Annotated in this window: 50 protein-coding genes, 2 tRNA genes and 1 other RNA gene (1 of these 53 only partly in view); 40 read left to right on the forward strand and 13 right to left on the reverse strand. The window is 67.6% G+C overall.

Annotated elements, in window-relative coordinates; translation table 11 throughout:
* The 12 genes from AB0H83_RS31055 to AB0H83_RS31110 all read left to right on the forward strand — a co-directional run.
* A protein-coding gene (locus tag AB0H83_RS31055) for a protein kinase (protein WP_360101046.1) crosses the window boundary here: on the forward strand, positions 1–527 show its end. The gene continues 1,981 nt to the left of window position 1, outside the view; the window shows 527 of its 2,508 coding nt (coding positions 1,982–2,508); the start codon falls outside the window, past its left edge; it ends in the stop codon at positions 525–527.
* An 81-nt stretch (positions 528–608) separates the two neighbouring features.
* Entirely contained in the window at positions 609–1,124 is a 516-nt protein-coding gene (locus AB0H83_RS31060; protein ID WP_360101049.1) for a PadR family transcriptional regulator, read from the forward strand.
* 97 nt (positions 1,125–1,221) lie between these two features.
* Positions 1,222–2,337, forward strand: coding sequence for a peptide chain release factor 2 (gene prfB / locus AB0H83_RS31065; RefSeq protein ID WP_360101052.1), 1,116 nt, complete (start codon positions 1,222–1,224; stop codon positions 2,335–2,337).
* 223 nt (positions 2,338–2,560) lie between these two features.
* Positions 2,561–3,241, forward strand: coding sequence for a cell division ATP-binding protein FtsE (gene ftsE / locus AB0H83_RS31070; RefSeq protein ID WP_344501596.1), 681 nt, complete (start codon positions 2,561–2,563; stop codon positions 3,239–3,241).
* Positions 3,242–3,312: 71 nt separating this feature from the next.
* A complete protein-coding gene (ftsX, locus tag AB0H83_RS31075; RefSeq protein WP_360101056.1) occupies positions 3,313–4,188 on the forward strand; it encodes a permease-like cell division protein FtsX in 876 nt (291 codons plus the stop codon).
* Between the two features lie 151 nt (positions 4,189–4,339).
* The gene (locus tag AB0H83_RS31080) at positions 4,340–5,638 is read left to right on the forward strand and encodes a M23 family metallopeptidase (protein WP_360101060.1); all 1,299 of its coding nucleotides are present in this window, start codon (positions 4,340–4,342) and stop codon (positions 5,636–5,638) included.
* A gap of 55 nt (positions 5,639–5,693) precedes the next feature.
* Complete coding sequence (gene smpB, locus AB0H83_RS31085; protein WP_360101063.1) at positions 5,694–6,173, forward strand: SsrA-binding protein SmpB; 480 nt, start codon at positions 5,694–5,696, stop codon at positions 6,171–6,173.
* 69 nt (positions 6,174–6,242) lie between these two features.
* Positions 6,243–7,586: an SRPBCC domain-containing protein gene (locus AB0H83_RS31090; protein WP_360101066.1), complete on the forward strand. Its 1,344-nt coding sequence runs from the start codon at positions 6,243–6,245 to the stop codon at positions 7,584–7,586.
* A 66-nt stretch (positions 7,587–7,652) separates the two neighbouring features.
* Positions 7,653–8,026: a transfer-messenger RNA gene (gene ssrA / locus AB0H83_RS31095) on the forward strand.
* A 291-nt stretch (positions 8,027–8,317) separates the two neighbouring features.
* A complete protein-coding gene (locus tag AB0H83_RS31100) occupies positions 8,318–9,052 on the forward strand; it encodes a helix-turn-helix transcriptional regulator (protein WP_360101069.1) in 735 nt (244 codons plus the stop codon).
* 10 nt (positions 9,053–9,062) lie between these two features.
* Positions 9,063–9,539, forward strand: a complete 477-nt coding sequence (locus AB0H83_RS31105) for an NUDIX domain-containing protein (protein WP_360101072.1) — start codon at positions 9,063–9,065, stop codon at positions 9,537–9,539.
* On the forward strand, positions 9,532–10,011 hold the full coding sequence (locus AB0H83_RS31110) for a hypothetical protein (protein WP_360101075.1): 480 nt from the start codon (positions 9,532–9,534) through the stop codon (positions 10,009–10,011). The genes AB0H83_RS31105 and AB0H83_RS31110 overlap by 8 nt, the downstream gene beginning before the upstream one ends.
* Here AB0H83_RS31110 and AB0H83_RS31115 read toward each other — a convergent pair.
* The 3 genes from AB0H83_RS31115 to AB0H83_RS31125 are packed head-to-tail and all read right to left on the reverse strand — an operon-like array spanning position 9,979 to position 11,209.
* Positions 9,979–10,524 (reverse strand): HD domain-containing protein, encoded by a 546-nt coding sequence (locus AB0H83_RS31115; RefSeq protein ID WP_360101078.1) that lies wholly within the window; start codon positions 10,522–10,524, stop codon positions 9,979–9,981. The two genes, AB0H83_RS31110 and AB0H83_RS31115, sit on opposite strands and share 33 nt — an antisense overlap.
* A 24-nt stretch (positions 10,525–10,548) precedes the next feature.
* On the reverse strand, positions 10,549–10,995 hold the full coding sequence (locus AB0H83_RS31120) for a GntR family transcriptional regulator (protein WP_360101081.1): 447 nt from the start codon (positions 10,993–10,995) through the stop codon (positions 10,549–10,551).
* 28 nt (positions 10,996–11,023) lie between these two features.
* Positions 11,024–11,209 (reverse strand): hypothetical protein, encoded by a 186-nt coding sequence (locus AB0H83_RS31125; protein WP_360101084.1) that lies wholly within the window; start codon positions 11,207–11,209, stop codon positions 11,024–11,026.
* Positions 11,210–11,424: 215 nt separating this feature from the next.
* Between AB0H83_RS31125 and AB0H83_RS31130 the strand changes: the two genes are divergently transcribed.
* Positions 11,425–12,153: an XRE family transcriptional regulator gene (locus tag AB0H83_RS31130; RefSeq protein ID WP_360101087.1), complete on the forward strand. Its 729-nt coding sequence runs from the start codon at positions 11,425–11,427 to the stop codon at positions 12,151–12,153.
* Here the strand turns inward: AB0H83_RS31130 and AB0H83_RS31135 are convergent.
* Positions 12,134–12,544 carry a hypothetical protein gene (locus tag AB0H83_RS31135; RefSeq protein ID WP_360101090.1) on the reverse strand — a complete coding sequence of 137 codons (411 nt, stop codon included), beginning with the start codon at positions 12,542–12,544 and terminating at the stop codon, positions 12,134–12,136. The genes AB0H83_RS31130 and AB0H83_RS31135 overlap by 20 nt on opposite strands.
* 498 nt (positions 12,545–13,042) lie before the next feature.
* Here AB0H83_RS31135 and AB0H83_RS31140 point away from each other — a divergent pair, with 498 nt between their 5' ends.
* Together AB0H83_RS31140 and AB0H83_RS31145 are read left to right on the forward strand one after the other, a co-directional pair.
* Positions 13,043–15,481: an AAA family ATPase gene (locus AB0H83_RS31140; RefSeq protein ID WP_360101093.1), complete on the forward strand. Its 2,439-nt coding sequence runs from the start codon at positions 13,043–13,045 to the stop codon at positions 15,479–15,481.
* Positions 15,482–16,260: 779 nt separating this feature from the next.
* Entirely contained in the window at positions 16,261–16,503 is a 243-nt protein-coding gene (locus AB0H83_RS31145) for a hypothetical protein (protein WP_360101096.1), read from the forward strand.
* 357 nt (positions 16,504–16,860) lie between these two features.
* Here the strand turns inward: AB0H83_RS31145 and AB0H83_RS31150 are convergent, their stop codons facing one another.
* From AB0H83_RS31150 to AB0H83_RS31170, 5 genes are all read right to left on the reverse strand, one after another.
* Positions 16,861–17,463: a hypothetical protein gene (locus AB0H83_RS31150; RefSeq protein WP_360101099.1), complete on the reverse strand. Its 603-nt coding sequence runs from the start codon at positions 17,461–17,463 to the stop codon at positions 16,861–16,863.
* A gap of 100 nt (positions 17,464–17,563) precedes the next feature.
* Entirely contained in the window at positions 17,564–18,598 is a 1,035-nt protein-coding gene (locus AB0H83_RS31155; RefSeq protein WP_360101102.1) for an IS630 family transposase, read from the reverse strand.
* 133 nt (positions 18,599–18,731) lie between these two features.
* Complete coding sequence (locus AB0H83_RS31160) at positions 18,732–19,583, reverse strand: hypothetical protein (RefSeq protein ID WP_360101105.1); 852 nt, start codon at positions 19,581–19,583, stop codon at positions 18,732–18,734.
* A 98-nt stretch (positions 19,584–19,681) separates the two neighbouring features.
* Positions 19,682–20,053, reverse strand: coding sequence for a type II toxin-antitoxin system VapC family toxin (locus AB0H83_RS31165; RefSeq protein ID WP_360101108.1), 372 nt, complete (start codon positions 20,051–20,053; stop codon positions 19,682–19,684).
* Complete coding sequence (locus AB0H83_RS31170; RefSeq protein WP_360101111.1) at positions 20,050–20,310, reverse strand: type II toxin-antitoxin system prevent-host-death family antitoxin; 261 nt, start codon at positions 20,308–20,310, stop codon at positions 20,050–20,052. Before AB0H83_RS31170 ends, AB0H83_RS31165 begins: the two co-directional genes overlap by 4 nt.
* A gap of 208 nt (positions 20,311–20,518) precedes the next feature.
* Here AB0H83_RS31170 and AB0H83_RS31175 point away from each other — a divergent pair, with 208 nt between their 5' ends.
* The 9 genes from AB0H83_RS31175 (at position 20,519) to AB0H83_RS31215 (ending at position 28,203) form a co-directional block, all read left to right on the forward strand.
* Positions 20,519–21,028 (forward strand): Uma2 family endonuclease, encoded by a 510-nt coding sequence (locus AB0H83_RS31175; RefSeq protein ID WP_360101114.1) that lies wholly within the window; start codon positions 20,519–20,521, stop codon positions 21,026–21,028.
* Between the two features lie 94 nt (positions 21,029–21,122).
* The gene (locus AB0H83_RS31180) at positions 21,123–22,109 is read left to right on the forward strand and encodes a helix-turn-helix domain-containing protein (protein WP_360101117.1); all 987 of its coding nucleotides are present in this window, start codon (positions 21,123–21,125) and stop codon (positions 22,107–22,109) included.
* Positions 22,110–22,203: 94 nt separating this feature from the next.
* Complete coding sequence (locus AB0H83_RS31185; protein WP_360101120.1) at positions 22,204–22,716, forward strand: hypothetical protein; 513 nt, start codon at positions 22,204–22,206, stop codon at positions 22,714–22,716.
* A gap of 37 nt (positions 22,717–22,753) precedes the next feature.
* Positions 22,754–23,539 (forward strand): DUF1963 domain-containing protein, encoded by a 786-nt coding sequence (locus AB0H83_RS31190; protein WP_360101123.1) that lies wholly within the window; start codon positions 22,754–22,756, stop codon positions 23,537–23,539.
* A 63-nt stretch (positions 23,540–23,602) separates the two neighbouring features.
* Positions 23,603–24,334 carry a metallophosphoesterase gene (locus tag AB0H83_RS31195; RefSeq protein WP_360101126.1) on the forward strand — a complete coding sequence of 244 codons (732 nt, stop codon included), beginning with the start codon at positions 23,603–23,605 and terminating at the stop codon, positions 24,332–24,334.
* 57 nt (positions 24,335–24,391) lie between these two features.
* Positions 24,392–24,997, forward strand: coding sequence for a pentapeptide repeat-containing protein (locus tag AB0H83_RS31200; protein WP_360101129.1), 606 nt, complete (start codon positions 24,392–24,394; stop codon positions 24,995–24,997).
* Positions 24,998–25,311: 314 nt separating this feature from the next.
* A complete protein-coding gene (locus AB0H83_RS31205; protein ID WP_360101132.1) occupies positions 25,312–25,830 on the forward strand; it encodes a SigE family RNA polymerase sigma factor in 519 nt (172 codons plus the stop codon).
* Positions 25,827–27,053, forward strand: a complete 1,227-nt coding sequence (locus tag AB0H83_RS31210) for a hypothetical protein (RefSeq protein WP_360101135.1) — start codon at positions 25,827–25,829, stop codon at positions 27,051–27,053. The genes AB0H83_RS31205 and AB0H83_RS31210 overlap by 4 nt, the downstream gene beginning before the upstream one ends.
* 154 nt (positions 27,054–27,207) lie before the next feature.
* Positions 27,208–28,203: an aldo/keto reductase gene (locus AB0H83_RS31215; RefSeq protein ID WP_360101138.1), complete on the forward strand. Its 996-nt coding sequence runs from the start codon at positions 27,208–27,210 to the stop codon at positions 28,201–28,203.
* Positions 28,204–28,301: 98 nt separating this feature from the next.
* Here the strand turns inward: AB0H83_RS31215 and AB0H83_RS31220 are convergent, their stop codons facing one another.
* Complete coding sequence (locus AB0H83_RS31220) at positions 28,302–29,852, reverse strand: MFS transporter (protein WP_360101141.1); 1,551 nt, start codon at positions 29,850–29,852, stop codon at positions 28,302–28,304.
* A 62-nt stretch (positions 29,853–29,914) separates the two neighbouring features.
* On the opposite strand from AB0H83_RS31220, the gene AB0H83_RS31225 reads away from it, so the two are divergent.
* From AB0H83_RS31225 to AB0H83_RS31240, 4 genes are all read left to right on the forward strand, one after another.
* Positions 29,915–30,364 carry a MarR family transcriptional regulator gene (locus tag AB0H83_RS31225; protein WP_360101144.1) on the forward strand — a complete coding sequence of 150 codons (450 nt, stop codon included), beginning with the start codon at positions 29,915–29,917 and terminating at the stop codon, positions 30,362–30,364.
* Between the two features lie 67 nt (positions 30,365–30,431).
* The gene (locus tag AB0H83_RS31230; RefSeq protein ID WP_360101147.1) at positions 30,432–30,860 is read left to right on the forward strand and encodes a hypothetical protein; all 429 of its coding nucleotides are present in this window, start codon (positions 30,432–30,434) and stop codon (positions 30,858–30,860) included.
* A 63-nt stretch (positions 30,861–30,923) separates the two neighbouring features.
* Complete coding sequence (locus AB0H83_RS31235) at positions 30,924–31,604, forward strand: response regulator transcription factor (protein ID WP_360101150.1); 681 nt, start codon at positions 30,924–30,926, stop codon at positions 31,602–31,604.
* A complete protein-coding gene (locus AB0H83_RS31240; protein WP_360101153.1) occupies positions 31,597–32,604 on the forward strand; it encodes a HAMP domain-containing sensor histidine kinase in 1,008 nt (335 codons plus the stop codon). The genes AB0H83_RS31235 and AB0H83_RS31240 overlap by 8 nt, the downstream gene beginning before the upstream one ends.
* Positions 32,605–32,606: 2 nt before the next feature.
* Here the strand turns inward: AB0H83_RS31240 and AB0H83_RS31245 are convergent, their stop codons facing one another.
* The gene (locus tag AB0H83_RS31245; protein WP_360101156.1) at positions 32,607–33,392 is read right to left on the reverse strand and encodes an S-methyl-5'-thioadenosine phosphorylase; all 786 of its coding nucleotides are present in this window, start codon (positions 33,390–33,392) and stop codon (positions 32,607–32,609) included.
* A gap of 337 nt (positions 33,393–33,729) precedes the next feature.
* Here AB0H83_RS31245 and AB0H83_RS31250 point away from each other — a divergent pair, with 337 nt between their 5' ends.
* From AB0H83_RS31250 to AB0H83_RS31280, 7 genes are all read left to right on the forward strand, one after another.
* Positions 33,730–34,284 (forward strand): YqgE/AlgH family protein, encoded by a 555-nt coding sequence (locus tag AB0H83_RS31250; protein ID WP_033367449.1) that lies wholly within the window; start codon positions 33,730–33,732, stop codon positions 34,282–34,284.
* Positions 34,285–34,356: 72 nt separating this feature from the next.
* A tRNA-Ala gene (locus AB0H83_RS31255) sits at positions 34,357–34,429 on the forward strand.
* A gap of 1,175 nt (positions 34,430–35,604) precedes the next feature.
* Positions 35,605–39,915, forward strand: coding sequence for a LamG-like jellyroll fold domain-containing protein (locus AB0H83_RS31260; protein ID WP_360101160.1), 4,311 nt, complete (start codon positions 35,605–35,607; stop codon positions 39,913–39,915).
* 84 nt (positions 39,916–39,999) lie between these two features.
* Positions 40,000–40,338, forward strand: coding sequence for a helix-turn-helix transcriptional regulator (locus AB0H83_RS31265; protein WP_360101163.1), 339 nt, complete (start codon positions 40,000–40,002; stop codon positions 40,336–40,338).
* A gap of 14 nt (positions 40,339–40,352) precedes the next feature.
* Positions 40,353–41,216: an ImmA/IrrE family metallo-endopeptidase gene (locus AB0H83_RS31270; protein WP_360101166.1), complete on the forward strand. Its 864-nt coding sequence runs from the start codon at positions 40,353–40,355 to the stop codon at positions 41,214–41,216.
* Complete coding sequence (locus AB0H83_RS31275; RefSeq protein WP_360101169.1) at positions 41,213–41,836, forward strand: hypothetical protein; 624 nt, start codon at positions 41,213–41,215, stop codon at positions 41,834–41,836. Before AB0H83_RS31270 ends, AB0H83_RS31275 begins: the two co-directional genes overlap by 4 nt.
* 176 nt (positions 41,837–42,012) lie before the next feature.
* Positions 42,013–43,515: a restriction endonuclease gene (locus AB0H83_RS31280; protein ID WP_360101172.1), complete on the forward strand. Its 1,503-nt coding sequence runs from the start codon at positions 42,013–42,015 to the stop codon at positions 43,513–43,515.
* 75 nt (positions 43,516–43,590) lie between these two features.
* On the opposite strand, the gene AB0H83_RS31285 is transcribed toward AB0H83_RS31280, so the two are convergent.
* On the reverse strand, positions 43,591–44,838 hold the full coding sequence (locus tag AB0H83_RS31285; RefSeq protein ID WP_360101175.1) for a Shedu immune nuclease family protein: 1,248 nt from the start codon (positions 44,836–44,838) through the stop codon (positions 43,591–43,593).
* A 409-nt stretch (positions 44,839–45,247) separates the two neighbouring features.
* Here AB0H83_RS31285 and AB0H83_RS31290 point away from each other — a divergent pair.
* From AB0H83_RS31290 to AB0H83_RS31300, 3 genes are all read left to right on the forward strand, one after another.
* Positions 45,248–45,342: transfer RNA gene (locus tag AB0H83_RS31290), tRNA-Ala, on the forward strand.
* 475 nt (positions 45,343–45,817) lie between these two features.
* Entirely contained in the window at positions 45,818–47,029 is a 1,212-nt protein-coding gene (locus AB0H83_RS31295) for an ISAs1 family transposase (RefSeq protein WP_360101178.1), read from the forward strand.
* 240 nt (positions 47,030–47,269) lie between these two features.
* Entirely contained in the window at positions 47,270–47,635 is a 366-nt protein-coding gene (locus AB0H83_RS31300) for a hypothetical protein (RefSeq protein WP_360101181.1), read from the forward strand.
* A gap of 180 nt (positions 47,636–47,815) precedes the next feature.
* Here the strand turns inward: AB0H83_RS31300 and AB0H83_RS31305 are convergent, their stop codons facing one another.
* Positions 47,816–48,106 (reverse strand): ribbon-helix-helix protein, CopG family, encoded by a 291-nt coding sequence (locus AB0H83_RS31305; RefSeq protein WP_360101184.1) that lies wholly within the window; start codon positions 48,104–48,106, stop codon positions 47,816–47,818.
* A 461-nt stretch (positions 48,107–48,567) separates the two neighbouring features.
* On the opposite strand from AB0H83_RS31305, the gene AB0H83_RS31310 reads away from it, so the two are divergent.
* Both AB0H83_RS31310 and AB0H83_RS31315 read left to right on the forward strand, forming a co-directional pair.
* Positions 48,568–48,981 carry a hypothetical protein gene (locus AB0H83_RS31310; protein ID WP_360101187.1) on the forward strand — a complete coding sequence of 138 codons (414 nt, stop codon included), beginning with the start codon at positions 48,568–48,570 and terminating at the stop codon, positions 48,979–48,981.
* Positions 48,978–49,247, forward strand: a complete 270-nt coding sequence (locus AB0H83_RS31315; protein ID WP_360101190.1) for a type II toxin-antitoxin system RelE/ParE family toxin — start codon at positions 48,978–48,980, stop codon at positions 49,245–49,247. Before AB0H83_RS31310 ends, AB0H83_RS31315 begins: the two co-directional genes overlap by 4 nt.
* The last annotated feature ends 150 nt before the right edge of the window (positions 49,248–49,397 follow it).

Below are 49,397 nucleotides of genomic sequence, written 5' to 3' on the forward strand. Positions count from 1 at the left end.
CACCGGCCGCCGAGCCCGAGGCTGCCGAGCCCGAGGCGCCGGCCGCCGCGCCGGAGGTGCTGCCCTGGCTGCGGGCCGCCGACGAGCCGGGTGGACACCCTGGTGACGGCCCGGCCGGCGGTGCTCCGGCCGGTGGTGAGCGCCGGTCCGACCGGCGGGTCCTCGTCGGCGTCGGTGCGGCGGTCCTGCTGCTGGTCCTGCTAGGTGTCGGCGCGGTCCTGCTGAGCGGCGTCCTCGACGGGGGCGGCCGGCCCGCCCAGGTGAATCGGACCACACCCGCCGGTCCCTCGCCGTCCGCGGAACCGTCCGTGGAACCGTCCACCGGCGCCACCGCCGATCCGTCCGCCGACGCTTCCGCGCCGCCTTCCGCGGACGGTTCCACGGCGCCGGGCGACGGTGGGAAACCGCCCACGAAGCGTCCCTCGACGGTGCCGTCGCCGGGCCGGTCGCTGCCCGGGATCGGGGACCCGCTGCCGCCCTTCCCGACGATGCCGTCCTTTCCGTCGCCGCCGAAATTTCCGTCCTAACTCGACAGTCGCGACGCGACAGTCGACAGTGGATTTGTCGAAATCCTGGACTGAGCCGCGGAAAGATGACAGCGTAGATCCATGGCGGAATCTGGAGTCAACGCGACGGCGGCGGCCCTGCTCGGTCTGCTGCACGAGGGACCGATGACCGGTGGCCAGCTCATGGCCGCGGCGCAGCGACGTCTGGGGGCCTACTGGTCGATGACCCGCAGCCAGGTCTACCGTGAGCTCCCCGCGCTCGCCGAGGCCGGTTATGTCAGGCTCGGCAAGCCGGGCGCGCGTTCCAGCCAGCCGTATGCCATCACGCCCGCGGGCAAGCGCGCATTCACCCGGTGGCTGTCGGAGCCGGCCGGGCGGGAGTCGCTGCGCAATCCCGTCGCATTGCGTGTCGCGTTCGGCGGGCAGCAGAGCGGTGCGCAACTGCAGCAGGTGTACGCGCAGGCCGTCGAATACCACAATGCGGCGCTGACCGAGGCGCGGGAAATGGCCAAAGAGGCGAAGAAGGCCGGCGACGAGTTCTACGCCGCGTCGCTGGAGTTTGCGGTCGGCTATCACAAGGCTGCGCTCGCCTGGCTCAAGAACGCGCCGACGAAATAGTACGGCGGGACGGTTCACGGCATATCCGCCGGGTGCCCGGTGGCCCGGCGCGCATCCACCGCCGGATGCGCGCGCCGGTTCGGCGTAGTCTTTGAGGGTGACCGCTCTCGACCACGCCGAATCGCTCAAGCACCTCGACGGCATCCTGCGCAACATCGAGGCCGTGATCGACCTCGACCGGCTCCGCAAGGAGAAGGCCGAGCTCGAGGAGGCGGCCGCCGTGCCCAACCTGTGGGACGACCAGGTGGCCGCGCAGAAGGTCACCTCCCGCCTGTCCTACGTGCAGGGAGAGATCACCAAGCTGGAGCGGCTGCGGGCGAAGCTCGACGACGCCGTCGTCCTGCTGGAGCTGTCCCAGGCCGAGGACGACCCGGGCTCGCTCAACGAGGTCACCGACGAGATCACCGCGCTGACCAAGTCGATCGAAGAGCTCGAGGTCCGCACCCTGCTCTCCGGCGAGTATGACGCCCGCGAGGCGCTCATCACGATCCGCGCCGGCGCCGGTGGGGTCGACGCCGCGGACTTCGCCGACATGCTCCTGCGGATGTATCTGCGCTGGGCCGAGCGGCACGGCTACGCCACCGACGTCTACGACACCTCCTACGCGGAGGAGGCCGGCATCAAGTCGGCCACGTTCGCGGTGAAGGCGCCGTATGCGTACGGGACCCTGTCGGTCGAGTCGGGCACGCACCGGCTCGTGCGGATCAGCCCGTTCGACAACCAGGGGCGCCGGCAGACGTCGTTCGCCGCGCTGGAGGTCGTGCCGGTCGTCGAGCAGACCGACGACGTGGAGATCCCCGACGACGAGCTGCGCGTCGACGTGTACCGCTCCAGTGGCCCCGGCGGCCAGGGCGTCAACACGACCGACTCCGCGGTGCGCCTGACCCACCTGCCGACCGGCATCGTCGTGTCCTGCCAGAACGAGCGCTCCCAGATCCAGAACAAGGCGACCGCCATGGGCGTGCTCAAGGCGAAGCTGCTGGCCCTGAAGCGGGCCGAGGAGACGGCGAAGATGAACGAGCTGCGCGGCGACGTGCAGGGCTCCTGGGGCGACCAGATGCGCTCCTACGTGCTGCACCCGTACCAGATGGTGAAGGACCTGCGCACCGAGCACGAGACGGGCAACCCGTCGGCGGTCTTCGACGGTGACCTGGACGGCTTCATCGACGCCGGCATCCGGTGGCGCAAGCAGCGCGAGCTCAATCCCGCATAGTCCCGCGGTGTCGCCGGCGCGTGATCATCGCATTGGAGTGCGGCGATCACCATCGGTAATGGGGAGATCGAAGCCGTAAGTGAGGCGTACGTCACACTTGCGGCTGGAATCACGCGCTGCCCTGCGGTTGGGGTCAGCTCTTCGGGTTCGCATTTGGGGCAAACGCCGCGCGGCGCACTTCGTGTACTTGGCGTGGATGTCACACCGCGTAGACTCACGTCCCGTGATTCGGCTTGACCACGTGACGAAGACGTATCCGAAGGCGTCCCGCCCCTCACTCGACGATGTTTCCGTCAACATCGAGAAGGGCGAGTTCGTCTTCTTCATCGGACCTTCCGGCTCAGGCAAGTCCACGATCATCAAGCTGCTGCTGCATGAGGTCACGCCCAACAAGGGCAAGGTCGTCGTCAACGAGCGCGACGTGACCTCGATGCGCTCGTGGCGCATCCCGGCGTTCCGCCGGCAGATCGGCTGCGTGTTTCAGGACTTCCGTCTCCTGCCCAACCGCACCGCATACGAGAACGTCGCCTTCGCCCTCGAGGTCATCGGCAAGTCGAAGGGCGTCGCCCGCCGCGTCGTTCCCGAGGTGCTGGAGCTCGTCGGCCTGGGCGGCAAGGAGCACCGCTACCCCCACGAGCTGTCCGGTGGTGAGCAGCAGCGTGTCGCCGTGGCGCGCGCGTTCGTCAACCGGCCGCTGATCCTCCTCGCCGACGAGCCAACGGGAAACCTCGACCCGGACACGTCGATCGAGATCATGCGCCTGCTCGACCGGATCAACCGGACCGGGACCACGGTGGTCATGGTCACCCACGACTCCAACATCGTGAACCAGATGCGCCGCCGGGTCGTCGAGATCGAGAGCGGCCGGATCGTGCGGGACCAGTCGCGCGGTGTCTACGGCTGACGATCCCATGAGGATCTCAGTCGTATGCCCCCTCTGACGTTGCCGGGTCCGCTGGGAAGGAACCCCACCCGATGCGCATGAAGTACATCCTGTCCGAGGTCCTGACCGGGCTTTGGCGAAACGTCACGATGACCATCGCGATGATCATCACGATGACCGTGTCGCTGACCATGCTGGGCGCGAGCCTGCTGCTGTTCTTCCAGGTCAACAAGATGGAGGACTTCTTCTACCAGCGGGTAGAGGTGTCCATCTTCCTGAAGGCCGACGTCACCGACGAGCAGCGCGCCAACATCAAGAGCGCGCTCGAGGGCCACACGCTGGTCAAGGAGGTGACGTACGAGAGCCGCGACCAGGCGTGGGACCGGTTCCAGACGCAGTTCCGCGACGCGCCCGACCTGGTGAAGGCGACGAAGAAGGAGTCGCTGCCCGAGTCGTTCCGGGTCAAGCTGAAGGACCCGAAGAAGGTCAAGGAGCTCCAGGACGAGTTCCTCACCCAGCCCGGGGTCAGCGACATCGTCGACCAGCAGGAGCTGCTAAAAAAGGTCTTCGAGCTGCTCGGCGCCCTGCAGACCCTCGCGCTGACCGTCGCCATCATCCAGGGCGCCGCGGCGCTGCTCCTGGTCGCCAACACGATCCAGGTGGCCGCCTACAGCAAGCGCCGTGAGGTCGCGGTCATGAAGCTCGTCGGCGCGTCCAACTGGTTCATCCAGCTGCCCTTCGTCCTGGAGGCGGTCTTCGCGGGCCTGATCGGCGCCTTGCTGGCCTTCGGCGGCCTGGTGGCGGCGAAGTTCTTCTTCATCGACGGCTCGCTCAAGGCGCTGGCCAACGTGCTGCTGCCGATCGACTGGAGCAGCATCTGGCTGATGCTGCCGGTCCTCGCCGGCGCCGGCGGTCTGGTCAGCGCGATCACCGCCTGGATCACGCTGCGGTTCTACGTGCGCGTCTGACTCGCGGCATCGCGAGAGGGGTGGGCCGGTTTCCGGTCCGCCCCTCTTCGTATATGCCGGAGTGCGCCACGATAGGTGCATTTCGCAAGAATTCCGGACTTATGGGTCTTTCGCTGCGTACGGTAACCCTCAAGTGGTACTGGAGGGTTATGTGAACCGGATCAGGATCGTCTGCGCCATCGGTGCCGCGGCCGTCGTGCTGCTCGCCAGCGGGACGGCGGGGCACGCCGACGCCCGCGACGACAAGGCCCGCATCGACCGCCAGATCCAGGAGACGCAGGCGACGCTGGAGGCCGCCACCGAACGGGCCCAGCGGGCCGCCGCGGACCATGCCGCCGCGACCGCCGCGCTCCCCGGCGCGCAGGACGCCCTCGAGGACGCCAAGGGCCGGGTCATCGCCGCCGAGGCCGCGGCCCGCCAGGCCCAGCGTGACCGGGAGGCCGCCGACGCCGCGCTCGGTGCCGCCGACGCCGAGTACGACCATGCCAAGGCCGAGGTCGAACAGGGCCGCGAGGGGGTGTCCGCGTTCGTCGCGGCCGCGTACAAGGGCAGCGGCTTCGCCATGGTCAACTCGATCCTCGAGTCCGGCTCCCCGAACGACCTGGCCCTGCGCATCTCCTACCTGGACCGGGTCGCCGCCGAGAGTCAGCGGGCCCTCGACGAGCTGACCGTCGCCAGGATGGCGGCCAAGCAGCGCTCCGACGTCGCCGAGCTGGCCCGCGACAAGGCCCGCCAGGCTGCCGAGCAGACCCGGCAGGCGCTGCAGGACAGCATGGCCGCGCAGGCCGGCGCCGAGCAGGCCGCCGCCGACGTCAAGACCCTCATCGATCGCAGCGCCCAGGCCGAGGCCGTCGCCAGCGCCGAGCGCACCGCCGTGCTCGCCCGGTACCAGCAGCTCAAGGTCGACAGCGACCGGGTCGCCGGCGAGCTGCGGGCCGCCGCGGCGGCGGAGGCGGCGGCCGCGGCCAGGGCGGCCAAGGCGGCCGGCAAGACGGGCACCGGCGGCGCGCCGCTCACCACCGCGATCCCGCCGAAGACCGGGGCCTTCTTCCTGATGCCCGTGCACGGCTGGAAATCCAGCAACTACGGCATGCGCTTCGACCCGGTGTACAAGGTGTACCAGCTGCACGCCGGCATCGACGTCGCGGCGGGCGGCGGGCAGCCGATCCTGGCCGCCGCCGACGGCAAGGTGGTCCGGGCCGGCTGGGCCGGCGGCAACGGCAACTACACCTGCCTGTCCCACGGCCTCTACCAGGGCAAGGGGCTGGCCACCTGCTACGCGCACCAGTCGCAGATCCTCGTGCGCGTCGGTCAGGTCGTGCGCCGCGGCGAGGTGATCGGCAAGGTCGGCACCACCGGCGCCTCGACCGGCTACCACCTGCACTTCGAGGTCCGCCTCAACGGCAGCCCGGTGCAGCCCTTGTCCTGGCTGCCCGGCTGCTTGTGCTAACCCGGTTGCCGCGCGCGATACGCTGATACTCCTGTCAAGATTTCTGGAGGGGTCGATGCCGCGCGAAAAGGGACGCAAGGTCGTCGCGTCCAACCGGAAGGCGCGCCACGACTACGAGATCCTCGAGACGCTCGAGGCCGGCGTCGCGCTCACCGGCACCGAGGTCAAGTCGCTGCGGGCCGGCCGGTGCTCACTGGTGGACGCCTTCGGGCAGATCTCCGACGGCGAGGTCTTCATCCACGCGATGCACATCCCCGAATACACGATGGGCACCTGGACGAACCACCCTCCCCGCCGGGTCCGGAAACTGCTGCTGAAGCGGCAGGAGATCGACCGTCTCGGCAACAAGGTCCGCGAGAGCGGCCTCACCCTGGTGCCGCTTTCGGTGTACTTCTCCGACGGATGGGCCAAGGTGGAGATCGGCCTCGCCCGCGGCAAGAAGTCCTACGACAAGCGCCAGTCGCTGGCGAAACGTGACGCCGAACGGGAGATCTCTCGCGTCATGGGCAGCCGGAACAAGGGCAGAACCGAGTAAATCGTCCCAGGTTGCTGAGTAGTGCTCGCCCAGCAGGCGAGCAATGCGTACAGGCTTTATAGTCCGTGCGTGACCGAGATTCGGGTCGATGTCGACCTCGAACACCCACCCCCTGCGGTGTGGCGCGCGCTCACCGAGGCGCACCTCGTCACCGACTGGCTTGCCACAACCCAGTTCATGGTCCGTGACGACGGCACGTTCACGTTCCAGGCGGCCGCGCTCGCCGGTCTCGAGGACCCGATCGAGGGCGAGGTCGTCACCACCGAGGCCGCGCGCCGGCTGGTGATGCGCTGGTCGGGGGAGAACCTGCACACCGTCGTCGCGCTCACCCTCGACGAGCGCGCCGGCGGCGGCACCCGGCTCACCCTCACCCAGAGCGGGTTCCTCGGCCCGCAGGGCACGATGCGGCGCAGGGTGCTGCGCACGACGTACCAGCAGCTGTTCGAGGGACCGTTCGCCGCGGCGCTCGCCCGTCAGACCACCGCCTCGCCGACGGTTTCGGATGCGCCGGCGGTCGTGCGGCGCAACGACGGCGGCCCGTTCAACCGACTTCCCCGCCAGCTCCACGCGCCGAGCCGGTCCGCGCCCGGGCTCAGCTCGCAGGTGCGCTCCACCGCCGGGCCGCGCTCGACGACGACCATGCCGGGCTTCGCCGCTGCCGTCCTCGGCGCCCGGGCGACCGGGGTCGCCGCGGTGCCCGCCACCGGCGCCGGCGAGACCATGTCCACGCACCGCCTGGGGGCGCTCCGGTCTGCGGTTGTCGCGCTGGTACGCCGTGCCTGGCGCCGAGCCTTCACCGGCCGCGACTGGTCCGCGGACCGGCGCAGCCAGGCGGTCGCCGCCGGGGCCGCGATCCTGCTGCTGGTGGCGATGAGCGCCCTGCTCGTCGGTAAGGCCACCGCGCCGCACCCGGCGAAGCCCCCACGCACCGGCGGCGGCGTCGCAGGCCCGGCCCAGGCCACCGTCCCCGCCGCGCCCACGGAAGGTTCTCCGCGGGCCGCGACCATCTCGTCCACCTCGGCGTCCGCGAGCGCACCCCCGGCCACGGCCACTCCCGCGCCCAGCGCCGTGACCCCCGGCGGGGCGCAGTTGACCGCGCAGGCTCGTGCCGAAAACCTGACCCTGACCTCCTACCGGGTGACCGTCACGATTGCCAACCCCGGCCCCGCCCCGAGCGCCGACTGGACCGTCACCGTCGTGCTGCCCCTGCTCGACCTCGCCGTCCGCAACGTCGACGGCGCCGTCATGACCCGCACCGGCCTCAAGGTGATCTTCACCCCGGTCGACACCACCCGCACCATCCGCCCCAGCGGCTCGGCGACCCTCCGCTTCGAGGTCGAGGGCCTCGGCGTACGCAACGCCCCCATCGACTGCACCATCGACGGCCGCCCCTGCACCCAGGTATCGGGATGAAAAGCTGGTGGGGACGCGCTACTCTAGATCCTGTCGCTAGGGAGCGGCAGCCAACACCACCCGCGCGGGGGTGACTGGTTTCGACTTTGTGCGCCGCGTTAGGGGAAGCGAGCCGAGGAAGCCGACGTTGTCTCGCGAATCAGTCGTCGGAAAAGTATAAGCGCCAATTACAAGCGCTCCGATCTCGCTCTCGCTGCCTAAGCAAGGGTAGAGATCTGTCGGTCCGGGTTCGCCTTCGACCCGATCACCGGCATCAGCTAGAAGGCTGGCCAACCGAGTCCTGTCGCGGGGCTCGTGCGGCGAGATCAATCGCGACTGGGCCCGTCATACCGACTCGCTCGCGTGATCGGTAGGGCCGAGTAGAGGCACAGCGAGCTGCGCTCGGAGAAGCCCTAGCAAAGCAACGAAGGACCCGGGTTCGATTCCCGGCACCTCCACCTCTGGAAGCCCCCTGCTGACGCAGGGGGCTTCCGCCGTTGGAGGTGTCGTATTCCCCGCGCACCGGCTTCGCCGGTGCTCCCCGGTGGGGGAGCTTCGCTCCACCCACACCCCCTCAAACCCACAGCCAGCTCGACTGTGCGCGAAAGACGACTCGGTTGCGGCGGTACTTTTTGGCCGCTCAGCGCCCAGCGGGTTTGCTGATAGCGGAATGTACTCGGGTCATGGCTGGACGTGTTGAAGATGTCTTGCCTACTGTGGCATCTGCCGGGACGTCCTGCGACGGGGAAACGATGCCGAACGAACGTCTGCGTTCAGCGCTGCTGGAACGCGGCCTCACGCCGACGAACCTCGCCGATGTGCTCGACGTCGATCCCAAGAGCGTCGAGCGGTGGATCAGCGGGCGGCTGCCGTACCGCCGTCACCGCTACGCGGTCGCGGCGCACCTCGGCGTTGACGAGGCCTATCTCTGGCCGGACGCGCTGACCCGTGACCAGGTCGCGAACGCGTCCGAGAGCGAGATCATCAACATCTACCCGGCGCGGTGGACGGTGCCGTCGGACATGTGGCGGATGTTCTTCGACAACGCCGAGCGTGAGATCGGTGTCCTCGCCTACAGCGGCCTGTTCATCCCCGAAGACGCCGGCATCCAGCGCATCTTCCGCCGCAAGGCGGCTGACGGCGCGTCCATCCGCATCTTGATCGGCGACCCGGACAGCGCCGAAGTCGTCCAGCGCGGCATCGACGAGGGCATCGACATGGACATGGCCGCCCGCTGCCGCAACGCCATCGTGCTCTACCGGCCACTCCGCAACATCGACGGCATCGAGTTCCGGCTGCACAACACGATCCTCTACAACTCGATCTACCGAGCCGACGACCAGGTCCTCGTCAACACCCACATCTACGGCACGCCCGCCTCCAACGCCCCGGTCCTGCACCTGCGGCACGTCAACGGCGGCGACATGGTCGGCACGTACGTGGAGAGCTTCGATCGGGTCTGGAACGCCGCCACACCACTGGAGTGAGGTCTCAGCTTTGGTTCGCCGTATCGACTTCTTCGACGATCCTGCCGCGCCGCCGGCGAATAGCGTCGTGCCGTCCGCGAACGTCGTCGTGGTCGACGAGTCGGGGTCGCTGCTGCTGATCCGCCGGACGGACAACGACAACTGGGCGTTGCCGGGCGGTGCGATGGACCCGGGGGAGTCGATGACCGACTGCGCCGTTCGGGAAACCCTTGAGGAGACCGGGATCCACGTCGAGGTGACTGGCTTGGTCGGCATCTACACGGATCCGCGACACGTCATTCTGTACACGAGCAACGGCGAGGCGCGGCAGGAGTTCTCCATCGTGTACACGGCCCGCCCGATCGGCGGCACGCCGACGCCGAGTTCGGAGTCGCGGGAAGTGCACTGGGTCGCGCCAGCCGACGTCGAGGGGCTCCAGATGCACCAGTCGATGCGGATGCGGATCTCGCACTACCTTGCGGGCAACGGGAAGCCGCACCTTGGGTAGCGACTGGGTCAACGCCGCAGCGAGCGTCTTCTCCGCCCTCGGCACGGTCGGCGCGTTCGTCGTTGGGTTCGTGTTGCTGCGTAGGGAGCAGAACCGCGAGGCTGAGCGCGCCGAGGACGAGCGACGCGGTCAGGCCGCACGGATCAGCGCCTGGGTCGAGGCGTACCGCAAACCGGACGGCATCCGTGAACTGGCGTTCCACATCCACAACGCCAGCGACATGCCCATTTACGAAGTCGAACTTCCCATGCCGGACGCTTCACAGGCGGGGGATGACCGGGACGTCGAGTTCATCGGCATGGTGCCTCCAGGGCAGACGATCCGCCGGCCCGCGCCCGCCGTGTGGCTGCGCTCCTACGTCAACCCAGAGCCGATCGAGATCGAGTTCTTGGACAGCGCCGGTCGCAGGTGGACCCGCAACGAACAGGGCTCCCTCGCGTCAGCGGTAGAGAGCCGCCCCGACGCGCTGTAGCGACGCCTCCAGCAGCGGACGCGCCTCGGTGAGCGACCGAGTGACGAGATGACCATCGCCGTAACGCTGGAACGCCTCGTTGAGCCGCTTCTCCAGGTCGACACGGGCACCGGTGGGGCTGGTGGTCATATCGCAGAACGTCAACGCGTCCAGGACCAGGTCCGCAGGGCTCGGGAACTCCTCGGCAAGGGCGTCGCCGAGGTCGCGGTTGCGTGCCTCGATCAGCGCGCAGGAATGGTTGGCGACGAGGCGGATGAGCCGCTCGTCGGCGTGCTCGACGTCGCGGAGGTACCGCGCACCGTCGATCGGGTGGAAGCCGACCTTGTTGAGATCAGGGGCGTAGCCGATGTCATGCAGCCAGGCAGCGCTGATCAGCAGCTCGGCGTCATCGCCGACGACCTGGGCGATGTTCTCCGCGGTGTGTCCCACACCCTGAACATGTGCCCACCGCGTTGGCAACGGCTCGGCCAGCAACCGGCTCGCAAGGTCCCTCGCCCATCGGACACGTTCCACATGTCCGAGACTAGTTGCGAACGATCACCGTGGCTTGACGAAGCGACCCTTGTCCTGCACCGACACCGTGACGTCCTGCAGCGCCGCAAGCGCCTGCCGCGCGGTGCCCCTCGCGACGCCGTATTGCTTGACCAGGGCCGATTCGCTTGGCAGGAGCGTGCCGGCCGCCAGTTCTCCGGCCTCGATCTGCGACCGCAGCTCGGCGGCGATGCGCTGGTACTGGGGCTGCGTTGGTGCGCCTCGCTCGCCGGGTGCGTTGACCAGCCGGCCTCGTCCGGGTTGGGTGGCGATCAGCCCTTCCTCGGCGAGTTGGTCAAGGGCCCGCCGCACGGTGTTGCGTGCGACGCCGTACTCGGTGACCAATACAGCCTCCGAGGGCAGCGCGGAACCCGGCTGGAACTCGCCAGAGGCGAGCCGGGCACGCAGTGCCTCCGTGATGCCCTTGTAGGCACCCCAAGCCGTTGACCGCATAACACCCTTCCCGCGTACCGATCGCTCGTCAGTCTCCCAGGACGTCGAGCGTGACGCCGCTACCGGCTGCACGCCTCAGCAGCGCCACAAGCTGACCCGCAACTTCCGGGGCGATGGGACCGATCTCGACATGCGCCGAGCCAGCCGCGTCCACGGTTGTGCGCAGTTCTGGGAACGCCCGCCCGACGTCGAAGCCGGGCTCCTCCAGCGCCACTGCCAGAGCATCCGCCGCTCGCTGCGCTGCCTCGTGTCCGGCCATGTCCGTCTCGCTCCGTCCGCCCGACATCGCACCTGGGCGGGCCGTATGGCCAAGGCGTGCCGTCAATGCCAGCCTTCCCGGCGGGCCCCGAGCCGGGAATCACGTTCCAGGGACGTCTAGGGACTTCTTGACTAGAATCGGCTGCACTCGATGGCTCGCAGGAGGTCACCATGCGACATCCGCTCACCCGCGCACTCGCCAGCGCCGGCCTCAACGCCCTCGACGTCGCCACCCGCCTCCAGGTCGACCCGAAGACCGTCGACCGCTGGTTCAACGGCCGAATCCCATACCCCCGCTACCGCAACGAACTGTCCCGCATGACCGGCTGGGCCGTGGCTGACCTCTGGCCGGACAGCGTGCCGCGGGAACCGCAGATCGCCACGGACGAGGTCCGCATGACCTACGCCCACCGCAGCCTCGTCCCGCTCGACACCTGGCGTTCAGTCTTCCGCCGCGCCAACGAGGCGATCGACATCGTCGCGTACAGCGCCTTGTTCCTACTGGAAGACCCGGTCATCCTGCGCACCCTTGCCACGAAGGCTAAGTCCGGCGTCCCGATTCGCATCGCATTGGGCGACGTGAACAGCCCGCACGTAGCAGCCCGAGGCACCGAGGAGCAGATCGGCGACCTGATGGCGGCCCGCATCCGCAACTCCCTCATCCTCATCAAGCCCCTCCAAGACCTCCCACACGTGGAAGTCCGCCTCCACGACACTGTTCTCTACGACTCGATTTACCGAGCCGACGACGAGGCGCTAGTCAACATCCATGTTCACGGCGTCCCAGCCGCCCATGCCCCAGTCATGCACTTGCAGCTCCACGAGCCAGACGGCCTGACCGCCAACTACATGGCCGCCATCGAACGCGTCTGGTCCGTAGCTACGTTCTACGCCGCCTAGCCTTCTCGGCGCGCCGAACAAGCCGTAGCCGCCGCTCACACAACAGGGTCGCGTGGTTCGACCAGACCCGCCGATACTCAAAAATGTGCTCGCCTCCGCGAAGCTTCTCTGGGTCCAGCGCCCTCTCCACTCGATCTGTGTACGACTCGAAGTACTCAGCGAACTCGGCAACCTCCTTCTTGGCTACTGCAGCGGCGTAGCCGATCGCCAGGTCATCCAAGACAAGCTCACGAAGCCTCGGACTTACAATGTGCAACGTCAGGTAGTACGAGGCCTGCATCGCAACCGTGTACTTAACTGCCCATGTGACGCACGAGCCGCATTCAGTGCCAGGAGCGCCGTCCTGATCTGCCTCATACATCACGACGGCGGACTGTTCCGTAGTGGTCATCTTGGGCTCCTGCTCGTAAGGCGCGCCGAGGCGGCCGATGCCGTCGATAGCAGTCCCAGCGTCACTTGACCGTTGCTTACTGGTTAACCACGAGAAACCGGACGTCCTGGGACGCCTCACGCGTCCGGGGGCTGAGCGTACGAGTCTGCGGTAGAGGGCCGAGGAGGACCTAGCGACAGCGTCGTTGCCATTTATGGCCCAACTCCCTCATGACGATGAGACGCATCTGCGGTCATTCGGCGATCGGTAGGCAGAGTAAGCCTCAAGTCATCGCCTTCTACGCCCGCAACGGCCTGCGCCTAACCAAATTGATGAGCTGTATCAAAACTACATAATCACTGGAACTTCAGCGATTGCGGCCTGCCCGCGAGAGGGTTGTAGAGGCTAGGAACTTCAACGCCCTCCTTGACGAGGCGTCCATAGGCCAAAGTGCCCATCAGACGAACAGCGAGGCTTGCAACCTTTACTCAGCGTCTATCAGGCGGATACAGTCGTGGCATGCCTTCGCGGAGAGTTGTCCAACCTTTATTAACCTGGGATGACATCGCTGGCGCCGCTGATCTTCCGATCGAGGCCCGGGATCTTCTAGAAAGGATCCTTACTCAATATCAAACTAGGGCCGACAGCGTCGAACTCATTGGAGACAGGCGTTGGTTCCTTAAGCATGTGTCGGTCCGTGGACACATTGGAATCGGCGAAGAGGCACTTTCTTTTTCGGTTCCGCCAGTTCCTGGAGTCATTTTTATCTCTGCGCGCAACGGCGTCGGGAAGACCAGCTGTGCGGACGCGATTCGCTTCGTGATGAGCAACGGCAACGCTCGTAGCTATAAGGTCGTTGATCGAAATGTCCATTTCGGATCGCGAGATATTCGAGTCGTTGTCACCGATGGTGACGTTGACGCAACGCTCGGGTACAGCCCGGATCGTGGAATCTTCTACGAGGCCGCGAGCGGTGAATCGCGGCCGGTATCCGCTGACTGGGAGAAAGAGTTCGCGCGATTTCGGCCGGTATTGTTGTATCCAGAGATCTCGTCGGTAATTAGCGAGCCATCTCTTCTGCATGTGTTCTTGGGCGAAGGGTTGGCTCTTGATGTTTTGGTCCGTCTACTTGAGGACGCAGGCAAGATCGACCGTGATTCGAAGGCAGCAGAACGCCGAGTAGCTGCGGCTGCGGGGGCGATGCGCGAGGAGTTAAAAAGTCTGGCGCCAGATCATCAATTGCATGATCTGGTGTCGCAGTTGCGACCGATGCCAACTATCGGTGAAATTTCCGCGATAGAAGCTGCAATTGCCGCCTTACCAACGGCGCAATCCCCTTCGATTGACAATCTCTCGCCGCGGTGGAGTGTTGACGACGTCCGCGCCGCCGGCCTTCGAGGCAGTGCTAGCGAACTCGAAGGAAGCCGCACTAGCCTAGTTCCAGACGCGCATGAGGCGTACAACGCGCTAGCCTACCTATCTTCGGCCCGCGAGTCGTCGTATCTAGATTCATACTTGGAATCTGACGAATGCCCGGTCTGTGGAAGTGTGGAACGTCAGTGGTCGGCGAAGGTTCGGGAATCTGTCGACCGTCTCCGCAGCAATTTAGCTCGAGTTCATGGTTTGGAAGCGAGAATTCGCGTTCAATGGGAAGAATTCCGCAATTCGTCGATCCCGTCACGAATTTCCGAGCAAACCAAAGCGCTCTTAAATTATCACGGAAAAACGGAGATTGCAGCTGAGTGGGATGAGCTAGTCGCGTTAGTTGAAGGTATACATCCTGAAACCTTCTCGACAGACCTTTTGGATGCTGTATGTACGCGGTCAGCAAATTTGGCCGAAGTGTACGAGTCTTTCCGATTGTCTGTAGGAAATGAGGAAGCAAGTAAGCAGCAGAGTTCAGTTCGAATTCGAATCGCTTTTGACCAGTGGAAAAATGCGTTGAAGGAAGACGGTCAGGCAGTTCGCGACCTTGACGCAGCTCGTCGATTGGTGAGGTGGGCTGACCGTAAGCTTAGAGATGCGCGGCAGGCGCTCTTTGAGCCGATAGCAGACGAGGTCCGTCGACTCTGGACCGACCTTAGTGCCGATTCGGACTTGACGGTCTCTGGGCTTCGTCTGGCGGGTGGTACTCGCGCCGCAAAGAAGATCGAGATCGACATCCTTTTGTCCGGTATCCCCGTTGAGGCGGGTGCGGATACTATGGCGGTTCTTAGCACGGGCCAACGAAATGCCCTGACGCTGGCGACGTACTTCCCGAGAGCTGCGCAGGACCACAGCCCATTTCGCTTCCTGCTGCTCGACGATCCGGTCCAGGCATTCGATCCTTGGCGCGTCCGGTATCTGGCTAGGCTAATCGCGGCGTACGCCGAAAGATTTCAGATTATCGTCATGAGCCACGATGACAGACTTTGGGCAGAACTGTCGAATCTTGGCGTCGTGCGGCATCATATTCGCCTGGACAGGCCGGTTAATGAGCTGTCGAGAGTGGTCGCTGCTGAGACCAGTCCTGGTCTTCAATACCTACTCGACCTTGAAAAGGTTGTCGAGTCGGAGCATAGATTCCCCGTTGGGACTGAGCGTGCTGCAACTGCAATGGTCTTGGCAATGTGTCGGCTGGCAGTTGATACTGAAGTCGGGATTCGGCTGGAGGTTCTGGGCCGTCGTGCAGGGCTTGATGAGCTAGAGATCTCGGGCGACAGGGATGCTGCGGTGGATACCCGAAGTCAGATCGACCTCCTCAATAGATATGCATCGAGGTGTGGACTGGGCGGTATCGACGTGGCGCTGCATAAGCCGACCATCGATGCGCTAAATCGCGGATCCCACGGACAGGCCGTTAACGGGGCGAGGGCGAGCAGGCGGCACTGGATTCGAACTACGCGAACGCTGGTCGTTGCGATCCAGGCTTTAGAAATTCAGCATGGCGTGCAAGTCGATGGGTTCGGCCATGACTAAGGGGTCTTGGCATCGCGTCGATCTCAACGACTTGGCGAGTGCCTACGAATCATGGCCCGGATCGGGATATACGAAGGCGGCAATGCTTGCCCTTGTTCTGAGGTTAAGAATCGAGAGGGTCGTCGAGGGATTGCCCGCCGCAATCGTTCGTGCTCCTGGTCGAATAGATAATTTGCATCGACGGCTGCTCCTGGCTATCGGCGAGTCGAGCCTGACGCGTAATGATAGACAGCGACGAGATCGTGTGATTAGGGCCGCGATACGGGCTCACCAGCAAATATGCAGCGTTCTGCATGGACGGGACCTTGGGCGGTATCCACAAGTGGTCGATCTTTACGAATGGCTGAGAGTTGTTGAGGCTCTTGAGGCGGAGCTTAGTGCCAAAAGCTCCATGCCGGATGCCGGGATTTAGGCATATGGGGCATTTGGCCTGTTTGAGTCCAAATGGCCAGCGGTGGTGCGGTGCCGTACGATAGACAGTGGCGCAGCGGTACAATGACCGCTGCGCCACCAGAAGAAATGTTCACGGCTGCTAGATCAACTTCCTACGGTCATCTTGCAGCCGCAAACGAGCCCGGAGACCGGGCTACGTACATACAGCTTTGATGTTCGCGCTCCGTCCTGGACGTAGCGCTGACGCCTCGCTGTGTGTACGTAGCCACCGTACAGCAGCCTGTGCATCTGTCGCCAGACGGGTGGTGTGGGATACTCGACGGTTTGGTTGGCCGGGCAGGAACTGGGAGGTTCCTGTGACTGTCCGTAGCCATCGTGGGTCCGCGTTGGCGGACCCCTTCGCCGAGCCGTTCGCCGTGCTGGCGGAAGCCTTTGGCGAGGTTCTCGTCGTCGTCGACACGCCGGACGTGCGGTCCATGATTCAGGGGTCGGTCAAGCCCTGCGCGGGCAATCAGCATGACTGGCCGGGTGACCTTGGACTGGAAGATGATCCGGTTTGCGGCAAGTGCTACCTGGAGTATGGGCAGTGGACGCAGCCTACGGGTCGCCAGGGCCAGCGCAAGGTGTGAGTGCATGCGGCGGTGGGCCGTTGACTGGCCCACCGCCGCGCTGGCTGCCTCGCAGCTACGCCTGCGTTGTTGAGTTCAAGTAGGCAACTGTTAGCTCCACCTCTGGAAGCCCCCTGATGACGCAGGGGGCTTCCGCCGTTGGAGGTGTCGTATTCCCCGCGCACCGGCTTCGCCGGTGCTCCCCGGTGGGGGAGCTTCGCTCCACCCACACCCCCTCAAACCCACAGCGGCGCCGACTGTTCACATGAGGCGCCCGGTTGCCGTACAAGGACGTCCCGGCAGATGCCCACAGTAGGCAAGCCACCTTCAACACGTCCAGCCATGACCCGAATACATTCCGCTATCGTGCCATCCGCGTCAGAACAGCACTCCGAAGCCTGGGATCTCGGCCACCTCTTGCGGCGTGTAGAGGAAACTGGCCAGCAATACGGCCTGGGCGGGAAGGTCGGGTGCACGCAACCGGAGCGGAACGTTCTCGAAGAGCGTCAGCACCAAACTGAGTTCCGGGAGTTCGGGCAGAAACTCCGCGATCGACTGGTGGTGGAACGACGACCACCGGTGGTCGACGGAAATGAGCAAGCGGCGGTTCGTGAGCGCTACGCGCGTGGTGTGGGTGTCCCGCCACCTCGGCTCGGCGCTCTCCCGGCTCACCCGGTTACGGATCGTGGACCCCACGACTGCGGTCGGGGACAGGTAGGACGTTGGGCTCTCATGGAGATACGTGTCTTCGCCGTAGAATCGCGAATACTCCATGGGTCCGTCGGCGTACGCGTATTCACCGTCATCCAGACGAAGCGACGTGGCGACCGGTTCGATCAGTCCACCGCTCACGATGTGCTCGTAGAGACGCGCGGCCTTGAGCAGTGCCTCGTCGATCTGCTCCGCGTCAAAATCCCCGGGCCGCCATCCAGGCTCCACGAGCACCTCCAGACATCGATGGTAGTGGGCGGGCAGCGTCACCCCCACTCCGCAGCGGCGCCGACTGTTCGCATGAGGCGCCCGGTTTGCTGTGGTACTTCGGCCGCCCGGCGTCAACGACACCCTGAACGCGTCGCGGGTGCTAAGCGGGTCCTCTGAAGTTCTGCGCGTAACTGCGGGGTAGCCAGGGTGAGCTCCATGGTGCGGCGGTGGTCAGCATCTGGTCGGGTGTTCGTCGTCGGAAGAACACGCGTGCTTGGTGGATGCGTTCGGTCCAGGTGACCGCGGTGTTGGCCAGGTGCGCTGCGAGCGCTGCCCAGATGCGTTCCACCGGGTTGTCGTGCGGGCTGTACGTGGCGCCGTAGAGCAGGCGCAGCCGTGGATGGTCATGGGCCCATTGCCGGACTCTCACGGCGTGGTGGATGTTGTCGTTGTCGCAGATGACCGCCACGGTTGGGGCGGTGGGGTAGGCGGTCAGCAGCAGTTGCAGCATGGCGGTGAACCCGGCGGCGCTGCGGCGGGCCCAGAGGTACCAGCAGGCGCCGGTGGTCACGTTGAGGGCGCCGTAGATGGTGGCCCGTTGGTTCTTGCCCGGGGTCATGACCTGGTGGCGGTGTCCGTGCAGGGTCCAGGTGGCGCGCACGGCCGGCAGGAGGTCGAGGTGGGCTTCGTCTTCGGCGAGGACCACGGATCCGGTTGGGAGCCGGGCGATACGGCGGCGGATGCGGGCGCAGATGCGGTGGTGGTCGGGGTCGCCTTTGGCGACGAGGCGGGGTCGTCGCCAGTTGGCCACCGTGCGGGTGCGTCGCCAGAGGGTGCGCAGGCTGATCCTGGGCCGGCCCAGGTGCTGCCAGAGTCTTCGGATGGTCCACGGTCCCGGTGTGGCCAGCAGGCTGGTGATACGGGTGGTGAGGGCTGGGCTGCCGAGGCGGGGCCGTCCTGGTCGGGGCCGGTCGGGCAGGCCGGGAATGCCGTCGGTGTGGTAGCGGTGCAGCCAGCGGCGCACGGTGGCTGGGTGGTAGTCCAGCAGGTCGGCGATCTGTGCCGGGGACCAGCCGGCGGTGGACAGCACGACCATGATCAGGCGGGTGGCGGTACGCCACCGGCCGTGCAACAGGTGCATGATCTGGGCTCGGGCGCTGTCGGGGACTTCGGCGAACACGCGGACAGGGCGCATAATGGACACGACCTTGCCGGTCTTGTTGTGGTGTGTCTTCTACTTCCATCATCAACAGCCGGCAAGGCCGTGTCGTCTTCGCCCCTGGCGATCTACCCGCGCCCGGTTACGCGCAGAACCTCTGTCAACCCGCTTAGATCCGGTCGTGGGTGCCGATCTGTTCCTGCTCCGGTGAGGGCTCCGGGCGGCTCTCGTCGATCATGCTCATGACGGTGAGCGCGATGGCTCGGACTCCGAATGCGACCGCGGTGAACACGCCCAGCTGGATCGGGTCGATCCCGATGTCGCTGTCGACCGCGATGGAGGGATCTGTCGTCACCACGCTGGCGATGCGGTACTGGGCGATTGTCAAACAGATTGCCAGCAGCGTGATGGCGGTCGCCATGGCGGACCGGCGAGTGGCCCCGGTCGCCAGCCACACCGCCGTGCCGGTCGCGACGCCGAGTCCGGCGGTGACCATCACGGAGTCGGCGACGTCGATCGACAGGGCCGATCCGGTACGCCCGGCGAGTGCCGCCTGCAGGCACATCACGCCCAGCAGCAGGCCGACCGCCGTTCCTGCGCCGGCTGTCCACACGGGATGCGGGTGCTTGGCGACCAACCAGAAGACGCTGGTCGTGAACGCCACCGCGATCACGGTCAGGGCCATGCTCGGGGCCAGGAAGAAATGGACCTGGTAGTCATCCATGTGGATGGCGGTGGCGGCGACGAAGAGCATGTCGTCGCGGGCGGTCTCGACCAGCGCCCACGACGCCATCAGCACCAGCAGGAAACGGCTGCCCGCCGACCGCCGCTGGTCGGTCATCCGGACCAGGCAGAACACGGCCAGCAGGCACCCGACACCATTGCCGAGGAGAACGCCGAGGACGTACCAGATCTGATGGTCCACAGCCTGCTCGGCCTCCTTGCGGATGCGACTCTGGTGCGGATGAGAATGCCGTTTTGCCGGCAGCGCGCATACCGTACCTTGCCGCCGCCACCTCATTGAGGCCCGAGATGCGACGTGCCGGTGCCGGGCCCGATCACGCACGCGGGTTCGCCGTGGAGGTCTCGGATTTCCCGGCGGTTGTCGGTGCTGAGGGATCAGACCGCGAGAAAGTCGACGTCGTATTTTTGGATGTGGGCGTCGCGGGTGACCAGCGTGAGTTCTTCGAGCTGGGCTTGTGCGATCAGCATCCGGTCGAACGGGTCGCGGTGGATGAGGGGGAGACGACCCGCGGCGATGGCGTGGGCGGACGTGATGGGCAGGTCCCGGAAGCCGCTGGCCTGGATGCGCTCCGGCAGGTCCGCCGGCTGGAGCTTGCCGATGGATTGCTTGATGGCGACTTCCCAGATCGTGGCCGGGCTGATGTAGACGTTGAGATCATGGTCGAGGCGTTCCTTGACGTCCTCGGCCAAGGTGTCGTCGTCCGTCAGCCACCACAGCACCACGTGGGTGTCAAGCAGCAGGCTCACCGCGTCAATCCGAAGTCGTCGGCGATGCTGTCGCTGACGGCCGGCGAGTCCCAGTCCTCGGCGGCGACGAGCTGGCCCGCCAGTGAGCCCCGGCCCGTGCGCTTGATGCGCGGGTGGAGCGGGATCACCTTGGCGACGGGGGTGCCGGCGCGGCTGATGATGATCTCCTCGCCGTGCTCCACACGCTCGATGATCCGGGACAGGTTGGTCTTCGCGTCGTGGATGTTGAACTGCGGCAGGACCGCCTCGCTCGACATGGGCACCTCCTTAGCTAGCAGCTTAGTCCGGTTTGCGGGAGTCGTCGCAAGGCCCATCCAGCGGGTCAGGGCTGAGCGTGACGGGGCGAACCGCGGCCCGCCGCAGCGCGGCGAATCGTCATATGAGTATATGATGTCTACTGTGTCGACCGGGCCTTGAGGGCGGGGTGCATCGCCACTGGCTGGTTAGTACCTTGCGCTCGGCGAGATGACGGACCGCATCGAGCTGCTCGACGGAAGTCTGTTGGTGGGCCCGGCGCCGAGCAAGCGGCACCAGCGGCTTTCGTCATTGCTGTTCGTAGCGCTCGACCGGGCGGCGGTCGAGGCGGGACTGCTCGCGTTGGAAGCGGTGAACGTCCGGCTGCAGAGTGGTCGGATCATGATTCCCGATCTCGTCGTGGCGGATACCGACGAGGACGGCGTGGTGATCGATGCTTCCGACGTGGTCTTGGCCGGCGAGGTCGTTTCTCCTGGCAACGCCGGCACCGATCGCCTGGTGAAGATGGAGTTGTATGCCAAAGCCGGAATCAGCCTGTACCTGCTCGTCGAGCAGGACCCGTCGGATGCTGTGACGTTGCAGGTGTTCCGGCTCGACGGTGCGCACTATGTGGAGTACGCGGCGGCGAAGTCCGGCGAGGTGCTCGCCGTCGATGAGCCGTTCGCGTTCGAGGTCGATACGGCCGATCTGCTCCGCCGCGTGTCTCGGCGGCTCACCTGAGCGGGTTCAAATAGACCGGCGACTGTTCCGCGCGGACAGTCCGGTCCGCGACGCGGCGGGCCGTGTGGCAGGGATTCATCGGTATCGTGGCTGGGTGATCGAGCTGTTGTTCGAGCCCGGTGACCTGGCTCGGATCCGGTTCGCGCGGTCGCCCATGTACGAGCTCATGAGCAGCCTGCGCATCGCTGATCACGCAGACCGGGTGCGGATGCACCAGCCGTGGCTCCGGTCGGTGCGCGGGGGCGTGGCCGGGTTGCGGCTGGAGCTGTTGCGGCCGTTGCTGGCCGATCCGCGGTACGTGCCCGAGTTCCTGATGCCGTCGCCGGACAGGATGGACACCAGGTTCGGCGAGGAACTGGACAAGATCCGGGCCACGCCCGACGCACAGGTGCGGGCGCAGTTGGACCTGCTGGGCGGTGGCGCGCCGCTGCCTGGGGCGTTGCAGGCCCTGTACGACGACCCCCAGCGCCAGCTCGGCCGGCTCGCCGCCGAGGTGCGGGCGTACTGGCAGGTCGCGATCGAGCCGATCTGGTCGCGGCTGGCGGGACTGCTCGACGCCGAGGTGGGGTACCGCGCGGACCAGATGACGTCCGGCGGGATCGTGCGGCTGCTGGGCAACCTGCACCCGGAGCTGGAGTACGCCGAGGACGCGCTGCGGATCCTCTGGCCCGGGTGGCAGTCGCAGAGCCGGCTCGACGGGGCCGGGGTGCTGCTGGTGCCGTGCGTGTTCGCGTGGCCCTCGCTGCTGGTCGACACCAGCCCGCAGTGCCCGACGCTCGTGTACGCCCCGCGCGGCGTCGGTCAGGTCTGGGACGGCTCGGCCCGGTCGTCGTCGCCGCCGGTCGCGGACCTGCTGGGGCGTAGCCGGGCGGAGCTGCTGGCGCGGCTCGACCTGCCGCTGTCCACGACGCAGGTGGCCCGGGATCTCGGGCTGAGCGCGGCCTCGGTCAGCGAGCACCTGTCGGTGCTGCGCCGCTCCGGGCTGGTCACGTCGCGCCGGTCGGGCCGGCAGGTGCTGTACCAGCGCACCGCCCTCGGCACTGACCTGCTGGGCGCCGGGTCGGGGGCGAGGATTCGGTGAGCGCCGAATCGTGGAGCCGCCGCGCCCGCTGAGCCGACCATGTCCGGGACAGCCCGACGGACGGGACAGCCCGACGGACATGAAGGAGACCCAGATGCGCGTGGTGAAGACGCTGGCCCTGGCGGCCGCGATCGTGGCGGTGACGGCGGTGCCGGCGGCCGCGTCCGGCCCTGGCGGCGGCGGGTGGGAGCCGACGAGCACGCCGCCGTTCGTCATCCCGGCCGGGGACGTGTGCGCGTTCGAGGTGAAGGGCGACATCGTCCGGGACCGCGAGCGGATGCGCACCCCCGCCACGTACCCGGACGGGTCGCCGAAGGTGCAGGACTTCGAGGGCGTCCTGGTGATCCGGTACACCAACACGAGCAACCACAAGTCGGTCGTCCGCGACGCGACCGGCTCGATCCGCGTCTATTACCTGCCTGACGGGACGAGGATCTCGCAGCTGCGCGGGCACAACGCCCTGCCGATCAAGGCGTCCAACGTGGGCTTCCCGGGCGGCGACTACATCACCCGCGGCGACTTCGTGGTGATCCGTCACCCGGACGGCAGCCGGGAGGTGCCGGTGCAGCTCGGCACGATGGAGAACCTCTGCGTCACCCTTGCCTAGCCCCACGGCCGTAGCGACGGGCTGGCAGACTCGCGGCATGGATCTTGGACCGCTGCGGGCGGCGATCGATGAGGCCGCCGCCGACGTGCCGCCGGAGCTCGCCGAGGCGGTGATGGCGCTGGTACGTCCAGCCGTCGAGCTGGCCGTCGTCGAGTACGGCGAGGACGAGGCCGACGAAGAGGAAGCCAGCGAGGACGAAGCCGACGAAGACGAGGACGGTGAGGACGACGCGGGGGTGCTCGCCGGGGAGTACGGCGGGCTGCCGGTCGGGGACGAGTGGCCCGTGTTCGAGGGCGAGCCGCTCGTCCTCGTCGCACGACTGGACTGCGCGGTCCTCGCCGGGCTGCTCGGGCCGGTGTGGACCCTGCCCGCCGACGGCAGCCTGCTGTGCTTCAACGACCACCGGCACCGCGACGGCGACGGGGCCTGCCGGGTGCTGCACGTACCGGATGGAGCGCCCACCATGCAGGCGCCGGACGGGGCGATCGTGATCCCGGCGCTGCCGCTCGGTGCGTGGCCCTGCCTGTCGGTGCCCGAGCTGATGGCGGCGGAGCTCGACGAGTGGCGCTCGCGGGACCTGCCCGGGGTGGCGGACGTGCTCGACGCGTTGCGGCCGGTGGTGCCGTACACGCCGCATCAGGTGCTCGGCCGGCTCGACGACTCCTACTACCCCAGGCTCACCGGGGTGGTGCCGTTGCTGCAGCTGGAAGGGGAGCGGGGCACGTCGTGGGGGGAGTGCGTCCGGATCGCGTTCGTGCTGCCGGAGGAGGACCTCGCGGCCGGGCGGCTCGACCGGGTCCGCGTCGTGTACGAGACCGCGTGATCGGGGCCGGTCGTCCGGAATTGGATCTCGCAGGTGCCGCGGCGGTGGTCGTACCGTCGCAAAATGACGCTCATCGCGCACGTCAGTGACCCGCACCTGGCCGACGACGGCGGCCGCAGCGCCGGGCGGGTGGAGCGGGTCGTGGACTACCTGCGGCGGTTGCGTCGGCCGGTCGACGCGGTGCTCGTCACCGGGGACATCGCCGATCACGGGCTCCCGGCGGAGTACGCGGCAGCGAAGGCGTTGGCGCGGGTGGGCGTACCGCTGCTGCAGTTGCCCGGCAACCACGACGAGCGGTCGGCGTTCCGGCAGGCCCTGCTCGGGTCGGCCGCGGGGGCCGGGCCGGTCGACCAGGTGGCTCGCGTCGGCGACCTGACCTTCGCGCTGTGTGACTCGTCGGTCCCTGGGCGTGACGACGGCTGGCTGGCGCCGGCGACCCTCGCGTGGCTGGACGGGGTGCTGGCCGGTGGCGCGCCGACGTTCGTGTGCTTCCACCATCCGCCGGTGACGATCGGGCATCCGGACATGGACCGGCTGCGGCAGTTCGGTGAGGAACGGCTCGCCGAGGTGCTCGGCCGCCACCCGAACGTCGTCGCGCTGCTGTGCGGGCACATCCACAGCGCCACGGTCAGCACGTTCGCCGGGGTACCGCTGCTGGCCGCGCCCGGTGTCGCATCGACGCTGGTGCTTCCGTGGGAGGGTGACGGCTGGCTGGACCGCGAGGCGCCGCCCGCGCTGGCGTTCCACCTGTATGAGGACGGCCGCCTCACGACCCACTACCGGCTCGTGCCCTGAGTTTTTTGTCGTACCTGGATGAGAGGCTGTGCCCAAGCGACGTTAAGGGGGCAGGGCATGGCTGAGCGGACGCCTGTGACGCACACGACGATCTACGACGACGACTGGACCGACCACCACGCGGTCGGGCTGGAGCACGCCCGGGTGGCGTTCGTCGAAGTCGACATGTGCGAGGCCACCAACGAGCGGTCGGTGTTCACCGAGTGCACGTTCACCAACGTGCGGTTCAACTGCTCGACGCAGACCGACGTGGCGTTCCTCAACTGCACGTTCGTCGGCTGCAACTTCTTCGACGCCACGTTCACCCGCTGCAAGCTCGTCGGCAGCGTGTTCGACCGGTGCACGTTCGAGCTGCTGAAGGTGCAGGAGGGCGACTGGTCGTTCGTCGCGCTGCCCGGCGCCAGGCTCGGCACCGCCGAGTTCACCGGCGTCCGGATGCGTGAGGCCGACCTGACCGGGGCCCGCTGCGAGGGCGGCGCCTTCCGCGATGTCGACCTCTCGGGCGCCGCCCTGCAGAAGGCCGACCTGACCCGGTGCGACTTACGCGGCAGCGACCTGTCCGGCCTCGACCCTCTGACCACGGAGCTGCGCCAGGCCATCATCACCGCCGACCAGGCCACGACGATCGCGGTCGCACTCGGGCTGGACGTCAGGGCGGCCTGACCCGGCGGCTCCGCCCCGGGGCCGGGGGCTGGGTGTAGGTCGGGTGTGGCGCCTGCCGGGGCCGCGGTCGCTGTTGTCATCGCGCCGTGGCTGTCGTTGCCGTGGCGTGCGCCGTCGCTGTTGCTTCGGCGTGCGCCGTGGTCGTTGTTGCCCGGGCTGCTCGGTGCGTCGTGGTCGTTGTTGCCTGGGCTGCGTCGTGACTGTGGTTGCGGCGGTGTGGAAGCCGGGCGGCGCAGCGTGCAACCGCAGCGGCGGCAGGGTGCGTCGAAGTCGCGACATGCCGGGCAGCGACAGCCGGGCGAGGGAGGACGTGGATGCGAGCCGAGGCGCAGCGCGAGTACGTCGAGTACGTGACCGGCGCCATGCCTTCCCTGCGCAGGTTGGCGTACATCCTGTGCGGGGACGAGCACCGCGCGGACGACCTGGTGCAGCAGGCGATTACCAAGCTGTATGTGAACTGGCAGCGGATCCGGGCCGTCGAGCACCTGGACCAGTACGTGCGCACGATGGTGGTGCGGGGGTTCATCGACGAGCGGCGGCGGTTCTGGTTCCGGGTGGGGCTGACGGCCGAGCCGCCGGACGTGGGCAGGGCGGAGGCGCCGGCGGCGGGGGTCGAGGAGGCCATCGTCCTGCGGGCGGCGCTGGCGAAGGTGCCGCGGCGGCAGCAGGCGGTGCTGGTGCTGCGGTTCCTGTGCGACCTGTCGGTGGACGAGGTCGCCACGATGCTCGACTGCTCGCCCGGGACGGTGAAGAGCCAGACCGCCCGCGGGCTGGCGACCCTGCGCCGGCACGTCGAGCAGACCGACCTGGCCGACACGCGGAAGGGACGATGACGGTGGAGTTCGACGAGCAGGACGGCGCGACGCTGCTGCGGCCGCTGGACCGTGGGCCGCGCGGTGCGTCCACGGTGGACATCGCGAAGGCGATCGCGGACGGTGACCGGCACCACCGGCGGGTGCGGCTGGCCGGGTCGGCGGGGGCGGCGGCGACCGTCGTCGTCGTGGCGGTCGCCGGCTGGACGGTGGTCGCGGACGGCCCCCAGCGCACGGCACCCCCAGAAGGCGCGGGGCAGAGCGGCGGAGCGGCCGGTCAGAGCGCCGGTCAGAGCGCCGGCGCCGGTAAGGGCTGTGTCGTGCAGCGGCTGCCGGTGCCGGCCGGTGAAGGGGAGAAGGGAATCGTCAGCGGGTCCGACCCGAGCGGCAGGTACATCCTCGGCCGGACGTATCCGGACGGACGGCCGTCGACCGTGGTGTGGCAGGGCCCGCAGGTGCGCAAGGTGCCGATGCCCGGCGACGATCCCGTGCTGAGCGACGCCACGTCGACCGGGGTGCTGGTCGGGTCGAGCCTCACTAAGCAGGACACGAGCACGGCGTGGGTGTACCGGAACGGGGAGTTCAGCAAGCTCGTCGGCGCCGACGCGCAGGCGCTCGCCATCAACGAGCGGGAGGTCATCGTCGGGTCGGTGCAGGGCCGGCCGGCGATGTGGGCGTCGCCGACGGCGGAGCCCACGATGCTCGCGACACCGGTCAGCGGGATGACCGGGCAGGCGTCGGGAATCGACGAGGACGGCACCATCGTCGGCACCCTCGGCAGCGGCGAGGCGACGGCGGGCCTGGGCTACGTGTGGTCGCCGGACGGCACCCCCCGGAAGCTGCCCCAGCCGTCGGTCAGGGGCAACCCGGCGGGCATGTACAACGCCAGGACGATCAGGGACGGCTGGGTTTCCGGTTGGGCGGCGTACGACGAGCCGAACCGGGGGCCCCGGTGGATCGGCACGCCCCGGTGGAACCTGCGCACGGGGCACCTCGACACCACCGACGGCCTCCTGACGGTGCTCAACGCGCAGGGGCGCCTGGCCGGGCCGTCGGCGCTCGTCGCCCCGGACGGCTCGACGGTGCCGCTGCCGCTGCCGGAGGGGTACGACGCCTCGACCGACTCGGTGGACACGAGGGCGCTCAGCGACGACGGCACGATCGTCGCCGGCTACGTGTCCGCCCGCGGCGGTGGGATGAGCTACGAGCCTGTCGCGATCGTGTGGCGCTGCGGGGCGACGTGACGGCTGGTCGCCCGGCGTGACGGCCGCGCGAGGTGACGCCTGCCCGACGTGACGGCCGCGCGAGGTGACGCCTGCCCGACGTGACGGCCCGAGGGGCGCCGCGGGGCCGTGCGGAGTTGACCTGGAGCGCGCTCCAGCTGACAGCCTGGGGCGCATGACGGAAACGAGGAGACTGGGCCGCAGCGGCATCGAGGTCAGCGCACTGGGGATCGGCTGCTGGGCGATCGGCGGGCCGTTCTGGGCGGGCACGCCGGCGAGCCCGCAGCCGCTCGGCTGGGGCGAGGTCGACGACGACGAGTCGGTCCGGGCGATCCGCCGCGCGCTCGAGCTCGGGGTCAACTTCTTCGACACCGCCAACGTGTACGGGGCCGGCCACAGCGAGAAGATCCTGGCCCGGGCACTGCGGGGGCGGCGCGACGAGGCGGTGATCGCGACGAAGTTCGGCGGCACGTTCGACGAGCAGACCCGGTTCGTCGGCGCCGACGACGGCTCGCCCGAGGAGGTCGGGCGGGCCGTGCGCGCGTCGCTGCGGCGGCTCGGCACGGACCGTGTCGACCTGTACCAGCTGCACATCAACGACCTGCCGGTCCCGCAGGCGCTGGAGCTGATCCCGGCGCTGGAGGATCTCGTCACGCAGGGGTTGATCCGCGCGTACGGGTGGAGCACCGACTTCCCGGAGCGCGCGGCCGCGTTCGCGGAGGCGGGCGTGCACTGCGCCACGGTCCAGGCGGACCTGTCGGTGCTGCGGGGCTCGTTCGGGGTCATCCCCGTCGCCGACGAGCACGACCTGGGCGTCATCACGCGCGGGCCGCTCGCGATGGGGCTGCTCAGCGGGAAGTACACCGCCGACTCGAAGCTGCCCGAGGACGACGTGCGGGGACTCAGCCCCGAGTGGATGACGTACTTCACCGGCGGGCGGCCGTCGGCGGAGTTCCTGAACCGGATCGACGCGGTGCGCGACGTGCTGACCTCCGGCGGGCGCACCCTCGCGCAGGGCGCGCTGGCGTGGTTGTGGGCGTACAGCGGCCGGACCGTGCCGATCCCCGGCTGCCGCACCGTCGCGCAGGTCGAGGAGAACGCGGGCGCGCTCGCGCACGGGCCGCTGAGCCCGTCCGAGCTGGCCGACGTCGAGAAGCTGCTGGGCAGGTAGCGGGAGCCGGCGCGCCGGGAGTGCTGTCCGGCGCGCCGGCGATCGTCAAGCTGCTGGGCAGGTGGCGGGGCCCAGCGCGCCGGCGGATCGTCCGCGGCTCACCCGGTCGGTGACAGGACCCGCTCCGGTTCCACCGTGGGTTTGCGCGTGCGGAACGCGACGATCAGCAGTACCCCACCGGCGAACGCGACCAGAGCGCCCGTGGTGGCCGTGATGTGCAGCGCGGTCATGAACGCGTCGTCGGCGGCGGCCGCCAGGTCGGGGCGGTGCAGCTGCTCGGCGACGGCGCGGGTGTGCTCGGCCGACGGGGCGGCGGCGTCGCGGGCCGACGGCGGCAGGCCGGCGAGCGAGGGCGTGATCCGGTCGCGGTAGGTGCTGGCCAGGATCGTGCCGAGCAGCGCGATGCCCAGGACGCTGCCGACCTGCCGGACCGTGTTGTTGACCGCGGAGCCGGCGCCCATCCGGTCCAGCGGCAGCACCGCGATGACGGCGGCCACGGTCGGGGCGATCGCCATGCCCATCGCGATCCCGCTGACGAACCCGAGGGTGCAGAACCACAGCAGCGGCGTGTCGAGGCCGAACGTGAGGTTGGCCAGGAAGGCGGCGGCCACCACGAGCAGGGCGCTGCCGCTGACCGGGCCCACGCCGTAGCGTTTCGCGAGGCGGGCGCCGATGCCGGAGCCGAGCGCGACGCCGACCGCGCCCGGCAGGAACGCCAGGCCGGTGCTGAGCGCCGACATGCCGCGGGCGCCCTGCAGGTAGAAGTTGCCGTAGAACATCTGGCCGGTGATGCCGAAGAACAGGGTGGCGAGGGCGAGGTTGCCGGCGCTGAAGCGGCCGTTGCGGAACAGCCGCGGGTCGAACGACGGCGACGCGGAGCGCCACTCGACGATCGTGAACAGCGCGAGGACCGCGAGGCCGCCGAGCACCGGTGCCCACACCTGCCAGCGGGCCCAGTCGGTGTCCTGGCCGGCTTCGATGAGGCCGTACGCGAGCAGTGCCAGCCCACCGGTGGACAGCACCAGGCCGAGCGGGTCGGGGCGGCGGCGCTGGGCGAGCTTCGGGTTGGGCACCACCAGCAGCACGCCGACCAGGGCGATCGCGACGACCGGCAGGTTGACCAGGAACACCGACCCCCACCAGAAGTGGTCGACGAGCACGCCGCCGAGCAGCGGGCCGAGCGCGACGCCGACGCCGCTGGACGCGGACCAGACCGCGATCGCGCCGGCCCGCCGCTCCGCCGGGAACGTGGCGCCCAGGATCGCCATCGAGGTCGGCATCATCATCGCCCCGCCGAGGCCCATCAGGCCGCGGGCCAGGATCAGGCCGGTCGCGTCGCCGGCCCAGGCGGCCCAGATCGAGGCGGCGCCGAAGATCACGAGCCCGGCGACGAGGACCGTGCGGTGCCCGTAGCGGTCGCCGAGCGCACCGGCGGCGAACAGCGCGGTGGCGAACAGCAGCGCGTACGAACCGACGGCCCACTGCAGCTCACCCGGGGTGGCGCCGAGACCGGTCCGCGGGTCGGCGATGCGCTCCAAGGCGATGCCGAGGATGGTCGTGTCGATCCAGATCAGTACCGCGGCGAAGACGAGCACCGACAGCACGCGGCGCTGCTGGGGTAGGTTGATTGACAGGTCCCTGACGGTCATGGCCTCACTGTGGCAAGAATGTCAGGTACCTGTCAATAGTGTCCACGGCGCACAATGGTCGGGTGAGTACCGAAGACGCCTGCTCCACGTTTCTCGTCCGGCACGCGTGGCTGAGCCTGCGCGGGGTGGTCGCCGAGGCGCTGGTCGAGCACGACCTGTCGGTGGCGCAGTTCGCCTCGCTGCTCCTGCTGCGCGAGTCCCCGGGCATGTCCGTCGCCGACGTCGCCCGGAAGGTCTCCACTGCCCGGCAGTCGGCCAACGAGATGCTCGGCGGCCTGGAGCGGGCCGGCCTGGTCGAGCGCCGCCAGCACCCCACCGACCGGCGGTCCCAGCAGATCTTCCTGACCGGTGCCGGCCTGGAGCGCCTGGAGGCGGCCCTGCCGACCGTGCGGGCGGTGGAGGCGCGGCTCGCGGCCGGGTTCAGCGAGTCGGATCTCGCCGCCGTCTCCGCCTGGCTGCACCGCATGGCGGCCGCATCATCCGGGGTGAAAGAGGAGATTCCGACCCTCTGACCTGGACATTTTGTGTTCCAGGTCACACCATAAAGGGACTGACGTACTCGCGGCGGAGGTGCGTCCCATGGAACTGCTCGGTGGCATCCAGCGGATGGAACACGCGATACAGACGCCGGTAGGGGATCCGGCCTGGCGTCCGGCGGTCAGCCAGGCCGTCGCCCAGCTCAAGGCGGCGTTCGCCGCGCACGTGCGGGAGACGGAAGGCCCATCCGGGCTCTACGCGGGCGTCCTCGGCGACGCGCCCCGGCTCGCCCGGGGACTCTACGGGCTCGTCGGCGACCACGAGACCGTCTGGGAGGCCCTGGACGACCTCGAAGGGCACCTCGACGAGATCGACCCGGTGCAGGACGGCGCGCCGGGCACGTTCGGCTTCCGCCACGAGGTCGTCCGCCAGGACGCGGCCCGCCTCATCCGGGAGGTGTGGCAGCACCGGCAGCGCGGTGCCGACCTGCTCTACGAGGCCTACGACACCGACCTCGGCGGCGAAACCTGACGGTCCCCTTACGGTGCCCGGGCGACGGGTGCCCGGCGCCGCGGCGCGCTCTACGCTCGGACGATGGGGCAGCGTGTACTGGTCGTCGATGACGACCCGACCGTCAGCGACGTCGTGCGGCGGTACCTGGAACGCGAGGGCTTCGCGGTCGAGCTGGCCGGCGACGGGCAGCAGGCGCTCGACGCGTACGGCACCGAACGCCCGGACCTCGTCGTGCTCGACCTCATGCTGCCCGGCATCGACGGGCTGGAGGTCTGCCGCCGGCTGCGCGAGCAGGACCGCACCCTGCCGGTCATCATGCTGACCGCCCTCGGCGAGGAGTCCGATCGCGTCCTCGGCCTGGAGATCGGCGCCGACGACTACGTCACCAAGCCATTCTCACCCCGCGAGCTGGTCCTGCGGGTCCAGTCGGTGCTGCGCCGCGCCGCGCCCGCGCAGGCGTCCGGCGAGCTCGTCGACGGCGCGCTGCGGGTCGACGTGGCCCGGCGCACCGCCACCCTGCACGGCCGCGAGCTGGCCCTCACCGTGCGCGAGTTCGACCTGCTGGTCTTCCTGATGCGCAACCCCGGCCGGGTCCTGCGCCGCACCGAGCTGCTGCAGCAGGTGTGGGGCTGGACGTTCGGCGACCAGTCGACCGTCACCGTCCACATGCGACGCCTCCGGGAGAAGGTCGAGGACAACCCCGCCGAGCCGCGCCGCATCCTCACCGTGTGGGGCGTCGGCTACCGGTACGAATATGCGTGACGTCCTCGCCACGTTCCTGATGGCCCTGGCCGGCTCCCTGACCGTCGCGGTCGTGGGCCTGCTGGTGCTGCGCGGGCCGCTGCGGGGCCGCTCCGTGACCGCGCACATCGTGGTCCTGCTGCTGGTCACCGTGCTCAGCGTGCTCGCCGGCATCCTCGGCGCGTCGATGGAGATGTTCATCTCCGACCACGACCTGCACGTGCTGCTCATCGTCGTCGGCACGGCCGCCACCGTCAGCCTCGCCGCCGGGCTCTGGGCCGGGCGGCGCCTCGCCATGGCCAGCATGTGGGCCGCCGAGGCCCGCGAGCGGGAGCGGGAGGCCGAGGCCCGCCGCCGCGAGCTGGTCGCCTGGGTCTCCCACGACCTGCGCACACCCCTGGCCGGGCTGCGCGCCATGACCGAGGCGCTCGAGGACGGCGTCGTGTCCGACCCCGAGACCGTCGCGGACTACCACCACCGCATCAGCGCCGAGACCGACCGGATGGCGGCCCTCGTCGACGACCTCTTCGAGCTGTCCCGGATCAACGCCGGCGCGCTGCGGCTGACCCTCGCCGAGGTCCCGCTCGGCGACGTCGTCTCCGACGCGATCGCCTCCGCGACCCCGCTCGCCGCGGCCGCCGGGATCGAGCTCGTCGCGGCGTCCAGCGGCTGGCCGACCGTCCGCGGGTCCGTCCCGGAGCTGTCGCGCATCGTCAACAACCTCATCCGCAACGCCATCCGGTACACCCCGCCCGACGGCACCGTGGTCGTCACCGGCGGCCAGGACGCCACCGGCGGCTGGCTGGCCGTCAGCGACACCTGCGGCGGCATCCCCGACGCCGACCTGCCGCGCGTGTTCGACGTCGCCTTCCGCGGCACGACGGCCCGCACGCCCGGCCGGGACGCCGGCGGCGGGCTGGGGCTCGCGATCGTGCGCGGGCTGGTCGAGGCGCACCAGGGCGACGTCGCTGTGGCCAACGAGGGCGACGGGTGCCGGTTCGTCGTGCACCTGCCCGCGTAGGTTCAGACGGGCATGCCGTCCAGCGCGTGCTGGCAGGGGTCGTCGGGCGACTCGGGCAGCGCCGGCACCACGTCCAGCAGCACCTTGCGCAGGCGCTCGGTGTTGGCCGCGAACACCGCGAACACCTCGTCCATCGTCACCCCGTGGTCACCCTCGACCCCCGCGTCGAGGTCGGTGACCAACGCGATCGACGTGTAACACAGCGCCAGCTCCCGGGCCAGGACCGCCTCCGGGTGCCCGGTCATGTTCACGACAGCGCCACCGATCGCGGTGAACCACCGCGACTCCGCCCGCGTCGAGAACCGCGGCCCCTCCACGACGACCATCGTGCCGTCGCCGGCCTCGATGCCGTGGTCCGCCGCGACCCGCTTGACCGTGGCCCGGCCCGTCGCGCAGTACGGGTCGGCGAAGTTCACGTGCACCGCGCCCGTGTCGTAGAACGTCTGGACCCGCCCGGACGTCCGGTCGATCAGCTGGTCCGGCACCACGAACGTGCCCGGCCCCAGCTCAGGCCGCAGCCCGCCGACCGCGCACGGGGCCAGGACCTGCCGCACCCCGATCTCGCGCAGCGCCCACAGATTGGCCCGGTAGGGGATCCGGTGCGGCGGGAACCTGTGGTCTTTTCCGTGCCGGGGCAGGAACGCGGTGCGCCGCCCGCCGACCGTCGCCACCGTTATGGGATCCGACGGCGCGCCGAAGGGCGTGTCGACCACGTGCTCCTCAGCGCCCTCCAGCAGGGCATACAGTCCAGAACCACCGATGACGGCAACGTCGGCGAGTGAGGTCACGCAACAGACCCTAACCGCGGAGGGCGGGTCAGGCTAATGTGCGAGACATGACGCTCGCACCCCGCCTCGCGACGATCGCGGTTCTCAACCGCGCGGCCGGTCATGTCTGCTGGTGGGGCTGATGTCTTCATACGGGGATCTCGGTGGGATGGAACAGTTCCGTCCGTCCGGCTCGTCCGGCGGCGGGTCCGGCCCGTCCGGTCAGCAGGGTGGCCCGGAGCCCTCGGAGCCCGGACCCACCGGCGGGATCTTTGGAGCACCGACCGGCAGGGGATCACCGAGACCGGGTAGCTCCAGCACCGGCCGGGGCACGTCGAAACAGCGTCGAGGGAGGGCGATGGAGTCGTTGACCGGCCGGCTGCTGGTGGCGACGCCCGCGCTCCGCGACCCCAACTTCGAACGCACCGTCGTCCTCGTCGTCGCCCACGAGGAGGGCGGCGCCCTGGGCGTCGTGCTCAACCGTGCCACCGAGGTCCAGGTCGCCGACGTCCTCGGCGGCTGGGGCGCCCTCGCGGGCGAGCCCCCCGTCGTCTTCGAGGGCGGCCCCGTCCAGCCCGAGGCCGCCATCTGCCTCGCCCGCACCCGCCCCGGTGTCGAGGACCTCGCCGGCTTCAACCGCGTCTCGGGCGCCGTCGGCACCGTCGACCTTTCCGGCGACCCCGACCTGCTCGTCGCCGGCGTCGTCGGGGTCCGCGTCTTCGCCGGGTACGCCGGCTGGTCCCCGGGCCAGCTCGAACGCGAGATCGAGAGCGGCTCCTGGTTCGTCTTCGACGCCCTGCCCAGCGACGCCTTCGCCCCCCGTCCCGATGACCTCTGGCAGATGGTCCTACGTCGCCAGGGCGGCCTCATGGCGGCGGTCGCCCACTACCCGGCCGACCCGACGCAGAACTAGCGATACCCGGTGTGAGACCTCGGCCGGGGTTGTGTACTATTCCGGAGTGCCCGCAAGACCGGGGCACGAGATGGGGACGTGGCGCAGCTGGTAGCGCACCACACTGGCAGTGTGGGGGTCAGGGGTTCGAGTCCCCTCGTCTCCACCCATTTCTGCAGGTCAACCGGCATCCATCATTGATGGGTGCCGATTTTTTGCTCACAGTGCTCACAAGTTGATCACACGTTCGCCCCACACTGTCCATGGGTTGTTCGCTTCCGGTTGCGACCGGCAGGGGCCCTGATCAGGGCCTTTGCCTGCAGTGGATCGGGAATGTGGATCCAGGTGAAGTGTGGTGCGCGAAAAGCGGTGTGGTGCGGTCGATGCGTTGTCGTGCCAGGTGGTCCGTGGTAATGCCGGGTGGGATCGCAGGCTCGAACGACGGGCGAAGGTCGGGTGGCGACAGCAAGAGCGCCGGCGGCCCGGCCGTAACCTGCTGCGCCGCGTTGCCGCCGAACGTACGGTCAACAGCTGGAGCGACCACATCGACCTCCGCGTCACCGGGTTCACCCGCCGACGAAACCGGCGATTGCTGGGCCCTGGGCAGCGACCGCCTCATGGCTTCACCGAGCATCACGACAGCGGTTGAAATGCATCCGACGTCGCGTCGGTCGGGTCGTCCAGTCACTCGATCCCCTTGACGCCGGCGATCCCCTTGCAGGGCACATCGCAGACGTCGTCGCCAACATGTCGATGTCCGTTCGCCTTGGCGCGGAGAGACGGCGAGCTGCAAAAGGATGACGTCGACGAACTGGTCGGCTTGGCGTATCGGCAGGTCAGCTTCGTCCTGGCGGAGTCGCTCCAGTCGGGTTCATCGTTCGCCTCTTGCGATGTGACATTGGTCATATTGACGGGGTGAGTACGCACAGTGCCGGCTTGCTCGCAATGGGCTTGAGCTGGGAGCGCAGACGGACCATACGGTGCCGCTGTACGGATGACCCCTGATCGGCCGTATGGCGTTCAGCTGCCGTCCCATTGACGATCTTGGGCAGCCGCTTCTACGGTCTGGTCACCTTTACAGGGGACACGGGGAGAGACGTTCATGGCTGGTCGCAGCGGTATTTGGCATGCCCAAAATCGGGTTGGCCGACGCGCGTTGACCGTGGCGGTAGCCACGCTTCTCGCTCCTGTGCTGGTGCCTTGGCTGGCCCGGCGGCGGTGTCGGCGGCGCCGCCCGCCGCCAAGACCTGTCAAGCGTCTGCGACGGATGCCAAGGCTGCGGCCCAGGCCGCGGCTGATTGCGGCGGCCGGGTCGAGGTGGCGCAGGCGAGATCCGAGCGGGTGCAGGTATTTGCCAACGCCAATGGCACGTTCACGCAGTTGTCGTCGGCGGTCGTGCAGCGGGTGCGGCTGGCTGACGGGTCGTGGGTGAAGCCCGATCCGACGTTGCGGCGCCGGTCCGACGGGACCCTCGAACCGGTCGCCGCATCGGTGCCGCTGATCCTTTCGGGTGGTGGCGACCAGAACCTCGCGACGGTCAAGCGTGGCAACGCATCCCTTGCGGTGCGGTGGCCGTCGGTGTTGCCGGCGCCGGTGGTGTCCGGGAGCACGGCGACGTACCCGGAGGTCCTGCCGGGTGTCGATCTGGTGCTGACCGCGGGCGTTGAGGGGTACTCCGAGGTCCTGGCCGTGAAGAACGCGACGGCCGCGGCGAACGAGGCGCTGACTGCGTTGCGGTTCCCGACGGCAGGTACCGGGGTGTCGCTGAGGATGCTGGCCGGTGGCGCGTTGAGCGCCGTCGACGGTGCGGGCAACGAACTGTTCGGTTCCAGCGGTCCGCGGATGTGGGACTCCTCGTCCGACGCGGCCGGTGCTGCGGATGGTGTCGGCGCGTCGTCGGCGACGCGGGCCGCGACGAGGGCGGCGGGTGCGCCGATGCCGGTGGAGCTGTCCGGCGCGGACATCGTGGTCCACCCGGACCTGTCGTTGCTGCGGGGCGCGAACACCAAGTACCCGGTGTACATCGACCCGGCGTTCGGTGCGTCGGCGTGGACGATGATCAACAGTAAGTTCACGGGTCAGTCGTACTGGTCGTATGATCGGCACGGGTGCCCGACGCCGTATACGGCGGTGAACTGCGCGAAGGTCGGTTACACCGACGACGACCCGAGCAACAAGATGACGTACCGGTCGTTGTTCGCGTTCGGTACCGGGTCGCTGCTGGGTAAGCACGTGCTGGACGCGAAGCTGTCGATGGACCTCGTGTATTCGTGGAACTCGTACAACACCGACACCGAGGTCCGGATCACCAACGGCATCAACAGCGGCACGACGTGGTCGAACAACGCGGGCAGCTGGATCTACTACGCGACGGTCGCGAAGACCGGCAGCCAGGCGCATGACCGGGTCCGCCGGCGGCAGGAGTGGGGTGTCACCGGCGCGGCGCAGATCGCGGTCGCGTCCGGTTGGCAGACGTTGACGCTTGGGCTCAAGGCCGCTGATGAGAGCAACCACAACGCGTGGAAGAAGTACGACGCCGGCACCGCGGTGCTGACCGTCATCTACAACTCGTACCCGAACGCCCCTGACCAGCTCACCGCCGCCGGTAACGCCTGTGTGACCGGGGCGGGTCGGCCGTTCGTGAAGACCGCGACGCCGGAGCTGCGGGCTCGCATGTCCGACCCGGACGGTTCGGCGCAGCTGCTGGACGCGACGTTCTACTGGTGGCCGCTGACCGGCGGGTCCCGCAACGAGACCGACAAGGTCTCCCAGGCGTCGATCATCTCCGGGCAGCAGGCGATCGCGTCGATTCCGGCGGGGCGGTTGACGTCCGGCGTCACGTACGTGTTCCAGGCGATCGGGTACGACGGCACGGACACCGGTCAGTACTCGATGACGTGTGAGTTCACGGTCGACATCACGGGGCCGCTCGCCCCGGCGACGGTCGCCTCCACCGAGTATCCGGCGGACGGTCAGGCGCACGGCGGGGGAGGGGTCGCGGGCAGTTTCACGTTCAGTCCTCCGGCGACCGTGCCCGGTGACTTCTGGGGGTACGCGTACACGCTAGACAACGCTACCCAGCCGGCGGCCGCGACGCAGGTCGCTGCGGATCCGTCCACGCACGTCGCGGTCGTGTCGGTGACCCCGCCGTCCGACGGTGTCTACTCGCTGCGGGTGTGGTCGCGTGACACCGCCGGCAATTACTCGGCGACGCCGATGACGTATCAGTTCACGGTCCGCGCCGGTGCCGGCCCGGATGCCCGCTGGGCATTCAACGAGGGCACCGGCACGACCGCGGCGGACGCGTCCGCGCACGGCAACACCGCCACGGTCACCGCGAGCGGCTGGACCGCTGGTCGTGGTGGCAGCGGTTCCGCGCTGAGCCTGAACGGCACGTCCACCTACGCGGCGACGTCCGGACCGGTGGCGACGAAGAACCCGGTCAACGGCGCGGCGACGGTGGTGCACACCAACGGCAATCTCACCGTGGCCGCGACGGTCCGGCTGACCGCGACCGGCGGTGCCGGTCAGCAGGTGATTCTCGCGCAGGACGGCACCCGTACATCGGCGTTCCAGCTCAGCTACAGCGGCCCGGACGACCGGTGGCGCTTCGCTATGGCCGGTTCCGACGTCGACGCGCCGACACTGGCCGTCGTGCTGTCCAATGCTGCCCCGACCGCCGGTCGATGGACGTATCTGGTCGCCACCTACGACTCCTCCACCCACCAGGTGAAGTTGTACGTCGACGGTGCCGCGCAGACGGCCACCGCGACCGCGGCGAGTGTCTTCGACGCGACCGGGCCGGTCACCGTCGGCCGCGGCCGGGCGGCCGGTGCCGCGGCGGGCTACTTCGGCGGTGCCATCGATGACGTGCGGGTCTACGCCCGGGTGCTGTCCAGCACCGAGGGCGAGTTCGTCAACGCGTTGAAGCCTTCGATGCCGCTGCTGAGCTTCCCCGGCGGCACGGTGGCGACGGTCGGTCAGCCGCTGCAGGTGACGATCAGCGCCGGCGGTGATACAGCGGTGACGTCGGTGGCGTACCGGCTCGGCGCGTCGAGCTGGACCACCGTCGCGCTGGGTGCTGCGGGCGGGCAGGTCACCGTGTCGGTGACGACCGGAGCGGAGGGCGACGCGCAGGTGATGGCGTACGCGATCGACGGCGCCTCCCGGCCGAGCGACACGAAGACCGCCGTGGTCACCTTCCTGGCCCCGCCGACCCTGCAGGGCACCGTCGTCGACGGCAGCACCGGATCGCCGGTCGTCGGAGCGACGGTCCGTCTCGAGCCCGGCGGCGCGACCCAGACGACAGCAGTCGACGGGACCTACAGTTTCACCGGGATCACGGCGGGTCTGTACGTGGTCACCGCCTCCGTCGCCTCGACGTGCGGTGCGTTCGCCACCACCGAGATCGATGTACAGGGCACCACCTACTTCGATCTGCTGCTGTTCCCGCAGTCCGACGTGTTCGGCTACGTCTGCCAGGTCAACACCGGGCAGGCGTTCATCCCGGCGGACACCACCACGCTCGGCCTGACCGGCGATGATGCCACCACCACCGTCGGTCTGCCGTTCACGGTGCCGTTCTACGGCACCGGGTACTCCACGGCGTGGGTGTCCACCAACGGCGTCGTCACGTTCGCCAACCCGGGCAGCGAACCGCTGTCACCGACGGCGAGCATCCCGGACAGCACGGCGCCGAACGCGCTCGTGGCACCGTTCTGGGACGACCTGTACGTCGACTCGCAGGCCAGCGTCCGCACCACGACGCTCGGTACCGCACCGAACCGGCAGTTCGTGATCGAGTGGCGCAACGTCGCCTTCTACGGCGACTTCACCCACCGCCTATCGTTCGAGGTGATCTTCGCCGAGGGCGGCGGCATCACGTTCCGGTACGCGGACATGGCCGGTGACATCGAGCACGGCCTGAACGCCACCATCGGCATCGAAAGCGCCGGCGGAGCCTACGGCCTGCAGTACTCGTTCCGCACTGCGCAGCTCGCCGACGGTGCGTCCGTCGAGTTCGTCTACCCGAGCGACGCGGAGCCGATCAGCGTGTGGACGCTGTCCGGGACGGTGACTCGCGGCGGCGTGCCGGTCGCGGGGCTGCCGGTGACGCTGCTGCCGAACGACGCGACTGTCACCACCGACGCGTCGGGCAACTACACGTTCGCGAACCTCGAGCAGAACGGGTACACGGTCACCGCGACCGACGGGTGCGCCGCTGCCAGCGCGGTCGTCGACCTCGCCGGCAACACGACAGCGACCCTCGCCTTGGCCGGCCTTACCGACACCTTCGGCTACTCGTGCACGGTCGCCACGCAGGCGTTTACGCCGGCGGACACGACGGTGCTGCCGTTGACCGGTGACGAGGCCGCGACGCAGGTGACGTTGCCGTTCTCGGTCAGCCTGTACGGGCAGACGTACAGCTCGGCATGGGTGTCCACGAACGGGTTCGTCAGCTTCGTCGACCCCACCGGTGCGAGCACCGACGACCGGGCCGCGGTGCCGACCGCGGCGGCGCCGAACGCGGCGGTGTACGCCTACTGGGACGACCTCGTCGTCGACGGCTCCGCCAGCGTCGGGCGGGTTGTCGATCCGCGGCTTGCTCGGCGTTCCCGGTCGCTCTGTCGCGAGCCACCTCGGGGCGGGTGACCATCGATGAATGGCGCCGATCCGCCTGATCCCGTACACTGAATCAGGACATCCGATCATGATTCAGTTGTGGGGACGGCAATCATGACAAGCATCAACGTTGGCGCGCTGGTAGAGAAGGCGCGGGTGGCCGCAGGTCTGAGTCAGCGGGCCCTTGCCGACGCCACCGGCATCTCGCAACCCACCTTGTCGCGCATCATCTCCGGCGATCGTGCAGCGAAACTGCCGGAGATCGTGGCGATTTCCTGGGCGACGGGCTGCACGGTGGCCCAGCTAACCGGGGCAAGCGCAGTAGCAGAACGGGTCCAATGCGCGGCTCGGGCCACCAATGGCTCAGGCATGGCGGACATGCGTGACGCGCTGCTGCACTTCCTCGAACTGGATGACTACCTGGACGAGCAGGCCATCCCGGCCACGAGTTGACGGCGGTGACGACGGTGAACGCCGAGGTTGAAGGGCGTCTAGCAGCCGAGAGGTTCCGGGAAGCTCATCGGCTTGGCTGTCAGCCTCTGGGTGATCTTGTTGCACTGATCGAGCAATCGGCTGGCCTCGACGTGGCCGTTCTCGACGCAGGACCCGATGAACACGGCTTGACGATGCGGGACCCGCAGCGCGGAGCCGTGTTCATCGGCGTCGCTCGAACCCGCCATCCGATGCGGCAGCGCAGCACTCTGGCTCACGAGCTCGCTCACGCGGTATTCGGCGACTGGGCGAACAACACCACCTGCGACTGGAGTGCGCCGTCACCCACGGAGAGTCGCGCCAACGCCTTCGCCCGGCATCTTCTCGTGCCGGTCGACGGGCTGAAGGCTTTCCTGGACGCCACGCACGAGATCAACCTAGCGACGCTGTCGGCTGTCGTTCAGCGGTTCCTGGCGTCGCCGCAGATCGCTGCCATCGCTCTCGAGCAGGCGGAGTACATAGACACCGACACCAAACGCGACTGGATGTCCGTGACGGCTCCCCACCTTGCCGTTCGTTTCGGCTGGGGCGACCAGTACCGCATGCTTCAATCAGAAACCGACCAGAGGCGGGCGCCCCAGCGGCTGCTGGCCCGTGCTATCCGCGGCTACACCGAGGGAGTCGTCTCCGCGCAGACCATTGCCACCCTGCGGGGCATCACTGCTGTTCAGGCGGCGGCCGAGCTGCGCGAAGCCGGCATTTCTCCTGCGCAGCAGCTCGTCATCTGGACGGATCCCGGTGAGCTACCTGACGTGCAGGTGGATCTGAGTGCCCTGGAGGATGCGCTCGGTGCGGCAGAGGATGCGCATGAGACGGCATCGGAGCCGGGTGCGGGATGACCCAACGACCCATCATCGATGCCGGGCCTGGCCTGAACTTCTTGTCGATCAATCAGGAGCGGCTTCTCATTGCCATGCTGGGCCGACTCAGCGCTCCCGCCACCGTAGAGGCCGAGGTGCTTCGAAAGGCCGCCCAGGATCAGCGTTTCCGTCCTGCTGCGACGGCCTGGAAGAGGCTGACCCCGAACTGGATCCAAGTCCTTTCCGATGATGTGACACCAGAGCTCGCCCGGGTCGTGCACCGGCTGTCCCAGCAACCCATGGCCGAACGCCTGGAGCGCTCCAAGGACCTGGGCGAAACCATGGTGGTTGCCCACGCGGTCGTAGCCGCCGAGGCTGGCGCCAGCGTCGTCGTGCTAATCGACGACGGGCCCGGCGCACAGACCGCGACCGGTGAGATCCGTCGTCTGCAGCGACTGCGGGCCAGCGGCAGCGCTGTGGGCTCAATCAGCCTGGTCAACACGCTCACCGTCCTGGAAAAGGCGGCAGCCACGAGCTATATCACGGACCGGGCGAAGATGCGCGACATCTACCAGCGCCTCCGCAGCCTCGATGACGGCCTACCGCCCATCGACAAGACTGCATTGCTGACCACAACACGCTGGCCGAGCAGCACATGACCTCGATCGAGGGCGCCAACCACTGGTTGTCGTCGTAGGGTTGATCGACTCGAACGGCGGGCCGCCCCGTGTCGCTGGGCGATCGGGCCGAGTTACCTTCCGTAGTCAAGTCTTTCCATAGCGTTCGTCCTGGGCTAGCGTCATATCGATGACACGTGGAGCCCTACGGAGGCGCTGTGGCACGGCGTAAAGGCTTGATCAGCAAATTGCTTGATGCGCGAGCTCAGGCGAAAAAGGATCAAGAGGCGGCCGAACGTCGTTTTCATCAGCAGATGTTGGCCGAGCAGCGCAAGACAACTGCTGAGCTTAACCGGCAGGCCAAACAGGCAGAGATGCAAGCCAAGCGTGCTGAGGCCTCGCGACTGCGCGAAGAGACCTTGGCCATCCGGCTCGCTGAGAAATCCGCCCGTGAGAACGCTCAGCGCCAACAGGCCGAAGAGCGCCGGCGGGCCACCGTGGAACGCCTGGCGACACAACAGGCGACAGCCGCCAAGCAGGAAGCCGAGAAGGCGGAACAGAGTCGTAGGCTCGCGGAGGCAGAGTTCCGCACGGACGCCATCGCTGCGAAGGTCGCCGACTTCAAGAATCTGCTGACCACCCGCAATCGTCAGGCGGGATCGGCCACGTTGGAGCTCGAAGCTGCCCTGACCCACGGTGGTCCCGCGGCTTTTGTCGGGCGACTGCAACATGTCCTCGCCAAGTCGCGCTACCCCGAAGGACTGGCTGGGAAGGCCGCTGCCCTCTACGAGCCGAACTCCCGTGAGCTTCTCGTCGAATACGAATTGCCGCTGCAGGCAGCGGTTCCTCTTGTCACCGGCTACCGCTACACCAAAGCCAAGGGCATGACACCCGTGCCGCGCAAGGAGGCGGAGACCAAGAGAATCTACGCCGACCTGCTGGCCCGTCTGACACTGCGCACCATCGCGGAAGCGTTCGACGCCACACACGCCAGCACGGTAGCGGGCATCGTTTTCAATGGCTACGCCTCCACCAAGGACAAGTCCACCGGACAGCCAGTGCGCCCCCTGCTGATCAGCATAAACGCCGAGCGCGACAAGTTCGCCCAAGTGAACCTCGACGAACCTGAACTGGATCCGGTGCTCTGCCTCCGCAACCATCTCAACGCCATCGTCTCCTCACATCCCTACGACCTTGAAGCAGTCCGACCGGTCGTGTCCTTCGACTTGTCGAAGTACAAGTTCATCGATGGGATGGATGTCGTTGCGGGTTTGGACAGCCGTCCCGACCTTGTAGAGCTGACACCAGGAGAGTTCGAGCACCTCATCCGACAGCTCTTCGAGAAGATCGGCATGAAGTCTTGGGTAACCCAAGCATCGAAGGATGAAGGTGTCGACGGGGTTGCCATCAACGAAGACCCGATCGTTGGCGGGCTGTGCATCATCCAGGCCAAGCGGTACCGGAAGATTGTCGGCCTGGAGGCGGTACACGCCCTCGCCGGCGTCATGGATCACAAACGCGCGGCAAAAGGCGTTCTTGTCACCACTTCGTGGGTTGGCAAGGCGAGCCGTGACTTCGCCGCGGCGAACGGAAGGATCGTGATCATCGAGGGCCGCAACCTGCGGGCGCTGCTGAAGGAATTTCTCGACTTGGATGTCTTGATCGGCCTCGAAAATCCGCCACCCGGGTGGACGACGTCGGACCTCGGCCAGCCACATTGATGCTTTGCTGGCTCGGTTAGCCTTGGAAGCAATGGTCGGGCTCGTCGCATCTGCTGCATCAACGAACTTCCGCTATTACCCGACTGACTGTTCCGCTGTGTCAACATGCCACTCGGCGCGAGCAAGCAACTCGTCAAAGGTCAGGATCTCGGGCTCCTGAGTGTGTCTACGGTATAGCTCGAAGGAGCGGAACTTCGGCTCGTTGAAGCTACCTCCTGGTCCGTAGAATTCGTCTGAATGGCCTAGGATCAGAAAAGATCGCGGTCGGAGTAAATAGGTATATTGCCCTGGCATGGTATTTCCGTCGATGTCCTTTTCGTCTAGACGGCTCCCAATTTGACGACTTGCCTTTTCGACGGTCTGCTGCACCTGGACGGTTCCTCCGACCAACTCTTCTGAGGGTGGCCAGCATTCGGTGCGGTAAGATTTTTCTTGAAGAAGCTTGGTTTCGTGATGCTTGATTTCGGCGAAAACCATCGACCTGATTCGCCCGGACGTACGGAGCAATGCGTCGGTTCGCTTCCCTGCTCCTGCGACGGAGAATCCGGCAACGGTTTGCTCAAGCCGATCCGGGCTCCATGACGTCAGAAGGTGTCCAGACAAGCCGACGCCGAGAATCCATGGATTCTCTTCAAGAAAGTCCTGCCAAACGCGTTCACGCCCCACATCGCCAATCGCCGTTCGCTTTGATTCGAAGTAGACAGGATCGGTCAGTAGGCGTCGGAATTCGGCCAGTTGCTGCCGTCTGTGGGCAATCGCGATGATGTCGCGGGCCGAGACGTCCGCCTCGACCGTGTGACGGAAAGCTGTCGGATCTCTCTGATAGATCCGTCTCAGGGCGTCCGGGTCAGAGAAGAGATCGCGGATCAAGTCGTCATCGACTCGCACCGTAGTGTGACCAACGGCAGGAATATGTTCAAGATGACGTATGAGGTCAATCAGCTTCATCGCGCTGCTGCGGTCGAGCTCCAGGAGCGGTACAAGTTTGGCTGATTCGCCGCTTCCGGAAACTTTCTGGAGACGGAGCTTCCGCACGCATCCAGCATTCCTGACGATTTGTAGCGTCAACTGGACCCTTCCGCTGGGAGAAAGCGGAATGTCCCACTCTGCAATGTCCTCTAGCCGAGACGCCGGGCTGGCGTTGTCGAAGACCTTGTGAACGTATCGGGTGGGCTCGCCATAGTCCGGCGAGGCGGGCGGCATGGTCAGCGGGAAGGACTTCGACACGTATGTGCGATCCGGTCGCCGACCGAGTGCGTACGTGACCTCGTCTGGTTCGCCCGAGCCGGCGAATGAAGCACCCTGCTGCTCGGTACTTGACACGGGACATCCTCCCCTCCTCACCTGTAACGAGCGCCGTACCCGATGGATGCGTCACACGATCGATGACACTGATCTAACGCGTCGACGCGCAGTGGATGTGGCGCCGTGCGCCGAAGCGGGGGAAATAATATCTCGCACTGTGGAACGCCGAGGCCAAGGACCGCGCTCAGGGTGGAATGGATTCGTCGATCTCTTGTCGATGGGCCTGCGAATGTAGATGACAGCAGATTCCAACTATCGCAGCACGCTTGAACGCCGACCCGGATAGAAGGATCATGCATCTTCAGCGGAGATCGAGCGCCCCACACTGGATCTGCTCACAGAAGTGCTCACGTGCCAAGATCGATAGCCTAGGACGTGGCGTCATAGTGCGGCACGGCGCGACATGGGTCGTTACGTCCATGCCCTGGTAGGCGTACGATTCGACACGCAAGAACATCGTATGGCAGAATAGGTGCCTCACTGGCAGTGTGGGGGTCAGGGGTTCGAGTCCCCTCGTCTCCACCCATTATCAATCGGCGCTTCCTGCTCATCGGCGGGGGGCGCCGATTCGCGTTGGTGATGTCGTCCTTCCCCGCGCACGGGCTCCGCCCGCGCTCCCCGGTGGGGGAGCTTCGCTCCACCCACACCCCCTCAAAACCGCAGCGGGGTGCTCGCTCTGGTTCGGTGCTCCCGTTGCGTTCTTGGCGTTGGTACTTGTTGGGCCTGCGCGCCGCGTGAGTGGCGGGAGGCACGGAGCAAACGTCGAGATGGCGGGCGCGGCAGGGCGCCAGCAAGAGCCCGACAGTTGACGTCAGGCGCAACCGCACGCCGACGCTGTCCGTAGGGCAGGGCTTTTGCGTAGTCGATTGACGGACGTTTGGCCTGCGCGGATGTCGGCGTCCGTGGCCGGGTTGGGGTGATGCGAGACGGGTGCGATCCATCGGTGATCATGGAGTTGCTGAGACAACATGACACCGACGAAGGACCGCACCCGCTGATGCCATCATCGCTGATCGACGTGATCCGCCAGCACGCCCCCACCCCGACCGGCCTCATGATTGCGCGTCGTGTCGACGAGCCGTGCGGCCTGCTGGCTGCCCTGGCCCGGGTGCCTGACCCCCGCGACCGGCGCGGGATCCGCTACTCCCTGGCCAGCCTGCTCGCGGTGGCCGTGCGCGCGGTCCTGGCCGGCGCGGTCACATTCGCCGCGATCACCGACTGGGCCGACGACCTCGACCCCGCCGCCAGCCGCCGGCTCGGGTTCACCGGCCAGGTCCCGGTGCTGAGCACACTCTGGCGGCTGCTGGTCCGCGTCGACGCCGCCACGCTGCAGGCCGTGCTGACCGACTGGCTGCGCTCCCGCCTGCCCGCACCCCAGCCGACCGCGCGACCCAGGAGACGGGTCGTCGCCATCGACGGCAAGGTCCGGCGCGGCGCCCGGCTACCCGACGGCCGGCAGGTCCACCAGTTGTCGGCCTACGACACCACCGACGGTGTGGTCCTGGCCCAGGTCCAGATTGCCGCGAAGTCCAACGAGATCCCGGCGTTCACGCCGCTGCTGGAACAGGTCGCGGCCCGGCTGGGCGGCCTGACCGGTGTGGTGTTCGTTGCCGATGCGCTGCACGCGCAGGTCGCCCACGCGCGGGAGGTCGCCAGGCTCGGCGGGCACCTGTACGTTCCGGTCAAGGCCAACCAGCCGACGTTGTTCGCCCAGCTCAAGCAGCTTCCGTGGGCGGAGGTCCCAGTCGGAGACTGCCGCCGTGACCGTGGCCACGGACGTCGGGAGACCCGCACCGTCAAGGCCCTGACCGTGTGCACCCCGGGCGGTCTCGGGTTCCCGCACGCTGAACAGGCGGTGCGGATCACTCGTACCCGCATCGTCGGCGCCAGGCGAACCCGCGAGATGGCGTATCTGGTGGTGTCCCTGCCCGCCGACCAGGCACAGCCCGCCGACCTGCAGGAATGGGCCCGGCAGGAGTGGCACATCGAGAATCGGCTGCACTGGGTACGCGACGAGACCTTCCGCGAAGACGCCCACCAAGCCCGCACCGGCACCGGACCTGCCGTCGCAGCGGTCCTCCGCAACACCGCGATCGGGTTCCACCGCAGCAACGGCGAACCCAACATCGCCCGAGCCACCAGACGCGCAAACCGCCGACCACACGACCTCATCGACGCCGTGACCAGGAGCTACCCGACTACGCAATGACCCTGGTCCGTAGGGGCGGATGGACCGCGGAAAACGAAACCAAGAAGTTCGGCAAGTTCTTTGAGTACCGTGAATATTTGCCCGGATGGAAGCAGGCGCCGATCGGCCTTCTGATGACCACACCCATCGCCGACATACAATTGATTTCTTCGATCGTTACAGCTGCGCACAATTGGACCGCTGCCCACCCGGCGTCGAGGTGTATGTGTTGTTCACGCGGCTTGATGATGGGATTAGAGTATGAGTCTGGTTGTTAGTGTCTGGCTCGTCGATCCCGACGACCTGATGAAGGTGAGAACGCTCCCACCGTCAGACGGCGAGGACTCATATGGCGGCGGGGAGGATACGCGAACCACGCTCTGGAACTCCCCGGCGGTCGTCCGCCGAGGAGCTCGGTTCCTGCCCTGGCTGGCTGACCACAACCTGTACATCGAGCCGAAGGATGTTCCAGCATTCGGTGAGGAGTGTGAGCGGCTATTGGCCGACAGCGCCGGGCTCGCTGCCGAGACCGAGTGCCGCCTGGAGCAGATCGAGCGAAACCTCACGAACATGTTGCAAGTGGTCGCTCGCGCCACCTCAATGGGACAGGGCGTTGTCATCTGGTAGCAATCTGTTATTCGGCCCTTCCTGCTCATCGTGGAAACGCTCGGGGAGTGGCTGGTCTGACTCTGTCGACGCGCGGCCGGTGGCGGCGCCCGCACAGCGTCGGATGCGCATGCGGGCGATGGTCGTCGCCTCGCCTCCAGTTCTGTGCTGTGGACCGAGCGCCAGTTCGGCGGAGGTGCCTTACGCGGCTTCGCCGTTGTCTGCATGGCGAGCGAGCCATTCCTCGACGGCGGTCCTGATGATGCCGGAGCGGCCCTCGCGGTCGCGCCCGGCAGCGGCGTCGAGGGCGTCGACCATGGCGGCAGGCATTTTGAGCGAGACCATCCTGCCTACCGGCGCGCCCGTTTCGTCGACCTGCACGAATTGACCCGCCACCGGCCGTCCGGTGCCGACCAGGCCGCTTGTGTCATTGGTGGCGAACCACTCGGCGACCTGGTCGTCCGTCATGCTGCGCAGGTCCGGCTGTTCCATCGCACTGCTCCTGTCTGCTTAGCCCATTCCTGCGGGGAGTGGTGGTAGGACGAAGCCGGATGGGCAGGTCAGCGCCCCGCAGGTCAACGATTGTCGTGAGTCCAGTCCTGGCAGTGTGGGGGTCAGGGGTTCGAGTCTCCTCGTCTCCACTCCATCAATCGGCGCATTCTGCTCACGGCGGGGTGCGCCGTTTCGCGTCTGGTGATTCCGTCATTTCCCGCGCACGGCTTCGCCGCGCTCCCCAGTGGGGGAGCTTCGCTCCACCCACACCCCCTCAACACCGTCCCGGGGTGTTCGGTTCGGTTCAGCACTCGTGTTTCGTTGCGGCTGGGGTACTTGGTGTGCCTCTTAGCTGGATAGATGCTGTCGTGCGGGGTGGGGTGAAGTCGCCCTTGGCAGCGTGGACAGCCAGCGTGATGGCGGCGCCGTGTCAGGGGCCGGATTCGGGTTACGCTGAGCGTATGACGTCAGCTGCCCGTGCATACGAGCTGCCCGATGACTCCCTGACCGAGGTGGTCGCGGAGGCGCGGCTCGGCAACGTTGTCTACCTTGTTCGCGACGGTGAGCGGGTTGCCGTTGTGCAGGGGACTGAGGCGCGCATCCGAGAACTTGAAGACGTTGCCCTGGCAGCGGATGCACAGCTTCGTGCTGAGGCGGAGTCGGCTCGCAAGACGCTGGCGCTGGTGGAGCAGTCTTTTCCCGAGGGCAGCCCGGTCGGTCAGTCTGTGCGGGCACTGCTCGATGAGCGTGTCGCGGCCGCCGAGGACATTGCTGACCTGGCGGCAGCGAGGGCGGCCATGGCGCGGATCGAGGCTGGCGAGGAGACCGTCTCGTTCGCCCAGCTCGTTGCCGAGCTGGAGGAGCCGGGCGAATGATCCGGCCGGAAGGTCCGTGGCACATCGTCTTTGAGTCCAGCGCAGGCAAAGAGCTTCGAAAGCTTGACCGCCCAGTACAGAAGAAGATTGTCGCGGCCATTGAGTCCCTGGCCGCAGACCCTCGCCCCCAATCCGCCACGCAGCTGGTGGGCGAGACCGAGTATTGGCGTTTACGGGTCGGCGACTACCGAATCATCTATACGTTCGTCGAAGATCGCCTGATCATCACAGTGGTCAGAATGGCGCACCGACGCGAGGTCTACTGAGGTGATCTCAGCAGCGTAGGTACATCGATTGGGACGACACGCACATTTCTGTCCTATTTGGACAGTGGGGTCGGGGACGTGGAGTCCTCGATAGAGAGGTCTCACCACAAGCGCCGCTCTACGGTGAGGACTCCACGTGATTGCCTATCG

It is taken from the genome of Dactylosporangium sp. NPDC050688 (assembly GCF_040654515.1).
In the GTDB taxonomy this organism is placed as follows: domain Bacteria; phylum Actinomycetota; class Actinomycetes; order Mycobacteriales; family Micromonosporaceae; genus Dactylosporangium.

Excerpts from the sequence above, each read along its gene's own strand:
- AB0H83_RS31060 (WP_360101049.1), top strand. The coding sequence starts at position 609 with ATGGCGGAATCTGGAGTCAACGCGACGGCGGCGGCCCTGCTCGGTCTG.
- ftsX (WP_360101056.1), top strand. The coding sequence starts at position 3,313 with ATGCGCATGAAGTACATCCTGTCCGAGGTCCTGACCGGGCTTTGGCGA.
- smpB (WP_360101063.1), top strand. The coding sequence starts at position 5,694 with ATGCCGCGCGAAAAGGGACGCAAGGTCGTCGCGTCCAACCGGAAGGCG.
- AB0H83_RS31100 (WP_360101069.1), top strand. The coding sequence starts at position 8,318 with ATGCCGAACGAACGTCTGCGTTCAGCGCTGCTGGAACGCGGCCTCACG.
- AB0H83_RS31120 (WP_360101081.1), bottom strand. The coding sequence starts at position 10,995 with ATGCGGTCAACGGCTTGGGGTGCCTACAAGGGCATCACGGAGGCACTG.
- AB0H83_RS31130 (WP_360101087.1), top strand. The coding sequence starts at position 11,425 with ATGCGACATCCGCTCACCCGCGCACTCGCCAGCGCCGGCCTCAACGCC.
- AB0H83_RS31135 (WP_360101090.1), bottom strand. The coding sequence starts at position 12,544 with ATGACCACTACGGAACAGTCCGCCGTCGTGATGTATGAGGCAGATCAG.
- AB0H83_RS31140 (WP_360101093.1), top strand. The coding sequence starts at position 13,043 with ATGCCTTCGCGGAGAGTTGTCCAACCTTTATTAACCTGGGATGACATC.
- AB0H83_RS31155 (WP_360101102.1), bottom strand. The coding sequence starts at position 18,598 with ATGCGCCCTGTCCGCGTGTTCGCCGAAGTCCCCGACAGCGCCCGAGCC.
- AB0H83_RS31160 (WP_360101105.1), bottom strand. The coding sequence starts at position 19,583 with ATGAGGTGGCGGCGGCAAGGTACGGTATGCGCGCTGCCGGCAAAACGG.
- AB0H83_RS31170 (WP_360101111.1), bottom strand. The coding sequence starts at position 20,310 with ATGTCGAGCGAGGCGGTCCTGCCGCAGTTCAACATCCACGACGCGAAG.
- AB0H83_RS31175 (WP_360101114.1), top strand. The coding sequence starts at position 20,519 with ATGACGGACCGCATCGAGCTGCTCGACGGAAGTCTGTTGGTGGGCCCG.
- AB0H83_RS31185 (WP_360101120.1), top strand. The coding sequence starts at position 22,204 with ATGCGCGTGGTGAAGACGCTGGCCCTGGCGGCCGCGATCGTGGCGGTG.
- AB0H83_RS31190 (WP_360101123.1), top strand. The coding sequence starts at position 22,754 with ATGGATCTTGGACCGCTGCGGGCGGCGATCGATGAGGCCGCCGCCGAC.
- AB0H83_RS31195 (WP_360101126.1), top strand. The coding sequence starts at position 23,603 with ATGACGCTCATCGCGCACGTCAGTGACCCGCACCTGGCCGACGACGGC.
- AB0H83_RS31200 (WP_360101129.1), top strand. The coding sequence starts at position 24,392 with ATGGCTGAGCGGACGCCTGTGACGCACACGACGATCTACGACGACGAC.
- AB0H83_RS31205 (WP_360101132.1), top strand. The coding sequence starts at position 25,312 with ATGCGAGCCGAGGCGCAGCGCGAGTACGTCGAGTACGTGACCGGCGCC.
- AB0H83_RS31210 (WP_360101135.1), top strand. The coding sequence starts at position 25,827 with ATGACGGTGGAGTTCGACGAGCAGGACGGCGCGACGCTGCTGCGGCCG.
- AB0H83_RS31215 (WP_360101138.1), top strand. The coding sequence starts at position 27,208 with ATGACGGAAACGAGGAGACTGGGCCGCAGCGGCATCGAGGTCAGCGCA.
- AB0H83_RS31220 (WP_360101141.1), bottom strand. The coding sequence starts at position 29,852 with ATGACCGTCAGGGACCTGTCAATCAACCTACCCCAGCAGCGCCGCGTG.
- AB0H83_RS31230 (WP_360101147.1), top strand. The coding sequence starts at position 30,432 with ATGGAACTGCTCGGTGGCATCCAGCGGATGGAACACGCGATACAGACG.
- AB0H83_RS31235 (WP_360101150.1), top strand. The coding sequence starts at position 30,924 with ATGGGGCAGCGTGTACTGGTCGTCGATGACGACCCGACCGTCAGCGAC.
- AB0H83_RS31240 (WP_360101153.1), top strand. The coding sequence starts at position 31,597 with ATGCGTGACGTCCTCGCCACGTTCCTGATGGCCCTGGCCGGCTCCCTG.
- AB0H83_RS31250 (WP_033367449.1), top strand. The coding sequence starts at position 33,730 with ATGGAGTCGTTGACCGGCCGGCTGCTGGTGGCGACGCCCGCGCTCCGC.
- AB0H83_RS31265 (WP_360101163.1), top strand. The coding sequence starts at position 40,000 with ATGACAAGCATCAACGTTGGCGCGCTGGTAGAGAAGGCGCGGGTGGCC.
- AB0H83_RS31275 (WP_360101169.1), top strand. The coding sequence starts at position 41,213 with ATGACCCAACGACCCATCATCGATGCCGGGCCTGGCCTGAACTTCTTG.
- AB0H83_RS31295 (WP_360101178.1), top strand. The coding sequence starts at position 45,818 with ATGCCATCATCGCTGATCGACGTGATCCGCCAGCACGCCCCCACCCCG.
- AB0H83_RS31300 (WP_360101181.1), top strand. The coding sequence starts at position 47,270 with ATGAGTCTGGTTGTTAGTGTCTGGCTCGTCGATCCCGACGACCTGATG.
- AB0H83_RS31305 (WP_360101184.1), bottom strand. The coding sequence starts at position 48,106 with ATGGAACAGCCGGACCTGCGCAGCATGACGGACGACCAGGTCGCCGAG.
- AB0H83_RS31310 (WP_360101187.1), top strand. The coding sequence starts at position 48,568 with ATGACGTCAGCTGCCCGTGCATACGAGCTGCCCGATGACTCCCTGACC.
- AB0H83_RS31315 (WP_360101190.1), top strand. The coding sequence starts at position 48,978 with ATGATCCGGCCGGAAGGTCCGTGGCACATCGTCTTTGAGTCCAGCGCA.